This window comes from Pseudomonas sp. AFG_SD02_1510_Pfu_092 (genome assembly GCF_003331055.1).
Lineage (GTDB): Bacteria > Pseudomonadota > Gammaproteobacteria > Pseudomonadales > Pseudomonadaceae > Aquipseudomonas.
In genome coordinates, this window is sequence record NZ_PUQD01000026.1 from 1 (window position 1) to 57,671 (window position 57,671).

General features: G+C 59.5%; 47 protein-coding genes and 1 tRNA gene (1 of these 48 running past the window's edge). 15 read left to right on the forward strand and 33 right to left on the reverse strand.

The window, feature by feature from the left end; all coding sequences use genetic code 11:
* Positions 1-81: 81 nt before the first annotated feature.
* Both C6A77_RS13140 and C6A77_RS13145 read right to left on the reverse strand, forming a co-directional pair.
* Positions 82-876, reverse strand: a complete 795-nt coding sequence (locus C6A77_RS13140) for a carbon-nitrogen hydrolase family protein (protein ID WP_114169853.1) — start codon at positions 874-876, stop codon at positions 82-84.
* 14 nt (positions 877-890) lie between these two features.
* A complete protein-coding gene (locus C6A77_RS13145) occupies positions 891-2,573 on the reverse strand; it encodes an NAD(P)/FAD-dependent oxidoreductase (RefSeq protein WP_114169854.1) in 1,683 nt (560 codons plus the stop codon).
* 612 nt (positions 2,574-3,185) lie between these two features.
* Here C6A77_RS13145 and C6A77_RS13150 point away from each other — a divergent pair.
* Positions 3,186-3,476, forward strand: a complete 291-nt coding sequence (locus C6A77_RS13150) for a hypothetical protein (protein ID WP_114169855.1) — start codon at positions 3,186-3,188, stop codon at positions 3,474-3,476.
* Between the two features lie 12 nt (positions 3,477-3,488).
* On the opposite strand, the gene C6A77_RS13155 is transcribed toward C6A77_RS13150, so the two are convergent.
* Positions 3,489-3,950, reverse strand: a complete 462-nt coding sequence (locus C6A77_RS13155; RefSeq protein WP_114169856.1) for an Lrp/AsnC family transcriptional regulator — start codon at positions 3,948-3,950, stop codon at positions 3,489-3,491.
* 129 nt (positions 3,951-4,079) lie between these two features.
* Positions 4,080-5,201, reverse strand: a complete 1,122-nt coding sequence (locus tag C6A77_RS13160) for a Fic family protein (protein ID WP_114169857.1) — start codon at positions 5,199-5,201, stop codon at positions 4,080-4,082.
* A 796-nt stretch (positions 5,202-5,997) separates the two neighbouring features.
* Between C6A77_RS13160 and C6A77_RS13170 the strand changes: the two genes are divergently transcribed.
* Entirely contained in the window at positions 5,998-6,786 is a 789-nt protein-coding gene (locus tag C6A77_RS13170) for an NAD-dependent deacylase (RefSeq protein WP_114169859.1), read from the forward strand.
* A gap of 14 nt (positions 6,787-6,800) precedes the next feature.
* On the forward strand, positions 6,801-7,046 hold the full coding sequence (locus C6A77_RS25990; protein ID WP_241507420.1) for a hypothetical protein: 246 nt from the start codon (positions 6,801-6,803) through the stop codon (positions 7,044-7,046).
* A gap of 642 nt (positions 7,047-7,688) precedes the next feature.
* Here the strand turns inward: C6A77_RS25990 and C6A77_RS13180 are convergent.
* The 3 genes from C6A77_RS13180 to C6A77_RS13185 form a co-directional block, all read right to left on the reverse strand.
* Positions 7,689-8,492, reverse strand: a complete 804-nt coding sequence (locus C6A77_RS13180) for a hypothetical protein (protein WP_114169860.1) — start codon at positions 8,490-8,492, stop codon at positions 7,689-7,691.
* Positions 8,493-8,779: 287 nt separating this feature from the next.
* Positions 8,780-9,199, reverse strand: coding sequence for a hypothetical protein (locus C6A77_RS25325; RefSeq protein ID WP_133295882.1), 420 nt, complete (start codon positions 9,197-9,199; stop codon positions 8,780-8,782).
* Positions 9,200-9,263: 64 nt separating this feature from the next.
* Complete coding sequence (locus tag C6A77_RS13185) at positions 9,264-10,445, reverse strand: Fic family protein (protein WP_114169861.1); 1,182 nt, start codon at positions 10,443-10,445, stop codon at positions 9,264-9,266.
* Positions 10,446-11,598: 1,153 nt separating this feature from the next.
* Here C6A77_RS13185 and C6A77_RS13195 point away from each other — a divergent pair.
* Positions 11,599-12,222 carry a hypothetical protein gene (locus C6A77_RS13195; RefSeq protein WP_114169863.1) on the forward strand — a complete coding sequence of 208 codons (624 nt, stop codon included), beginning with the start codon at positions 11,599-11,601 and terminating at the stop codon, positions 12,220-12,222.
* A gap of 35 nt (positions 12,223-12,257) precedes the next feature.
* Here C6A77_RS13195 and C6A77_RS13200 read toward each other — a convergent pair whose 3' ends face one another.
* Complete coding sequence (locus tag C6A77_RS13200) at positions 12,258-12,893, reverse strand: RES family NAD+ phosphorylase (RefSeq protein WP_114169864.1); 636 nt, start codon at positions 12,891-12,893, stop codon at positions 12,258-12,260.
* A 475-nt stretch (positions 12,894-13,368) separates the two neighbouring features.
* Here C6A77_RS13200 and C6A77_RS13205 point away from each other — a divergent pair, with 475 nt between their 5' ends.
* The 3 genes from C6A77_RS13205 (at position 13,369) to C6A77_RS13215 (ending at position 16,031) form a co-directional block, all read left to right on the forward strand.
* A complete protein-coding gene (locus C6A77_RS13205) occupies positions 13,369-14,055 on the forward strand; it encodes a hypothetical protein (RefSeq protein WP_114169865.1) in 687 nt (228 codons plus the stop codon).
* Positions 14,056-15,009, forward strand: a complete 954-nt coding sequence (locus C6A77_RS13210) for a tyrosine-type recombinase/integrase (protein ID WP_114169866.1) — start codon at positions 14,056-14,058, stop codon at positions 15,007-15,009. It begins immediately after the preceding gene.
* A gap of 353 nt (positions 15,010-15,362) precedes the next feature.
* Positions 15,363-16,031: a hypothetical protein gene (locus C6A77_RS13215; protein WP_206605918.1), complete on the forward strand. Its 669-nt coding sequence runs from the start codon at positions 15,363-15,365 to the stop codon at positions 16,029-16,031.
* Between the two features lie 984 nt (positions 16,032-17,015).
* On the opposite strand, the gene C6A77_RS25330 is transcribed toward C6A77_RS13215, so the two are convergent.
* The 4 genes from C6A77_RS25330 to C6A77_RS25335 form a co-directional block, all read right to left on the reverse strand.
* Entirely contained in the window at positions 17,016-17,366 is a 351-nt protein-coding gene (locus C6A77_RS25330; protein WP_133295884.1) for a hypothetical protein, read from the reverse strand.
* Between the two features lie 922 nt (positions 17,367-18,288).
* On the reverse strand, positions 18,289-18,528 hold the full coding sequence (locus tag C6A77_RS13225) for a hypothetical protein (protein WP_114169868.1): 240 nt from the start codon (positions 18,526-18,528) through the stop codon (positions 18,289-18,291).
* A 1-nt stretch (position 18,529) separates the two neighbouring features.
* Complete coding sequence (locus tag C6A77_RS13230; protein ID WP_114169869.1) at positions 18,530-18,916, reverse strand: hypothetical protein; 387 nt, start codon at positions 18,914-18,916, stop codon at positions 18,530-18,532.
* 73 nt (positions 18,917-18,989) lie between these two features.
* The gene (locus C6A77_RS25335) at positions 18,990-20,885 is read right to left on the reverse strand and encodes a hypothetical protein (protein ID WP_153064663.1); all 1,896 of its coding nucleotides are present in this window, start codon (positions 20,883-20,885) and stop codon (positions 18,990-18,992) included.
* Positions 20,886-22,327: 1,442 nt separating this feature from the next.
* Between C6A77_RS25335 and C6A77_RS13235 the strand changes: the two genes are divergently transcribed.
* Complete coding sequence (locus tag C6A77_RS13235; RefSeq protein WP_206605919.1) at positions 22,328-23,239, forward strand: site-specific integrase; 912 nt, start codon at positions 22,328-22,330, stop codon at positions 23,237-23,239.
* Positions 23,240-23,588: 349 nt separating this feature from the next.
* Here C6A77_RS13235 and C6A77_RS13240 read toward each other — a convergent pair whose 3' ends face one another.
* From C6A77_RS13240 to rpsU, 8 genes are all read right to left on the reverse strand, one after another.
* A complete protein-coding gene (locus tag C6A77_RS13240; protein WP_241507421.1) occupies positions 23,589-24,701 on the reverse strand; it encodes a replication initiator protein A in 1,113 nt (370 codons plus the stop codon).
* Positions 24,698-24,934, reverse strand: coding sequence for a hypothetical protein (locus C6A77_RS13245; RefSeq protein WP_114169872.1), 237 nt, complete (start codon positions 24,932-24,934; stop codon positions 24,698-24,700). The genes C6A77_RS13240 and C6A77_RS13245 overlap by 4 nt, the downstream gene beginning before the upstream one ends.
* A gap of 344 nt (positions 24,935-25,278) precedes the next feature.
* On the reverse strand, positions 25,279-26,316 hold the full coding sequence (locus tag C6A77_RS13250) for a site-specific integrase (protein ID WP_114169873.1): 1,038 nt from the start codon (positions 26,314-26,316) through the stop codon (positions 25,279-25,281).
* Positions 26,317-26,422: 106 nt separating this feature from the next.
* Positions 26,423-26,499: transfer RNA gene (locus C6A77_RS13255), tRNA-Ile, on the reverse strand.
* A gap of 16 nt (positions 26,500-26,515) precedes the next feature.
* A complete protein-coding gene (locus C6A77_RS13260; protein ID WP_114169874.1) occupies positions 26,516-30,259 on the reverse strand; it encodes a bifunctional diguanylate cyclase/phosphodiesterase in 3,744 nt (1,247 codons plus the stop codon).
* A gap of 99 nt (positions 30,260-30,358) precedes the next feature.
* Positions 30,359-32,209 (reverse strand): RNA polymerase sigma factor RpoD, encoded by a 1,851-nt coding sequence (gene rpoD, locus C6A77_RS13265; RefSeq protein WP_114169875.1) that lies wholly within the window; start codon positions 32,207-32,209, stop codon positions 30,359-30,361.
* Between the two features lie 67 nt (positions 32,210-32,276).
* A complete protein-coding gene (gene dnaG, locus C6A77_RS13270; RefSeq protein WP_114169876.1) occupies positions 32,277-34,259 on the reverse strand; it encodes a DNA primase in 1,983 nt (660 codons plus the stop codon).
* 302 nt (positions 34,260-34,561) lie between these two features.
* Positions 34,562-34,777: a 30S ribosomal protein S21 gene (gene rpsU / locus C6A77_RS13275; protein ID WP_003255575.1), complete on the reverse strand. Its 216-nt coding sequence runs from the start codon at positions 34,775-34,777 to the stop codon at positions 34,562-34,564.
* A 204-nt stretch (positions 34,778-34,981) separates the two neighbouring features.
* Between rpsU and tsaD the strand changes: the two genes are divergently transcribed.
* Positions 34,982-36,007 carry a tRNA (adenosine(37)-N6)-threonylcarbamoyltransferase complex transferase subunit TsaD gene (gene tsaD, locus C6A77_RS13280; protein WP_112251526.1) on the forward strand — a complete coding sequence of 342 codons (1,026 nt, stop codon included), beginning with the start codon at positions 34,982-34,984 and terminating at the stop codon, positions 36,005-36,007.
* A 15-nt stretch (positions 36,008-36,022) separates the two neighbouring features.
* Here the strand turns inward: tsaD and plsY are convergent, their stop codons facing one another.
* Complete coding sequence (gene plsY / locus C6A77_RS13285) at positions 36,023-36,592, reverse strand: glycerol-3-phosphate 1-O-acyltransferase PlsY (protein WP_114169877.1); 570 nt, start codon at positions 36,590-36,592, stop codon at positions 36,023-36,025.
* A gap of 74 nt (positions 36,593-36,666) precedes the next feature.
* Between plsY and folB the strand changes: the two genes are divergently transcribed.
* Entirely contained in the window at positions 36,667-37,023 is a 357-nt protein-coding gene (folB, locus tag C6A77_RS13290; RefSeq protein ID WP_004375185.1) for a dihydroneopterin aldolase, read from the forward strand.
* Complete coding sequence (folK, locus tag C6A77_RS13295) at positions 37,014-37,523, forward strand: 2-amino-4-hydroxy-6-hydroxymethyldihydropteridine diphosphokinase (protein WP_114169878.1); 510 nt, start codon at positions 37,014-37,016, stop codon at positions 37,521-37,523. Before folB ends, folK begins: the two co-directional genes overlap by 10 nt.
* 103 nt (positions 37,524-37,626) lie before the next feature.
* On the opposite strand, the gene C6A77_RS13300 is transcribed toward folK, so the two are convergent.
* The 11 genes from C6A77_RS13300 to C6A77_RS13350 form a co-directional block, all read right to left on the reverse strand.
* Positions 37,627-38,739: a multifunctional CCA addition/repair protein gene (locus C6A77_RS13300; RefSeq protein WP_114169879.1), complete on the reverse strand. Its 1,113-nt coding sequence runs from the start codon at positions 38,737-38,739 to the stop codon at positions 37,627-37,629.
* Between the two features lie 55 nt (positions 38,740-38,794).
* A complete protein-coding gene (locus tag C6A77_RS13305; RefSeq protein ID WP_114169880.1) occupies positions 38,795-40,363 on the reverse strand; it encodes a SpoVR family protein in 1,569 nt (522 codons plus the stop codon).
* Positions 40,360-41,631 carry a YeaH/YhbH family protein gene (locus tag C6A77_RS13310; protein WP_114169881.1) on the reverse strand — a complete coding sequence of 424 codons (1,272 nt, stop codon included), beginning with the start codon at positions 41,629-41,631 and terminating at the stop codon, positions 40,360-40,362. The genes C6A77_RS13305 and C6A77_RS13310 overlap by 4 nt, the downstream gene beginning before the upstream one ends.
* Positions 41,632-41,772: 141 nt before the next feature.
* Entirely contained in the window at positions 41,773-43,695 is a 1,923-nt protein-coding gene (locus C6A77_RS13315; protein WP_114169882.1) for a PrkA family serine protein kinase, read from the reverse strand.
* Between the two features lie 283 nt (positions 43,696-43,978).
* Positions 43,979-44,311, reverse strand: a complete 333-nt coding sequence (gene glpE / locus C6A77_RS13320; protein WP_114169883.1) for a thiosulfate sulfurtransferase GlpE — start codon at positions 44,309-44,311, stop codon at positions 43,979-43,981.
* Positions 44,312-44,325: 14 nt separating this feature from the next.
* Positions 44,326-45,192, reverse strand: coding sequence for a symmetrical bis(5'-nucleosyl)-tetraphosphatase (locus C6A77_RS13325; RefSeq protein ID WP_114169884.1), 867 nt, complete (start codon positions 45,190-45,192; stop codon positions 44,326-44,328).
* A complete protein-coding gene (gene apaG / locus C6A77_RS13330) occupies positions 45,192-45,572 on the reverse strand; it encodes a Co2+/Mg2+ efflux protein ApaG (RefSeq protein WP_012270198.1) in 381 nt (126 codons plus the stop codon). The genes C6A77_RS13325 and apaG overlap by 1 nt, the downstream gene beginning before the upstream one ends.
* A gap of 206 nt (positions 45,573-45,778) precedes the next feature.
* Positions 45,779-46,582, reverse strand: coding sequence for a 16S rRNA (adenine(1518)-N(6)/adenine(1519)-N(6))-dimethyltransferase RsmA (gene rsmA / locus C6A77_RS13335; protein ID WP_114169885.1), 804 nt, complete (start codon positions 46,580-46,582; stop codon positions 45,779-45,781).
* Positions 46,579-47,568 carry a 4-hydroxythreonine-4-phosphate dehydrogenase PdxA gene (gene pdxA, locus C6A77_RS13340; RefSeq protein ID WP_114169886.1) on the reverse strand — a complete coding sequence of 330 codons (990 nt, stop codon included), beginning with the start codon at positions 47,566-47,568 and terminating at the stop codon, positions 46,579-46,581. The genes rsmA and pdxA overlap by 4 nt, the downstream gene beginning before the upstream one ends.
* Positions 47,565-48,884 (reverse strand): peptidylprolyl isomerase SurA, encoded by a 1,320-nt coding sequence (gene surA / locus C6A77_RS13345; RefSeq protein ID WP_114169887.1) that lies wholly within the window; start codon positions 48,882-48,884, stop codon positions 47,565-47,567. Before surA ends, pdxA begins: the two co-directional genes overlap by 4 nt.
* The gene (locus C6A77_RS13350) at positions 48,865-51,666 is read right to left on the reverse strand and encodes an LPS-assembly protein LptD (RefSeq protein WP_114169888.1); all 2,802 of its coding nucleotides are present in this window, start codon (positions 51,664-51,666) and stop codon (positions 48,865-48,867) included. The genes surA and C6A77_RS13350 overlap by 20 nt, the downstream gene beginning before the upstream one ends.
* Before the next feature lie 130 nt (positions 51,667-51,796).
* Here C6A77_RS13350 and C6A77_RS13355 point away from each other — a divergent pair, with 130 nt between their 5' ends.
* From C6A77_RS13355 to C6A77_RS13365, 3 genes are read left to right on the forward strand one after another with little or no spacing between them, the layout of a single operon-like run.
* The gene (locus C6A77_RS13355) at positions 51,797-52,816 is read left to right on the forward strand and encodes a phosphotransferase (RefSeq protein ID WP_114169889.1); all 1,020 of its coding nucleotides are present in this window, start codon (positions 51,797-51,799) and stop codon (positions 52,814-52,816) included.
* Positions 52,813-53,484: an N-acetylmuramate alpha-1-phosphate uridylyltransferase MurU gene (gene murU / locus C6A77_RS13360; protein ID WP_114169890.1), complete on the forward strand. Its 672-nt coding sequence runs from the start codon at positions 52,813-52,815 to the stop codon at positions 53,482-53,484. Before C6A77_RS13355 ends, murU begins: the two co-directional genes overlap by 4 nt.
* A gap of 1 nt (position 53,485) precedes the next feature.
* Positions 53,486-54,253: a TerB family tellurite resistance protein gene (locus tag C6A77_RS13365; protein ID WP_114169891.1), complete on the forward strand. Its 768-nt coding sequence runs from the start codon at positions 53,486-53,488 to the stop codon at positions 54,251-54,253.
* A 333-nt stretch (positions 54,254-54,586) separates the two neighbouring features.
* On the opposite strand, the gene C6A77_RS13370 is transcribed toward C6A77_RS13365, so the two are convergent.
* Complete coding sequence (locus tag C6A77_RS13370) at positions 54,587-55,585, reverse strand: alpha/beta hydrolase family protein (protein WP_114169892.1); 999 nt, start codon at positions 55,583-55,585, stop codon at positions 54,587-54,589.
* A 95-nt stretch (positions 55,586-55,680) separates the two neighbouring features.
* Here C6A77_RS13370 and C6A77_RS13375 point away from each other — a divergent pair, with 95 nt between their 5' ends.
* Positions 55,681-57,671 carry the 5' portion of a sensor histidine kinase gene (locus C6A77_RS13375; RefSeq protein ID WP_114169893.1) on the forward strand. Its footprint extends 397 nt past the window's final position, so 1,991 of the gene's 2,388 nt are visible here — the first part of the coding sequence; it begins with the start codon at positions 55,681-55,683; its stop codon lies beyond the right edge, outside the window.

Genomic DNA, 57,671 nt, shown 5'->3' on the forward strand with positions numbered 1-57,671 from the left:
CCCTTGGCCCCCCCGGGGCCCCCCCCCCATCCCCGGGCCCGCCCTCCCCCGGGGGGGGGGGCCACCCCCGCGAAAGGGCCATCAGCCCTTACGCAGATGCAGCTCCTGACGCAAATCGCTCAGGTAAGGAAACGCCGCCCGCCCCTGCACCACCCGCTCATGCTCCAGCTCCGCCAGCAACTGGCACTCGTCGCGCCCGGCCATCGCCAGCAAGCTGCCGTCCGGGCCGATGATGCTGCTTTGCCCGCAATAGTGGATGTCGTCTTCCGCACCGCAATAGTTGGCATACACCAGATAGCACTGGTTCTCCTGCGCCCGCGAGCGCACGGTTACCTGGCAGACGAAGTCGTAGGGCGTCATGTTCGCGGTTGGCACCAGGATCAGTTCGGCACCGTCCAGCGCCAGGCGCCGGGCGTTCTCCGGAAACTCGATGTCGTAGCAGATCAGCAAGCCGACCTTCCAGCCATCCAGCTCTACCACCGGGAAGTGATCGGGGCCTGCACTGAACATCAAGCGGTCCAGCTCACCGAACAGGTGGGTCTTGCGATAGTTGCCCAGGCTGCGGCCATGGGCATCGATCAACTGCACGCTGTTGTAGATCGCGCCATCATCGCCGCGCTCCGGGTAGCCGTAGACGATGGCGATGCGGTGCGCCTGGGCGATTTCCACCACGTCCATGGCGGCCGGGCCATCGGCGGCTTCGGCCAGGCGTTCGACCTGGGCCAGGCCGATGTTGTAACCGCTCAGGAACATTTCCGGGCACACCAGCAACCCGGCGCCACGTTCGGCCGCCAGTTGTGCCTGGTGGCGCAAGCGTTGCAGGTTGCCGGGCACATCCAGTGGCCCGGGTGCGCCTTGGAACAGGGCGATGCGCATGCTGCCTCCTTGTCTCAGTCCGGCAGGGCGATCGGGCCGATTTCGTCGAACACATCGCCTGGGCCGGGGTTGTCCGCGTGGGTACGGCCACCAAAGTGGTTCATGATACCCCACACCGCATTCAGCGAGGTCTGCACTGCGCCTTCCACCCAGGCGGGCGTCCACGACACATCGTCACCGGCGATGAAGATGCCGCGCTGCTCGGCCGGCATTTCCTGCTGCATGAAGTGTGCGTACATGCGCTGGTTGTAGCGGTAATGGCCCGGCAGCGCGCCTTTGAAGGCACCGAGGAAGTACGGGTCGGCTTCCCACGAGACGGTGATCGGGTCGCCGATGATGTGCCCGGCGATGTCGGTTTTCGGGTAGATCTTTTTCAGCGCGTCCAGGGCCAACTGCACGCGTTTTTCCACCGGGTGCGGCAGCATTTTCAGCGCATCGCTCATCCACGAGTACGACAGGCAGATCACCCCCGGCTTGTCGTCGCCGTTGTCGAACAGGTAGGTGCCGCGGGTGAGGCGGTCGGTGAGGGTCATGCTCAGCAGGTCGTGGCCGGTTTCCGGGTCCTTGTCCTTCCAGAACGGCCGGTCGACCATGACGAAGGTTTTCGACGACTGCATGTAGCGGGTACGGTCCAGGGCCATCCACATCTTTTGCGAGAACAGCGATTCTTCGCAGTCGATCTGCGTGGTCAGCAGCCAGGTCTGGCAGGTGGCGAGTACCGCGGCGTAGTGGCGGGTGTCGCCCCAGTTGTCGGTGACTGCCAGGCGGCCATCGGCGGCACGGGCAATGCGCTTGACCCCGGTACGCGGCGCGCCGCCGTGCAGTGCACTCAGGCTGGTGCCCTCCGGCCAGTGCACGCAGCGTTCCGGCACATGGCGCCAGATGCCCTGTGGCACCTGTTCCACGCCGCCGACCACCAGGTGCTGATGATCGTCGCAATTGGTCATCACCACGCGGAAGATTTCCAGCATCGAGTTGGGGAAGTCCGAGTCCCAGCCACCGGTGCCGAAACCGACCTGGCCGAACACTTCGCGGTGCTGGAAGCTCAGCTTGGCGAACGAGCGCGAGGTGGCGACGAAGTCATAGAAGGTGCGGTCGTCCCACAGCGGAACCAGCTTGTTCCACAGTTCTTTCAGGCGCGGTACGTCACGGTCGCGGATAGCCTGCTGGATGTCGGCGAACTGTGCGCCGCTTTCCAGCGCATCGGCCCAGGCGTCGGCAACTTCGTGGAACAGCTTGGGCAGGTCGGTGGGTTTCTCGGCGTAGTAGGTCTGGCCTTCCAGGTCGATCACCGTGCTGCCCGAGGCCGGGGTCAGCGGGTTGGGGAAGGGTTTGGTCTCCAGGCCCAGCTTGTCCACGTAGTGGTAGAAGGCGGTGGACGACACCGGGAAACGCATGCCGCCCAGTTCGGCGATGATCCCGTCGGTGCCGTTGAAGGCTTGCGAGCGCAGGCGGCCGCCGAGCTTGGAGGCTTCGTACACCACTGGCTTGAGGCCCAGCTTCATCAGCTCGTAAGCCGCTACCAGGCCGGCGATGCCTGCACCGACGATGGCCACTTCTTCGCCATGCCGCTCGGCCGGGATGCTGCCCAGGCCTGCCGGGTGTTCCAGCCAGTCGTCGAAGGCGAAGGGGAAGTCAGGGCCGAAGATGGTGATCGGCTTTTTGCCGTCGGCGGGGTGGCGGTTTTTCTTGTTCATGAAGTGACCTTGCCAGAGGGGCTGCGCGGGAGCGAAGCCTGAGTATAGGAGATGCCTGGGGGCCATTTTAGGGAGTGGGATGTTCGTAATTAAGGTGCAGAGTGTTGTCTGAATGTAGTTTGTTTCGTCAAAAAATAAGAACAATTGTGCTTTGTGACGAGCAAGGCGGGTGCAGTTCCCAAAGGGAAACGCCGATCACTGTGGGAGCGGGTTCACCCGCGAATACGTCGGTGGATTCACTGCAGCATTCGCGGGTAAACCCGCTCCCACAGTGACCGCGTAGTGCCCTGGATCGGAGATGATCAGCCTATTCCTACACCCGAGCCGTGAGTGAAAGAATTACCCTACGACCGCTATCGCCTCGGTCTGGCTGCATGGGAAACGCCTCATCGTTAACTTCACCGGGTCACTGCTGTTCGGGTGACTGGGTGTGAGAACCCATGCGCCAACTTCGCACCAAGGCTCATGTCATGGCAGCCGTGCGCGGGCAGGCTTTCGCCTGGCCGGATTTCCAAGTTGGCCGGTTTCTCACACCGTGCATGGCTGCCACCCATTTCCCGTGAGAAGGAGTTGGTAGGCGGTTTCCTCAAGACTCAATTTGGAAATTGCATCATGAAGAAGTCTGATTCTGACCAACCCGAAAAACTCAAACCCACCGCCGAAAAAGCCTTCTGTAACTGCGAGTCCAGCCACCCACCGCTATTCGCCATTCGCCCCGGCATCGATGCAGCCGACGCCCTGGTTCACGCCTGCCTGCTGGCGCGTGGCATCAATCAAGTCGCCACCGACTACGCCCAGCACCACGCCCCCGAGCGCAGCCGTGACATCGTCTGGTCAATGCAGCACTGCGCCGAAAGCCTGTCGGCGATTCTGGAAGGCCTGCTCGATGGTCAGGAAACCTGACCGCCCGCCAACTCAAAGCGGCTGACCGCGGTCCACCTTGCTGCTGAGAATGATCGACGTGGTGGTCTTCTCCACCCCGTCGACACTGCCGATCTGGTCGAGCAACTGGTCCAGCTGTTCGGTCGAGTCCGTACGCAGCCAGGCTACATAATCGAACTCGCCGCTCACTGCGCACAATTGCTGCACCTGTCCCATGGCACTCAGCCGCCGCACCACCTCCTTGCCCGAACGCGGCTGCACCTTGATCCCCACATACGCCTGCAGCCCACCGCCCAGCACCCGCTGCCCCAGGCGCACGCCATAGCCGGAGATGACCTTGTTCTTCTCCAGCCGCTCCAGGCGCGAGTTGACCGTGGTGCGGGCGATGCCCAGCTGGCGGGCGAGGGTGGCGACGCTTTCGCGCGCGTTGATCTGCAGCAGGGCGATCAGCTGGCGATCGATTTCATCCAGTGTGATGGAGCGGGAGTCCGACATGGCAAGTCTCTACGGTTGGCCCGCTAGCCTAGCCAGCCCGTGCCGCTCAGGGCAAGGGCAGTGACCCCCTTGCGGCGTTGGTGATCAGCTCTGTGTCCACGATCCATGCGAAGAATGCAGGTCGGGTGCTCAGCGTGGTATTTGATAGCGTGTGCTGCGCCCGCCACCGGGTAGTCGCTCGAGGCAGCCCTTTTCCAGCAAATCACCCAAGTGCCGGGTCGCGGTAGCTTTGGATACCTTGGCCACGGCTTGGTACTGGGCGGCGTTGATACCGTCTTCAAAGCCACGTTCGCCGCCGTCTAGCAGGCGGTCGAGCACTTTGACCTGCTGCTCCGACAGCGCCTGGTGGCGGTGCGCCTGCCAGAAGCGCGCCTTGACCAGTACACGGTCGATACGAGCCATGGCTTGTTCCAGGCTTTTCAGCAACGTCGCGAGGAACCATTGCAGCCAGGCGGTGATGTCCAGGGTGCCTTTCTGGCTGGCTTCGAGGATGCGGTAGTAACCGGCGCGATCTTCGAGAATGCTCGCGGACATGGCGTAAAAGCGGATGGCCTGCTGCTCGCCCTGGGCCAGTGCCAGGTCAGTGATGGCGCGGGTAAGGCGGCCGTTGCCGTCATCGAAGGGGTGCAGGGTAACGAACCAGAAATGAGCGATGCCGGCGCGAACAAAAGGGTCGAGGCTGGTTTCGCTGCGGCTGCGCTCGAACCAGGCGAGGAACTCTGTCAGTTGCTCATCCAGCCCTGCGCGAGGAGGGGCTTCGAAATGTACGGTAGGCCGGTCCATCCGGCCAGAAACGACCTGCATCGGCTCTTCGCCACGCAGTGCGCCGATGTGTAACGGCCGAGCCAGAAGCTGCTCATCGCTGGGGAATAACCAACGGTGCCAGGTGAAGAGCCGCCGTTCGTCCAGCGGTTGCTGGTGGGAACGGGTGGCATCGAGCATGAGTTCTGCAAGGCCTTCGGAGCGTGAGGTGGTGCGGCCTTCTTCGTTCAGCCCCAAGCGCCGCGCCAATGACGAGCGCACCGAACCGACATTCAGTTGCTCACCCTCGATGGCAGAAGAGGTGACGATGTTCTGCAACAGGGCATCCAGGCTGCTCTGCACTTCGGTGTAGTTCCCCACCGCGCCGAGCATGCCCAACAAACGTCCTTGAGCCTGACTACACGCGCGCAGCAGCGGTGCAAGCGCTTCGGCTTGCCAGTTGAAGTGTGGCCAGTCCGGCTGCTGCCAGATCCAGAGCGGGTCGTTCATGAGGTTAGCGATGAGCCGATTAACGAGCCTATTCGGCTCAGGAGGTGAGCCGATAATGCCGGCTATTCGGCTCACTGTCTATTGGTCGAGGTTGGTTACGACGTGTCGTGAACGTTGAAGCGGCCATTAGTTTTGCTGGGGGCCGGAAACGCAAAAGCCGCGCAATCGCGCGGCTTTGTCGTATCTGGTGGGCCCACACGGACTCGAACCGTGGACCAAAGGATTATGAGTCACCGAATGACACCCCGAGGCCTTATAAGTCTAGGCTAGGGACTGTCAGGGTACAACAGGGCCAAGCCCTTGTTATTACGGAGTTTTTGCTAGGTTTGGCAAATTGGGTACGGCTGGGGACTGTACCGCTAGCGTACCTTTAACGTGTAGGCATCTGGCGATCGAGCGGGCTTGCCTGCAGCTACCTCCAAACGTAACGTACCGCTGAAGGACATTTCAGGAGGTGAAAATGACAGACCGACAGACACCTGGAATTCCCGATGGCCCGAGGCTCGTGTACCACTCTTGCTTTGCAACCGTGCTCAAAGCAGTGGACGCCCGATATGACGTTCGCGGCTACATCTTGGCCGAGATGGTCAGGGTATGCCTCGAGAATCGCGGTAGGGTGCCTCTGACACAGCGTGCTCATTACGAGCGTTATGCTCAAAAGGAAGCCATAGCGTTTACGGAGCATTTCACTGCCAGTCTCCTTTTCGGCGCTGCTGGGCGATTTTCTCCGTACGAGTACCTCTATTCAAAACCGAAGCTTGGAAGCGAGTGAGTCCAGCGGAAGCAAGGTGCGCAGATGAGCAATATGCAAAGAGCTACCGAAGCCTTGCGCGCATCCAAGAAGGTCGTTTTTTTCACGGGTGCCGGCATCTCGGCAGAAAGCGGAATACCCACGTTCCGCGACAAATTGACGGGACTCTGGACCAAGCACGACCCTGAGCGTCTCGAAACAGCGGCTGCCTTTCGAGAAAACCCAGCTCTCATATGGAGCTGGTATCTATGGCGACGACACCAGGTTGGCCAAGCGAAACCCAACGCGGCCCATCTTGCCATTCCCCAGCTAAGCAATGCCGGGTGGGATGTATCTGTCGTCACCCAGAACATTGATGACTTGCATGAACGCGCCGGCTCCAGTCAGGTAGTTCATCTCCATGGCAGTCTGATGGACGTCAAGTGCTTCGCCTGCCACAGGCTCGGGAAGCTAACGCCAGCCCAGCTGGAGATTCCTGAAGAGGGACAATTGATCGAGCCGCCTCGTTGTGTCCGATGCAATGGAAAACTTCGTCCTGGAGTGGTCTGGTTCCGGGAGAACCTACCGGAAGGCGCCTGGCGGTCAGCGGTACGACTCGTGAAAAACTGTGACTTGCTGATTTCAGTAGGTACCTCCGGCGTCGTCATGCCGGCTGCTGGTATTCCTAACATGGCCCTAGCTGCCGGGGCCACCGTGATCCATGTGAATCTTGAAGACGTTGGATTTGATATGGCAGGCGAAATAATGCTGACTGGAGCTGCTGGAGTGTTATTGCCCACCTTGCTTCGAGCGTTAGGGGTCGATGCTTCATTGCCGCCTACCGGGTTTACCTAATCGGAGAAATGACCATGAGCAAGCCAGTGAGCACCACTGTGAAGTGCCAGGATCCCGGTGACGGTAGTGGCGACGTTATTATTGACCTCCCCCAAGATGTCCTCAAAGCCCTGAACGTGGAGCTTGGTGATTTGCTGAGTGTCGAGCTGGTTAATGGCCCGATAGAGCTGAGCCGATTCGAGCTGCTGCTGGCCCGTCTCACAAGAACGGATGACGCGGTTATTGTTGACTGGATATCGGTGCCCCGTCCAAATCGATGAACCTATCCCTGAAAGCGGCAGTTACTGAGACGAGGATCCAGGTGGCAAATAGCCATTCCATCTTAAGCCCAGCGCTACTCAAGAAATTTCCAAGCTTCGGGGAGCATTTTTGCTGTTTTTGACCCAAGCAGGGGTTTCGAAGACACCTCTAATTCCCGCAAAGCACCCCTACAGCACCACAAACACCCCCTGTCGCCCTCAAAAGTGCCTGAATTAGCCCGATCATGATCCCCCCAGAGCGTAATAGATTCTCGCTCTATTGATACAGAGTGCCTGGAACCTACCCATAAGCCACCTCTAAACTGCCCAAAATCCCCCTGTCACTTCCCAATGGGGCACCCTAAAAGCACTGGTTGCAGCAATGAGGCGAAATCACTATCCGTTTGCACAATAGCTAGCTTAATGGGGCAAAAAAGGAGCTTACAGATCGATGGATGCTGATTTTGCGAAGACTTCCGCGGCCCCGAGAGCTTTTAGCACCGGTTTGTCCAATTGGATGGAAAACCAGTGCTCATGCTGCAGGCAGTAGTCAGTCAGGTGGGCAACTTCGGTTTTGAACAGCGGGACAACCCGTCGGTGACCTTTAGCCGAGGAGGGGTCATGACGCTAGTCTGGCGTCACGACCCGACGGGGTTGGGAGGGTCAGCGGATGCTGATATCGAATTTGTCGGAATAGACCTGGTGGGTCTTAATGTTCACCACGCTCACCCCCGCGATCTTAATGTCGAAAATGTAGTTGTCGATCAGAAGCTCGCGCTGGTTTTGGACTGTCGCCTGCGAGTAATTGGTAGTCATCCGTAGATGCTGGGGGACCGATTCGAGGTTGATAGCGAGTCGTAGGTTGTCTCTCTCTTTGGCCAGTTGCTCCGGAGTGATGTGCAAAGAACCGTTGAGGCGGGCGATAGGCACCACAGAAGGCGGTTTGACCGGGGGTAGGACCAGCATCGGCCGCTTCACTTTGATAACGTCTACGCCTGCCTTGGCACCGTAACCGTTTTGGCCCTCATAGTGATCCATTACCTTGCGGACTTCAGGTAACCACAACCCATAGCATACAGGGGCCATGTAGCTGTAATTCTTGGCGCCCGGGCAATCGCTGGGTAGAAGCATCATCGAGAATTTTATGGCTCCTGTCTGCTTATCAAATTCGATGTTGCTTTCGGGAATCGTAGAGATAACTGAAAACAGGCTGAGCGCCGAGACGCGCTGCTGGTACGCCGCATCCGTCTCGTATTTGCCTTGGCCACCGCCTATCTTGTCGGCGAAATCCAGCAGCTTCGAGGAGTCGCTGTAAATCGGAACCTTGGTCGACTCGACGTAAGGTCGTAGCGGCACTACTGCCGTTTCGCGTTTTAGGTAGGCCTCGTAAGGTGATGGGGGTTGGGGTGGCAGGGCGCAACCGCCGAGCATCCCTGCCATAACGGACAGCACGAAAACTTTACGCATCTTTTCCTCTCAGATGAAACAGCAACCGCTGCGCGGACCGTGCAACGGTGACTCATGAACCTCATGGCTGAAACTCTCCATTATCTGCTGGAAAGCTTCAAGCGGGGCAGGGGGTGGTGTGTGCTCCTATGGTGCACAACACAGCGGCCGAGGGCCTCAGCCATTGCAGTGGAGTTTCCCGAGGGAGTCGGCCTCAGCGTATGGATTCTCAAGAAATTCGCTGGTGCAGCAGCGTGGGCAAACGTGTGTAGATCGGTCCGATTGGTCTCCCTAACAAACGGTAATGGCTACCCATGTTGAGCGCCATGAGCTTCGTTAACAGCAGCGGAAAGCACACCGTCTGGATTTGAGCTCAATTCTTCGCGGGGTAGAGTGCCTCCAAGATAGCTGTTGGAGCTCCCAAACCAGAGAGCAAATCCCCAGCCACTCTTGGTGGTACCCAATACCATGAGTACATCCTTCAATCCTGCTAGCAATTCACCATTGATAGAAAATGCGTAGCTCGGATACAGGACCTGGCCATCCTGCTCGATTGAAAAAATACGATGCTCATCCTTCCAGTCTTCTAGGACTGATGGGGAGAATTTTGATTGGCTGGAAAAACGCATAGCCAGTTGTTCAGACGTCAGAAAATCTCCCGTATCTAGGATTCTGGCCTTGCCCTTAGCGAGGATATCGCTTTCTCTATCTCGGCTATTTGCCGGCATAGCTATCTCCTCGATTTACAGTCCCGTAAACGTCTAGCCACATCAGCTTCAGCGCAGGCCTGGGTCACCACAGATAGGGGAACAGGAACTCGATTGAGTGACGGGAAAGGCTTAGAGATACGGGTTTACGGCCGTCTAACGTAATCAAACCTTCTTTTGCCATTTGGCTCAGTAGGCTGCGTGTCGTGCGCTCACCGACTCCCAGGCGAGCTTGGATATCGGCACGTTGCTGGTCACCCAAGTAAAGCAGCGTCTTGTAGACATCACGGGCCTCAATTCGCAGTTCAGGCAGGGCGTCGCCTTTACTGTCTAAAAGAGCGCGACGGCTACGCATCTCGAAATACACGTCGATCCGTTGGTTAAGCTGTTCCGGTTCGAGTTGTGCGCTGAAATATTGCACCTGATCTAATGCCGTCTCTGCGAAGAACCTAGTCCAACGCAACAGGCCGCTATCCGAGAGTTCACCACGACCATCCAACTCCCCCTTACGAGGGTGGTCAGCGGCCCTTAACATCTCGTAGTAGGTGCCCACGTTGCGAGCGAATCCACGGCTCATTGACCATAGCCCGTAGCCACCAAAGCCGGCTGCTTTGAGATACTGGTCTGTGAACAGTCGGCCAGTGCGGCCGTTGCCGTCCATGAACGGGTGAATCCACATCAAGCGGTGGTGTGAAGCTGCAGCGGCGAAGAAGCGAGAAAGGCCATGTATCCAGTCCAGACGATACAGGCGCTCAAAGTCGTTAAGGTGCGACTGCATCTGCTCGACAGTCGGTGGAATATGCTGGCCAACGCGAACCCCAAATTGACGGAATTCTCCCGGGACCATACGGAAAGTTTCGCCTTGATCGTTGAGCTGAATATCCAGCATCTCTTCGGGCACACCGTCGTAAAACTCGCGGTGAAGACGTAAAATTGCACCTTTTGTACAGACTTCTACTTTGTCGATAGGGTCATTGGTAAGCCGGCGTTGGGCTTCAATATGGCGCTTGATCTCCTGCAAGTCATTAGCACCTTTTGCCTCCTGAGGGGCGTCCTCTGCACGCAGAATGTCTGCCGGCACCGTTGAGTTACCCTCGATCTTATTGCTGTAGTAGGAGTTAACTACCCGCAGCAGGTTCATCATAGGTACGCGCAAGGGGCTCGGAATCTTCGCGTGAAGGGCAGCATCGAGCCGCATGATCTGGACAACTTGGTCCTGCAGATCCTCTGGAGCTTTGTCCTGAGGAATATAAGGTGTGAATGCCATTTGCCGGTTACCTACCTAGCTTATGCCCTTGTTGCAGTGGGCTTTCATCCTTTGCCAAATTTTTTTTTGCCGGTTTGATTGCCGTGATCCTAGCATTTTGAGCTCCGTCCAGCACTACAGCCAGATGGCCGGTGATGAGATATAGAATGAGGAAGCATCCCGTAGAGGCACCTGCACTGGCTCTATCAAATAAATCTGTCCTGGCCTGAAGGCGGTCATCCGGCAGCAATCGGTGATGGGCTGTGGTGGGATTCTTAGCGGCTCGCACCGAGAGTGAGAGTGCGTATGAGTGCCGAGAGATAAATCGGCTTAAATTCGGGTCGCCCAAATTTGACTGAGAAGTCTGGCGGTTGGCAGGGGGCGGGAGGGGGACACTCGCTTTTCAAGCAGTTGTTTCTCTTTCGGGAGAGGGGCACGATCCGCCATACGGGTTTATGGCATGGGCCTTCCGAGACGAGCTCATTGGGCATGGTGCTGAAAGCCAGGAGATAAATCCGAGGATATTCGCGTCTCATGAATTTTTCCCAAAGCGGATAGGGTAGTAGCGAGAGCAGAGGGCCTGAGTCGATGATGATGACTGCTGGAATGGCAACAAAACCCCGACATTTTGAGCTTGGTGCATACCTACTCGGCGGCTGCTGGAGTCCAGCGCATCAGGTATTCATGTGGAGGCGAAGCAGGGTCTTGCTATCTGCTGAAGAGGTGCTCGGAAATCGCTGCCTAGCGGAAAATTGGTTTGTCAAAAGGGCAATTGGGCTAGATTGTCGTTCGCCTTGTAGCCTCTTGGCAGAGCTCCAAGGATACGAGCTCGTGATGGAGCACTTACAGCGTTTGGAGCACGGCGTTTACTGTTGAATGAATTAGTGATGATTTATCTCTTGAGGTGACTGTGAGCAAGAAACACGCGCGTACAGGGTCACTCGCAGTGGAAGGCCGGTTGGGGCGCCGTTGACCGGCCAGGCAATCGTGATGGGGCATCGCACTCGCTTCCCCAAGTGTGAATTTCCGTACACCGTTTGGGGTGCTTGTGCGACTGAATTCCGACGATGGGGCGGCTATTCGTCAGATTTGGTTGACGGGTTGACGGTTCGACAGGTTGACCCTATATTGGTAACCAATTGATCACCGCTTCAACGCGTCGTTAGGAGGTTTTATGTCCGTCTCTGCTATAGAGTCCGCCCCCACTTCGAGAGTAGATATCGAGGCTGCGGTCGACAGACGTTTCCGCCTGTTCATCGCAAAGCTGCCGCAGGCGGTGCTCGAAAAGTCTCTCAGACTTTCAGACAGAGAAGCCCTCGCTGAGCTGGCGAGATCTGAGGCTGAAGCGGCGAGAAGCATTGAAATCGAGAACCAAGAGGCTATAGCTGAAATGCGAGCTAGAGCCTTTGTGAGGGTCAGAGAGAGATGCGAACTACTCGAGAGCAAGGACCTCGTTAGAATTTTGGGTATCACAAAACAGGCCTTGAGCAAGCGAATCCAGGCTGGCCAGATCGCCGTGTACACAAACCAAAGCAATGGTAGAAAATACTACCCAGCCTTCCAGATCAGAGATAACAAGATCCGGTCTGTGATCGCCGAGCTGATTTCCGAGTTCGGCGTCGAGCCCACAGACCAAGCGTCCATGAACCTGTTTGTTCAGCACCTGATCACAAAGATCGATTACTCGAACCCAGGTGAGCCCGAGAACATCGTCGAGATGCACACGCTCATGGATGACCCTGTCGCCCGCAGAATCATCAAGCGGGAATGGGACAATAAGTACCTGCATGGCAGATAAAACCGCCCCCCTCTTACGAGGGGGTCGGGTGTTGCTCACTCCAGGCTTACGCCCAGGTCTTGCAGGTGCTTCACGGCAGTCTTACCGTTCGACAAGCGCTCTTTGAGGAGCGGCTTGTGGCTGACCGGTTTAACCTGCTCGCCCCTTTCGTCGAAGAGGGCGGCATTGCACCCTTCAAGGGTGCCGGCCGGCGAATACACGGAAGAGGTGTACAGAAGTCCATCGACCCCCAAGCCACATTCCATGCACGCCTTACTCAGCGCCCGAGTTGGGTCATAACCTTCAGAGCCCTGTCCCTTTGCCCGGACGACATCGCGCAGCTTGAGACCCATCAGATTAGCCAACATCGGCAGGTCAATCAGCTTCAATTCCCGTACCGCCACCAGCTGGTGCAAGGAGCTTTGCTCCAGCTTGGCATACGCCACCGGGGTGTCATCCCCCGGCGGTTGGAATACCTCGGCGACGGCAACAGTGTCGCTGAACCCAAGGTACAGAACTCCCACAGGAAGGTCGGGGCTGCCGAAGCGGCTATCCGACTTTTTGTTGTAGAAGCGGGGCTCAGCGTCATGCTCCGAATCTTGGGCACGGATAAACGCGGTTCCTTCAGGCTGGTACCGGAAAACTTCAGGGTTGTTTTCCAGAATTGCCTTTACATCGTTAACATGGATCATCACCTTTTTTGTACTCCTGATAGAAAATGAGAGGGTGTTTTAGGATTCGCATGGGTTTACTTCCCTTGCTGGTTGGGTTGACCCGTGCAGACATCCGCACGGGGCGTGTTTGGCCCAATCGGGCCGAGAGCGAATATAAGGCAAAGGGCCAGCCCTTCATAAGGGCATGCCCACATATCCGATCTATTTTTTTAGTCATGACAGCAGGTTGCATCGATCGCCCGCGAAATTCCCTGCTGATGAAAGCCCAGGTCTGCAGAACAATTGATCGGGTCGGACGTGAGAAAACCACGGTTAAGAGTGGTATTGGCCGGCATGCTGACTACGTGAGCCGGGAGCGGCTCCCTTCCTTTTGGCTTTTGTCGTTAAGCGACAGCTTCAATTCTCAGAGCCAGAGCTGAGGGGAGTCGAGAGGAATCTTGAGATGTAAAATTGGTGATAAAATACGTTATCACCAATTCTGAAGCAGGACGCTATGAGTAGCTCTGAGCCGTTCGAGATCCGCGATACCTACATCCGTGTCGATACCATGGCAGACACCTACGCAAGAATGGCGGAGCAAGCCTTTACGCTGTTTCTTGACGGAGCAGCGGATCCCAGTCCCCTGTTTTGCCCGCCTCACGATCCCACAGGTGCTATGGACCGCGAGGAACGAAAAGCCGTAAACGGCATCAAGACCATCGTCTTTTCCGCGATGGCCATCGAGGCGGCTGTTTTTGACCTGGCTGCCATCCAGCTGGGCAACAAGGTGGCCACCGACTACCTGGACAAGATGGATCTGCTGGGTAAGTGGATGATTGTTCCCCGACTCATCTGCGGCCGTTCCCTTAAGGAGGAAGGTCCTGCAGTCAATGGCCTTAAAGGTCTGATCAAAGCGCGCAATGCACTGGTGCACCATAAATCCAAGGAGTGGGACGAGGCGGGAAAGGCCGAGCGAGCCATGAGGGACAGATGGGCCAGATTCGAAAAAGACCAGGTGCCCAACGCCTTCAAGACATTGGTTCTGCTTTCGCTCGAAGTCGACGCCGTACTGGAAATTTTCCTGGGCGCTCTCCCCTTCTATGGAAAAGAGATCTACACCGACTCACCGCGTCATCCTAGCGTGGAAGAAGTCGTGCAGCGCTGCCGCAACATCCACCAGAAAAACTGGGAGGCAGAGTAAATGTCGGAGCTTGTTATCCTGCCTGAACGCCGGCTGACCGCTGCCCAGTTTCAGACCCTGGCTGAGGTTCCGGCTGCGGTTGAGTGGTTTGCCAATATCGTTAACCCCCGCACCCGGCGTGCCTACCAGGGTGACCTTGAAGACTTCTGCGGCTTCGTAGGCTTAGCCGCGGCGGAGGAGTTCCGCGCCGTCACCCGGGCACATGTCTTGGCCTGGCGTGCTCAGCTCGAGCAGCGTGGACTGGCCGGAGCGACCATCCGCCGCAAGCTAGCCGCGCTGGCCAGCCTGTTCGATCATCTGCTGGAGTGCAATGCTGTCGCCGGTGGCAATCCAGTGCATGGGGTCAAGAGGCCCAGGATCGAAACGAATGAAGGGAAGACACCGGCTCTGGGGGACCACCAGGCGAAAGCGCTGCTGGATGCGCCATCGGCGGACTCGCTCAAGGGGCTACGTGATCGGGCCATTCTTGCCGTGCTGCTGTATCACGGCCTGCGTCGTGAGGAATGTGCGCAGCTACAGCTAAACGATCTGCAAGAGCGACGAGGTATCAAACACCTGCGGATTTGGGGTAAGGGCGGCAAGCTGCGTTTCCTGCCGCTGCATCCCGTCGCCGCCGAGCGGGTTCATGCCTATCTGGAAAAGTCCGGTCATCACTTGCTCGAGCCCCAGGGGCCGCTGTTTGTACCGCTGCGGGGACGCTCTACCGGCGCCGGTATCACTGCCAATGGCATCTACACCTTGGTAGGTGTTTATGCGAAACGCGCTGGCATCGAGGTCGCCGGTTTGGGTGTGCATGGTCTGCGCGCGACCGCCGCCACCAATGCCTTAGAACATGAAGCCGACATTGCCAAGGTCCAGGCCTGGCTGGGCCATGCCAACATCAGTACCACCCGCATCTACGACCGCCGTCAGCAACGGCCAGAAGACTCTCCGACTTTCAAGGTTCGCTACTGAGCCACTGCGAGGTCTTTCGTAGCAAAAATGAGCGCAAGCCCGTCTCGCTACGCCCCTCTTCCCACACCCTACACCCTTCAGCACACCGAGCACACCGAGCACGCCGAGTACATTCAGCACAGCGAGCACCGAAATTAAAAAATAAATTCATCAAAAACAGCAAGTTACAAGCATTCTATGCGCGAAACCGCGCAATACAGATACTTGAACTATGCTCATATCAAGCATTTTAGCTAGCCGTATAGTTCATTCGCGTGCATCGAGATGCGCGATATGAGCGTGAAATGACGGTTTGCCATCATCAACGTATGACGGGAAACTGGCCCCAACAGAAATCGAATAAGGGCTGCACAATGGCCAACGCAAAACAGTCAGCAAAACGCCGCTTAACAATGGCGGAACGTGCTCAGCAACTGATGGAGGTCCATTTCCCCAACATTCCCGATGCACTGAAATGGACGCGAAAAACCCACGATGGTTTCAGCACGATTCCTCGAACCTTGCCCATTGCAATGCAGATTATTGACGCCGATTCGAAAGGGCAGCCTGCCGGGCACGTGTTGTTTTGCCTATGGGCACGGATGCCCGATCATCCGGTCATCATGATCGAGAACCCTAGCACGTTTGCTGCCGAAGCGGGATTTCTTGGGGAGCGAGCTGTGGACACTTGGCGTCGCCGGATGAAGAAGCTCCGGGAGCTGAATTTCATCATGACCAAGCCAGGCGCATCCGGCGAATTTCACTATGTGATGCTCACCAACCCAAACGCTGCGGTGGAATGGATGCGTAATCATGGGAAGGTTCAGGATGGCCTGTATGGCCGCTTCATTGAGCGACTGCCAGAAATCGGTGCCTATGGCGATATCGAGGCACTCCACGCCTATTGGGAAGCGCTTAAAAAGGCAGAAAAAGCGGCTGCAACTGCTGCCGCAAAAACCGCTAAGCAGAATTCGGCTCCCCCACCGCCATCTACTACATCCACCACGACCAAACGGCCCCGGAAAACTAAGGCTAGCGCCTAGGAGAGTCTGAGTAATCGGGTGCAACGCTAGAGTGAAGACCTATGAAGGGAGGCCGTGTGCGGATAGCCAGGAGAAGAGTCATGGGCATCGAGTGCTAATCACCCACCTCGATGCCCTCAAAATGAAAGCCCTGGACCAGCTGAGGGTCGAGTCTTGACCGGCCAGGGCTGTGGTGGTGCAACGCTAGAGTGAAGACCTGCTAGGGGAGGCCGTATGCGGATAGCTAGGAGAAGAGTCATGGGCGTCGAGTGCTAATCCACCCACCTCGGCGCCCCAAAAATGAAAGCCCTGGACTGGCTGAGGGTCGAGTCTTGACCGGCCAGGGCTGTGGTGGTGCAACGCTAGATTGAAGACCTGCTAGGGGAGGCCGTATGCGGATAGCTAGGAGAAGAGTCACGGGCATCGAGTGCTAATCCACCCACCTCGATGCCCTCAGAATGAAAAGCCCTGGACCAGCTGAGGGTCGAGTCTTGACTGGTCAGGGCTATGGTGGTGCAAGGCTAGGGGTGCTAGACCTCGCGAAGAGTCTAGCACCCCTTCATCTTTTTACAGCAAAGGATCGACGTTCAGAGTCGTACGCAGTGCTCCAGAGCAATGCTGGGCAGCATTTTCCGTGACCAGGTGTTCCTAGAATGTCCAGTCAACGATCGGAGCTGGGGCGCTGGATGGTGCGGCAGCTACTTCGAAGTAGTCACACTCAGGCGAAATCGCCGCGATGCCCCCAGCGAACAGCTGCCCATCAGGCAGCAGCACACTTACGCGAATAGGCCCAGGGTGTCGGAACAACTCTGCCCCTAGGCACCGATCAATTAACACCGACAGCGGTGCATTTACACCGATGCGACTCAACACCAGATCGACTCCACCACGCTCTGCAACCACCCGACTCAATCCGGGAGCCTGATAGTAGGTGAAGGTCAAGTCGGCCTGACCGCGATAGGATAGCGAACCGTCGTTCATTGATGTCTCAGCTTGCTGCTGAATTTAGTTGTTTGGATCAAACTGCTGCCAAGAGCTTGGCATGCCTGTGCCGAGGCCGCAATTCAGGCACTCCAAGCCTCTCTCATCAACCGAGCGGTTGAAGGCAAATGTCTTTCCTTTTCGATCTGTGAGTAAAAGCTTTTCACCGTTGCTTACCGCTTCCCAGGTTTGTTCACTTAGGACCAACTTGCGAAAGGGGTCGACCTTAACCACAGTGGCTTTGTTGCCCTTCACGTCAATGGCTACCAGCGGGCCTATTACGCCCTCCATAGCTCGATAACTACCCTCAAAAGCATTGCCGCAACCGCTTAGCCCAACACAGAGGCCGAAGAGGAAACCTACTTTTCCCAACATCACTCTATCTCCAAGAAATGATCTCGCTGCTCATTCTCTGTGGTCAGGTTGCGTGGCAGAAGCTCGCTCAGGCTTCGTCAACTGAAGCCCTAAGCTGGACATTTAACTGCTCAAGCCCGAGCTCGGAAAGGAAGACCGCCAGCTTGTCGAGGCTCTTGAATGTGCGCTGGCCACCGCGCTGCCGGCGCAACGACGCCAACTCGGAGCCCAATTGGATACGTAGCGACCACCCGTCGCTGCTGCGAAGGGCTGAAATACCTTGAACAAGCCCAGCGGCTAGGTATCGGCGTAGGTCAGCTTCAAAAATTAAGGACATAGGTCACACATCAAAATTGGAGCAGGGGGCAGCCCGTAGGTCTTCCCCCTGTCACCAGCAGCAGAGTTTTTTGGATTTTACCCTTCTACTACTCTGAAGCGCTGCGTGATTGATGATATCGTTTTGCCGGAAATCGTCAATAGACAATTATTGATGTATCAGTATATTATTTTTGATAGCGCGCGCTGAAAACCCTCAGGGAGATCCGCAACGCTCTCACCAATTCGACTGACGTTAGCCATTCCTCCACAATCGCCTTTCGTGCAATGCAGCTGTCCTTCCAGCCCCCACCAGCCTTGGGAGAGAGTCGTCTGGCTTCCACCAGCGAAATCGACGGTAATGCTCAGCAAGCTGGACGAATACGTAAAAGGGTAAGAATTTAGAATTCCAAACTTCAAGGGATCGTATGAGTACATCCTCCCTTGCCCCGAGCTGTCTAGCCTAAGCACTTTGTAGCCAGAGCTCACGGTGCTGCTACCGATGTAGTAACCGCTCACATCTGTGGAAGCGAGTTCCAGTACCTTTCCCCAAGGCGTTAACACAAGGGCACAGCCCACCAATACCCAAAAAATTTTCTGACGTTGCTGCAAGGTCAGCTCCTACCAATTAGTACCAGGACAAAAGAAAGGCGACTGTGAGCCCCAAAAACACCCACCAGAACTCATCTCTGAGCCCTTTTTGCTGCTTGCGTTGCACGTAGATCGCGAGCAGTGTCAACAGCATCAGGAGGGCCAAGTAAAGCTTGTGAGGAGTGAAAAACGGGATGTAAGGGGACAGCGCTTCCGCGAGGGGATGCAAAAGGACGATAGAAAAGAGCCATGCCACGACGGCTCGGGAAGAGGTCATTTCATGCTCTCCCAACGTAGGAGACCGTCGCTGCGGGTAACTTATTGATCAAGCTTTGCAGCTGTACCTCATGGATTTCAGCGGCCCGGTCATCGAAGCCGTTTCGCCGATTCAGCTCTGCCGTCACTAGGTACAAGGTCAAAGTGTCCAGTGATGGCGTCTCAAAAAGCCGAATTTCGATTGGAACGGATTCATCCCTTTCATAAGCACCGATCCCAGTCAGCTGCGGAGACAGGAAATACTGGTCCCCACGTATGACCCACACCAGTCCCGCCCGCGGGGCGAGTCCGTCGAACAGATACCTCAGGTCGATGGGGTTATCCCAGGTTTCGCAGCAGGTTGCGGTGAGGTAGTAATCGAATGTAAAGCTCATGGAGAATGCACTCATACTGGTTGAGCCTGCATCGGATCACGAGGTTTTGCGTGCCAGAACCTCTTTCCCCAAAAAATCGTGCGGGTTCTCATGACCGGCTGTCCGGGGGATTTAGAAGCGAACGACGCTTTTCAGCACGATCGGCTCGAGTCGTCCGTTTTTTCTGCTGATTTTCCGAGCGATCGGCAGTATTTGGTCGAGCCAGACGTTGACCCACTGACTCACGACTTTGGCGAGAAGCCGCCGGCGTGTTGTTAGGAATACTAGACGGGGAGCCGCCCGGTGAAGACCCGGGTGGTCCTCCGGAGCCTTGTATTTTTTGAATTTTTGCTCGGAGTAGCTCTTGCTTTAAACCTGTGGTCTTGAGTGCAGTCATTTTTGCCAATCCACCTGTTACTGAGCCAACAACAGACGCAGCTATGGTTCCTAGCTGGGTGAAGCTGCTTGCACCGTCGGTCTTTGGCAACGTTTGAACCCTAAGAAGCGCTCCCGCCGCCCAAGTCGCCACCAAAATCACGAAACCTGCACCTCCCGCTAATACTCCTCTCATGCCCTCGATATCCAAAGGCGTACCGGAACTGCTAATTGCGGTTGCGGCTTGTATGAAACTTATCTTGGCTAACTGACTAGCCACCAAATAGAGGATGCCTTCGGCGAATAAAAGTGATAAATAAGTAAATACTAGTAGTCTGATCCAGTAGAGCAGTATCTCAATACCGAAAACACACGCTAATAGGGCCACCAGCGGAAATATATGAACGAGCGCAGCCTGACCCATGGATGTTAGATAGACAAACCACGGAAGCTTTGCAGCGAGATCCAGTGTCGCGAGGGCTCCTTTTGTTTCATTGAGTGCCCCTACAGCTTCTGAGGCATTCTCACGGACTTTTTCTGCGAAAGTTGAACTGTCAGATCCTGAGTAAACTGAGCTTAGGCTTTTGTTGACGATATCTGACCAGGCCCTAACGCCAGCTACAACTGAAGGCTCTGCGTTAGGGGCTAAATTAGAAGGGCGGATGCGCTCTCCTACCGCACGATATCCTTCTTCAGCACCTATTTGCGCCGCTTGATAAGCTTCATAGCAGTTATCTGGAACGAAATACCGATTTGTTACATTCGTTGGTTCTGATAACAAAGCAGGGTCAGTTAGTGATCCATTCTCTACTTTCCAAGGGTTAAGGTAGCCAGTAGGCTCATCTACACCCCCTGACAATCTAGATTTCCACCCTGCTTCGCTAGGTAGCAAATATCTCTTTCCGGTAGTCCACTTGTCTTTACTGAGACTTTTAAGAGCAGCTTTGCCAGCTTCTCTACGGTCGCCCGCTTTATAAGTATCAATTAGTGCCATAGCTTGTCGAATTTGAGGAAACCAAGAAAAATTCAAACCCGCTAGCTTGTCGGCAGTGGAACTGCTGAATATTGAAACTTGTGAGTCTGGAACGCCCAGTGCACCGCCGCCTCTTAAACCTACAGCTTGCCATGTTGTATCAGGGACTTGAGCTGAATCATTAGGGCCTGGCTCACAGTTTTGCTTATAGTCCTTCATGAGCTTCGCTAAGTCGCTACCCATGAAAGGGCTGATTTCACGCTCTGTAAGGTCGGCGATCATTAGAGCGGATTGCTCGTTATCTTTGGTTCGATATACTTGAACTAGCTTTTCATAGGTGGGGAGAATAATTTCTAGCGCGAATGATTGGCCTTTTGTCATTTCCAGGCTAGCGCGTCCAGGGAAAGTCACGGTTTGCTTTTGCAATGCGATAAACACGAAAAGCGACGTGATGAAAACCCCTACCGGAATGCTGGTAGGTTTACCACGGACCAAATTCCAAACAATCCAGGTTAGAGAAAGGTAAGGAACCGAGCGCGCAAGCTGGCGGACACTTTCTGCCAGTTCCGCGTGTTTTGTGCCCATCGATAGAAGCGAAGAAATCATCGCATCTAATCCGCTTTGGAAAAGCCATCCAAAATTGCCGACATCCCCCATAATTCAAGCCCCGGTAGTGGAATGGTTTTCTTTGGGTACGACTGCCATTATTGCAGTCACGCCAGCAATGAAAAATACTCCTGCCCACGCTAGGCCGTGCTTGGCATAAGCGTAATTCTCCAAAGCAGTGAATCCCACAACCAAAATGACCAGCGTAGCCAATCTCTCTCTACTAATCTCAGAGTTGAACACCTTCACTAAAGCTTCCCCAGGTTGTGACTGAATAAGGATCTACTTTGCAGCAATGGAAATAAACTGCAAGCCAAAACACCCCGTCAGAATTCATCGACCTTAGCTACATAGCGCACCGCTCGATATCCGTTCAGCTTAGGCTGAACGTGCAGCGCTCTACGCGCTGCAGCGTGCGAAGCACGCGGCTCTGTCAGGGTGCTTCGCTTCGCTCAACACCACAGACAGAGCCGCGTCCCGCGGTTAAATGCAAAATCGAAGTGACAATTCATAAATGGTGTTGACCCTCATGGCTCCAGCTAGCAATATCGAACTGCACCCCGAGCTTGCTACGCAAACTCAGCTCACAGAGAGGCCGCTATTTCGTGCTTCTTCCAATGGATTGCATTTCAATTCTAAGTGAGTGGTGCGGGGCGACGCGGCAGCCATTGCTGCCCATTGCCTCGCCTACCAGACATTGATGCCGCTAATGCGTCTGATGCTGTCTGGTAAACCTTGATCTGAATGGCCAAAGACTCAAGGTGTTCCACCGGCTAGGCACTGAACCTGCTTCGATTCAGTGCTTGAGGATCTACTGTCTAACTCTGACATGAAAATTGAGTTGTACCAGGCGCGTAAACCTGGCAAAGGATATTCCTTTCGAACTCTGTCGTTTAGACAGCGAAGCAACAGTGAGAGTGCGTAAGCGCATCGGCACGGTGGTATATCCATCTGATGCCTGATAAGTCCGACACTGAAAAACAGGGGCTAGGTATCCATTGGATATCGGAACCACGGCAGAGAATTTCGAGCGCCCCTTTTGGGTTGCAGCTGGAATTCAAAGGCTTAAAGTGGTTGCTGTAACTTACAGCAAGGCACTTCACCTATGCGTAGTAAAATCGCAATCTATAGCGCAGAAATTCTTTCGTTGCGCATTCAACGCTACACCCTCTCAATGATTCAGCTCTGGCTTATGGAGAAATACCAGGTAAAGGCTTCCATGGCCACAATAGCCAGATCCTATAAGCGCTCTCTAGCAGCAAACCTCGAGCACTCAAGATCCGTCTCTGGCAGTGATTACGCCCGCCATAAAAAGGAAGTGGCCTTAAGGTTGCAGTGCCGGTCATATTCTCGAAATTTGGACCGATATAAGGGTGTCATTCAGCACTACTATTTTCAGTCCCAACTGAAACCGAGAGAGATCTTATTGGAGCTGAAATCGCAGGGCATCGAAACCTCCCTTAGCTCCGTTTACAGAATTATCAGGGTGATTCGTGAGCAAGAAAGTCAAGCCAAACTCTACCAAGGCGCGGAGAACATTTGCAAAAGGAGCCGGTCAAGCAAAGGGACTAAGCAAAGCGATGTTCAACTCCGGACGTATCTCCGGTCTGGGAACTTCCCTAAGCTATGAGAGCAGCTTGAAGCTTGCAGCCGACTGGTTTCGTATCACGGGTAGGGGGCCGCTTCATCAATTAACTCCGAGAGCTGCAAAGGCGTATCTTTATGAACGTGCGAAAGCTGTAGGGCAGAAAACGTTGGATCGTGATCGCCAAGCTCTCCAGGCAGTTTTGAGGCAGAATGGCTCGTTCAATGATAAGCAACGATTGGCGGTCATTAAGGCAGAAAAACAGCAGCAACTGAAAAGTCGTAATTATACACCCGAACAACTGGGGCGTATTCTTGCGCATCAGTCCGATCGTAATGCGTTTAGTACCGAGATTGCAGCTGCAGCAGGTTTAAGGGCTCATGAATTGTTGACTATTAGGCTGGCCTCTGAGCGCGCTATGGATAATCGGCCAGCGGCCCAAGAGAAATTTAGAGAAGGAATTAGGTACACGGTGATCGGGAAGGGCGGGCTTATCAGGGAGGTCAGCCTGCCTCAGCATCTTGCGAATCGTTTAGAAAGCATGCGGCTTCAAGTGCCGATCGACCATAAGGACCGAAAAATACACTATAAATCCTACTACGATCTCGCAGGTGGACAGAGCTGGTCCCAATCTTTCTCACGGGCAAGTCAGGCCGCGCTAGGGTTTAGCAATGGTGCCCATGGATTAAGACACACTTACGCACAGGAGCGTCACCGAGAGGTACAAGCCCTGAGCGGCAATCCCAGCCAGGCGCGATTAGTCGTCTCGCAGGAGCTCGGGCATTTTCGCCCGGAAATTACTGATACCTACCTTCGGTGAACAGTCTTGGCTGCGATAGATTTCGATAGCTAGCAACCCAGTCTGTGGATAACTGTAAAGGGTTTCAAGCTACAGCGGCTGAGGTTTTATTAGTGAATAGTGTTTTAGGAAGGTGAATCCATTTTTTTATCAATGAATTCAGGGGGTTATGCTTTTAGGGGGTACCTGATAGACGGAGAGAGGTACCTGATAGACGGGAAGATGTACCTGATAGACGGTAAGCCAGTACCCAATAGACGGAAATTATCCAGTCTATGGGTACCTGATAGACGGTATCTGATAGCGAGGTATACGCTGCCCGTTTAGGCGATCTGATTGGTAGAGCTGACATCGAGCTGGGTCGTATTGGTCATGCACCTTTCCTGTTTGGTGAGGAGGGCAGGTAGTGGCGATACCTCATCACTAGCAGCGGGCCACTCTTACCCTCCTCCTCAGTGAGGGCGTACTCGGGTAAATTATTGCTTCGTACGATGCATCGGAGGTTCTGAAAGAATTTTTTCTGTGTCCCCAAGCTTCCGCTGCGTTCATAGAGCAATTGGAATGATGATGTCCATGTTTTCTTTCCGGCAGCTCGACGAGCCTGCCGGTATAAGAACCTGGCAATGCCTGATTTGATCAGAAAATAATCTGGGTGCACGGCAAGCACCAATGGGACCTTGAGGGTTATCACCTCGTTATACAACCACTCAGGGGCCTTGATCTCCACGGAATTGATCTTATCAGTGTCTGTTCGAGAGACCACGCGGTACTTGGCAATCAAGCCCTCTGCCTCAGTTCTACGACTTTTGCCTTTCTCTCGAATAATTTTAAGGGTGGTAGTCAGCAGCCGGTCTAACGCTGCTTCCACCTCCACGGCTTGACGGCTGCCGTCGCCACGCCGAGTAAATTTAAGAATGTCGCTAAGGTTCGCTCGGAACCATTCACTTGGTTTTTCACCCTTGCCCTTTCGGTAGCGATTCATCGAGTCCGTCAAGTGCGACACCATCATGAGCACAATGTCGTAGTCCCAGACCGTGGCCATCCCATGTGCCCCTGCAGAGACCTCTACGTAGCCATCACTTAGCTCATATCGATGAATCTCTCCGATTCGCTTCTGCGTTTTTGACAGGCGAAAGGCGGCTACATCCATTACGGTTTGACTGTCGCGTGCACGGTTGCAGTCTAGCGCTGGGTCGAATGAATCAATTGACACACCCTCATCCGTCACTGGAGTCAGCTTGGAAAGCTGCTTGCAAGCGGATGAATGATCCACTTCTGCTGCTTGCCGTAGCCGGCCGTCGCGCTGTTCATCCCCCTGAATTGGTCGTGCCGCATTCGGTCGTTTCTGTTTAGCTTGCTGACTAAGCTTCTCAATGCGCTTCGTCAGCGCATTTTCGCTAGATGGAATGGTGTCTGCCGTATGGGAAAAGTCGCTCTCCCGCCCCTTCTCACCGGACTCGGATTTTGAGCTGAAATCCATCATTCAGTTCCTGCTATAAGCCCTGCTACGTCTGAAGCGCGGAAATAAACGAGTCGACCGAGACGGAGCTTCATTGCGTGCAGCGATGCAGCGAAAACACTCTCAGAAGGATGGGATAGGGTGTAATCCAGCCCTTTTTCGCTACGGTGAAGAAGCTCGGCGAGCTGTTTCTTCGTGAGGAGGGGACCATATCGGTCTAGGAGCTGCTTCTCAATGTGGCTTAGGTTGGCGGTCATTTCGACATCCTTTCGTGTCGGCTAATAACCTAAATAGTGAAAAGGCACTGCCCCAAAATCGGAGTTATTGCGAGTCTAGAGCCAAAAAAATTTCAGGATTCTTAGAAAGCTAAGCAGGGGCGCAGGGCGCGGGCAGCTTTGCTGTTTGTATGTGTGGCCATTTAACCCCCGGAGCTTATGAGAGATAAGCTCACCTAAGCATGCTGTTCCATGTGAAGGCCGTGCCACGGTGGCTACGGCCTGATCATCAGGTGGAATGAGGACGTGAGGTGGATTGGCGGAGGTTGATCAAGGCTAAGTAAGTTTTCGCATGCGAAAACTTTATGAGCCAATGGCCGGGCTAGCTAATCTATCTCATCCAGCTTACCCACGAGGTCTTCGGCTCTGAGATGCGTATAGCGCTTTAGCATTTGCATCGATTTATGACCGCTGATCGCAGATACCTCCTGGTCGGATAGCCCTCCCTCGACTAGGCGGCTCACTGCTTCATGACGAAGATCATGGAAACGCAGGTCGGCCATGCCCAGCTTTTTCTTCAGCTCTCCCCATACCTTGGTGAATGCATAGGGTCTACGTTTCCCGTCTTTTCCCGGTTCACCAAAAAAGACGAGTGCGCAACCTGATGGTCTTACTCCGTTTTCCAGCGCTGAACGGAATGCGTGAGTCGCTCTTTTATTGAGAGGGACGGTACGGGCAGATTCATTTTTTGTGTCAGCTAGGCGTACGACCCGCTTGGCGAGATCGACCTGGTTCAGGCGTAGTGAGGTTATCTCGCCAGAGCGCATGCTGGTCTCGAGTGCAATACGTACAATCCAACCGAGCATAGGATTACTGTGCGCGTCGACAGCCTTGAAAAGCGCAGCCTCCTCGTCTTTAGAGAGGCGGCGGTCTCTGCCTTCGCCCGGGCTTGGCTTCCGCACGTTCATGACTGGGTTGAAGGTCAGGCCCACTCCCCATTCCTTGATCGCAGTCGAGTAGAGATGACTGAGCAAGGCGAGCTCGAGCCGAATGGTGTTATTGCTGATTTTTGCTGCGATGCGTTTGTCTCGATAGCCAGCGATAATTTCAGTCGAAAGCGCGGCTAGAGAATATTTGCCCAGATCTGCGATCAGCGATTTCGATTTGCTGATCTCGCCTCGTTGGGTGGTGGCTTTCTTCGTAGGAGTGACTTCTGTGAGATACCGCTTGAGAGCCATCTCGAGCGTCATCCGCTCTGAACCGCTTCGTTGGATGTAGACCCCGCGAACCATTTCGTCTTCGGTTCGCCGTGACCAGTCTTCAGCGTCACGCTTGGTTCGGAAGGTTTTCGAAGCTGTAGGCCATCCGGTTTTACGGATTACCGCTTTCCAGGTACCGGAAGAGGTTTTTACGAGAGTTGCCATGCTGTTCTCCGAAGGACATCGGTACAGACTGTACCGAAACTGTACCTCGGAGGCATTCCAAAACACCCTCTCGAAACTGCAGTAGCGCTGCAGCCCTTGAATTACTTGGTGGGCCCACACGGACTCGAACCGTGGACCAAAGGATTATGAGTCCTCTGCTCTAACCAACTGAGCTATAGGCCCTCAGTAAGTGGCCGGATTATAACGAGGGTTTCGTACCTGTGCCATCTGAAAGATCCGATAGTGCTATGCGAAGAAAGGTTGCCGCAAACTCGTCCGGCGGCAGCGGCAGGCTGACGATGTAGCCCTGGATCTGTTCACAGCCTTCGGCCGCCAGGAAGCGCTGCTGGGCCTGGTTTTCCACACCTTCGGCAATGATCGTCAGCTGCATGCTGCGGCCCAGGGCGATGATCGCGCGGGCGATGGCGGCGTCGTGCGGGTCGTCGGGCAGGCCGCGGATGAACGACTTGTCGATCTTGAGGATGTCCAGCGGCAGGCGCTTGAGGTAGCTCAGCGATGAATAACCGGTGCCGAAGTCGTCGATGGCCAGCTGCACGCCCAGCTTCTTCAGCTGGTACAGCACGGCCAGGGCTTCTTCTGCCTGGCTCATGATGAAGTTTTCGGTGATTTCCAGTTGCAGGTCGCCGGCCTTGAGCTGGTATTGCCTGAGCAACTGTTCTATGCGCCGGGCCAGATGCGGTTGGCGCAGCTGGGCGCCGGCGAGGTTGATCGACAGCGGGCCGAACGGTTCGTAGTGCAGCTTCCAGGCCTGCATCTGCCGGCAGGCCTGTTCCAGAACCCAGTCGCCGAGCTGAAGGATGGTGCCGTTCTCTTCGGCCAGGTGGATGAAGTGCTCCGGCGGCACCTCGCCAAAGGTCGGGTGGCTCCAGCGGATCAGTGCTTCGGCGCCGACCAGGTTCTGGGTTTTCAGGCTGAGTTTGGGCTGGAAACACAGGCTCATTTCGTTGCGTTCGACGGCTCGGCGCAGCTCATGCTCCAGGGCGATACGCTCACTGGCCTGGGCGGTAAGGTCGAGGGTGTAGGCTTCGACGCGGTTGCGGCCCTTGGCCTTGGAGCGGTACATGGCGGCGTCGGCGTTGCGGATCAGCGTGGACACATCGGTGCCGTCTTGTGGGTACAGGCTGATGCCGATGCTGGCGCTGGTGAAGAACTCGTGTTCGCCGGCCTGGAACGGCGCGATGAAGCAGGCCAGCAGCTTGTTGGCGATGGTCTTGGCGTCGCTCGGCTTGTGCAGGCCGGGCAGCAGGATGATGAATTCATCGCCGCCCAGGCGGGCCACGGTGTCGACGTCGCGCACCTGTTCCTTCAGGCGCTGGGCGATGCCCTTGAGCAGCAGGTCACCCACCGGGTGGCCGAGGCTGTCGTTGATGTGCTTGAAGCGGTCGAGGTCAAGGAACAGCACCGCGCCCTGGCGGTTGGACACTTGCGAACAGCTGAGCGCGGCCTGCAGGCGGTTTTCGAACAGGGCGCGATTGGGCAGGCCGGTCAGGGGGTCGTGATGGGCCTGGTAATCGAGCTTGGCCTGGGCGTGCTTGAGGCTGGAAATGTCGGCGAACACGGCGACAAAGTGGGTGATTTCACGTTCGTTGTTGCGCACGGCACTGATGGTCAGCCAGCACGGGTACAGTTCGCCGTTCTTGCGTTTGTTGTAGATCTCGCCTTGCCAGTGGCCTTCGTCGGTCAGTTGGTGCCACATGGCGGCATAGAAGGCGCTGTCGTGCTGGCCGGAAGCGAGCAGGCGCGGGGTCTGGCCGAGGGCTTCGATCTCGCTGTAGCCGGTGATTTCGCTGAAGGCACGGTTGACCGCGCTGATGCGCTGCTCGATGTCGGTGATCAGTACACCTTCGGCGGTGTTCTCGAACACGGTGGCGGCCAGTTGCAGTTTTTCCTGCATCAAATGGCGCTCGGTGATGTCGCGGGCGATGGTCAGCATGCAGTCTTCGCCGGCAATCGGCAGGGGCCGCGCGGAGAGCTCGCAGAGGCGTATCTGCCCATCGCTGCGGCGCAGGTGGCAGGTGAAGTCGCGGACGAAGCCGTTGCGCTTGAGCTGTTCGATCAGGCGCTTGCGTTCGTTGAGGTCGACCCAGATGCCCAGGTCCAGCGAGGTCTGGTCCAGGGTCGGGCTGACGTCATAGCCGGTGAGGCGGCTGAAGCCCTCGTTCACTTCCAGCAACAGACCGTCGCTCTGGCGCGACAACAGCAGGCCATCCGGCGAGGCGTGGAAGGCTTTGGCGAACTTCTCTTCCGAAGTTTGCAACTGCTGCTGGGTTTCTTTGAGCTGGCTGATGTCGCGCACCGCCACCACCAGTGCGAGAGTGCCGTCGAGTTCGAAGGTTTCGGCCGAGGTCAGGCCGGTGAACAGTTGGCCGTTGCTGCGGCGGAAGCTCATCTCCAGGTTGCGGATTCCGCCCTGGTGCAAACGCTCGAGTAGCCGCGGGCCGGCGCCCTCGACGCCCCACAGGTTGAGGTCGGTGGCAGTGCGGCCGATTACCTGGCCCGGGGAGAGGCCGATCTGCTCCTCGAAGGCTTCGTTCACCTCCAGCAGGCAGCCGTCGCTGTGGCGGGCGATCAGCAGAATATCGGGGCACTGCTGGAATACCGAAGCGAACTTCTGCTCCGACAGGCGCAGGGCGTCCTCGGTGCGCTTGGTCTCGCTGATGTCGATCATCAGCCCGCGCATCACTGGCTGGTGGCCATGCTCGATCATGCTGACGATGTTGCGCACCCACAATGGCTGGCCATCGGCACGGATTACCCGATAGTCCAGGCTGTGGTCGCGCCCGGCCGCGGTTTCGCTGTCACAGTAGGCCTGGGCCCAGAGCGCATCGTCCGGGTGCAGGATGCTGCGCCAGAAGCCGGGTTTGAGCCACTCGGCGAGCGGGTAGCCGAGCAAGCCTTCGGCGTGAGGCGAGACGTAGCTGTAGGTGAAGTCGTTGGCGTCGGCTTCCCAGGCGATGGCGGACAGGCTCTCGACCAGGCTGCGGTAATGATACTCGCTGCTGCGCAGCTCCTGCTCGAGGGCGATACGCCGGGAAATTTCCGAACTGAGCCGGCGATTGATGCGGATGACCACGGCCAGCACGGCCATCAGCAACAGCACGGTAGGCAAGCCGTAGACCAGCAGGTCGGACCAGAACATCCGCTGGTCGACCACATTGCCCACCCAGCGCTGCTGGATTTCGCTGACTTCGCCGCTGCTCATGTCGGCCATCACTTTGTCGAGGATGCCGACCAGCACCTTCTTGTCGCGCGGGGCGGCCATGGCCAGCTGGTAGCGGTAGGGCGTTTCGCCGCTGACGTAGAGGCCGTCGAGCTTGAGTTGGCGCAGGCTCCAGATGCTTGAAGCGAGGTCGCCGACCACGGCGTCCACCTCGTCGGTGGCCAGCGCCTGCAGGGTAGAACTGACGTTGGGCAGGGCCACCAGGTTGAGGTCTGGATGGTGGGTGCGTAGCAGCTCGTGCGGGGCGTAGTTTTCGACCACGGCGACCTTCAGGCCGTACAGCTCGTCCAGGTTGCGCGGCTGCGCGCCCCCTTTGTGGGCGAGGATGACGATGGGAAAGTCGAGGTAGGGTCGGGTGAAGGCCAGGTAGCCCTGGCGCTCGGGGGTGGACATGATGCCGGGCAGCAGGTCGATACGGTTTTCGCGTGCCTGCGCCAGCACTTCGGTCCAGCTGCGTGGTTCGACCGGTTTGAGCGTGACGCCCAGGCGTTGCTGGATCGTCGCGATGTAGTCGGCGGCCAATCCCTGGTACCGGCCCTCCTGGTCGCGAAACTCGAACGGTGGCCAAGAGGCGTCTACACCCAGGCTCAGCTGCGGGTGGGCAGCCAACCAGGTTTTCTCCTCATCTGTCAGGGTCAGGGCGCCGGCCGTTGTGTTCCACAGAATAAGGAACAGCAACAGGATGGCCGGCATCGGGTGCATAGCGGCCTCGCATTCAGGGGGACTGAAGACGAGTGTAGACGGGCATTGCTACGGGTGTGGGGTGGAAAGAAAAACCCCGGCCTGGGCCGGGGTTTGTCATCACTCGTCGAGGAAGCTGCGCAGGTGTTCGCTGCGAGTCGGGTGGCGCAATTTGCGCAACGCCTTCGCTTCGATCTGACGGATCCGTTCCCGGGTCACGTCGAACTGCTTGCCCACTTCTTCAAGGGTGTGGTCGGTGTTCATGTCGATACCGAAACGCATGCGCAGCACCTTGGCTTCGCGTGCGGTCAGGCCCGAGAGCACGTCGCGGGTGGCTTCCTTGAGGCTTTCGACCGTGGCTACGTCGATCGGGGACTGCATGGTCGAGTCCTCGATGAAGTCGCCCAGGTGCGAATCTTCGTCGTCACCGATCGGGGTTTCCATGGAGATCGGCTCTTTGGCGATCTTCAGTACCTTGCGGATCTTGTCCTCAGGCATTTCCATGCGCTCGCCCAGCTCTTCCGGGGTCGGTTCGCGACCCATTTCCTGCAGCATCTGCCGGGAAATACGGTTGAGCTTGTTGATCGTCTCGATCATGTGCACCGGAATACGGATGGTGCGGGCCTGGTCGGCGATCGAACGGGTGATCGCCTGGCGAATCCACCAGGTGGCGTAGGTCGAGAACTTGTAGCCGCGACGGTATTCGAACTTGTCCACCGCCTTCATCAAGCCGATGTTGCCTTCCTGGATCAGGTCGAGGAACTGCAGGCCACGGTTGGTGTACTTCTTGGCGATGGAGATCACCAGACGCAGGTTCGCCTCGACCATTTCTTTCTTGGCGCGGCGTGCCTTGGCTTCACCGATCGACATGCGACGGTTGATTTCCTTGATCTCGGCAACGGTCAGGCCGGTTTCGGTCTCAAGGTCGATCAGTTTCTGCTGGCAAGCGACGATGGCAGCGTCCTTTTCACCCAGGGCGGCAGCCCACTTGGTGTTGCGCTTGGCCAGGTCACCGCTCCAGGTCTGGTCGGTTTCGTTGCTCGGGAACATGCGCAGGAAGTCGGCACGCGGCATGCGCGCGTCACGCACGCACAGCTGCATGATGGCGCGTTCCTGCTGGCGCAGACGGTTCAGGGCATCACGAACCCGCTCGACCAGTACTTCGAACTGCTTCGGTACCAGCTTGATCGGCATGAACAAGTCGGCCAGGGCCTGCAGGGCCGCGACGCTTTCCTTGTGGGCACGACCGTTTTTCTTCAGGACCTTGTTGGTGGCCTGCAGCTGGTCGTTGACCGCACCGAAACGCTGGCGCGCGACTTCCGGGTCCGGGCCGCTCTCGGCCTCTTCCTCGTCGTCACCGCTTTCGGATTCTTCCTCTTCGTCGTCGGACTCTTCCTTCGCGGCGGCGGCCTTGGCGCCCGGAATCGGCACTTCCTCGGTCGGCGCGGCGATGTTGTCGTCAGGGTCGATGTAACCGCTGAGAACGTCCGACAGACGGCCACCTTCGGTGGTGACGCGGTCGTATTCGCCGAGAATGTAGTCGACAGTGCCCGGGAAATGGGCGATGGCGCCCATGACTTCACGGATGCCTTCCTCGATACGCTTGGCGATTTCGATCTCGCCTTCGCGGGTCAGCAGTTCGACGGTACCCATTTCACGCATGTACATGCGCACCGGGTCGGTCGTACGGCCGATATCGGTTTCAACTGCCGCCAACGCAGCAGCGGCTTCTTCGGCCGCGGCTTCGTCGGTGTCGGCTTCCGCCAACAGAAGGGCATCCGCATCCGGAGCACTCTCGAATACGTTGATCCCCATGTCGTTGATCATGCGGATGATGTCTTCCACCTGTTCCGGATCTGAAATATCCTCAGGCAGGTGGTCGTTGACCTCCGCGTAAGTCAGGTAGCCCTGCTCACGACCGCGGGTGATCAACTCTTTGATACGAGACTGCTGTTGCGCTTTTCCGGACATAACACCCTATCCACTGAAGGTCTTGGCGGGCAAAAAACAAGCCGAGGATTATACCCGAGCATGGGCCTCACGCGCCAGATGAGGTCGGCGTTTGTGCGGGAACATTCCGGCTCAGCAGGGCGAGAAGCTGGGTTTTCTCCTCGCTGGTCAATTCGCTTTGACGTGATTTCCTGAGCAGCTGTTCCAGGCTGCGCTCGCGTTGGCGGGCGGACAAGCTAGTTATAGTGTCGAAAAACTGTTGTTCAAGGTTGTCGGCCACGATCAGCCATTCCTTTTCCGCCAGGGCCCGCAGCAGGCGCCCCTGTTCGGTGCCATGCCAACGTGCGATCAACTGCATTGAGCTTAGCCCAGGATTTTTCTGCGCGGCTTCGATCAGTGCGACCAGCAGCTGGCTGTACAGGTGTTCTTCGTCGGCGAAATGGCTGGCATCTTCCACCTTGCCGGCCAGCAGCGGGTGGTGCAGCAGCGTGCGCAGGGCAGCCAGGGTGGGTGGCTCGACCGGGGCCGGCACACGCGGTGGCGCTTCGTCGCGCTGCTGCCAGGGTTTGCCGCCCTTGCGGCCTTTGTCCCAGGGCTTGTCGTTCCACGGCTTCTTGCCAGCGCCCTTGTTCGGCTTCCATTCCTGTTCCTGGTGAACAGGCGCGTAGTCGTGCTGGGGCATATCGCCGTAGTCGGGGGTGTAACTGGCCATGGCGTCGTAGTCGTAGCCAGGGTCGTAGTCCGGCACGCTGCTGGCCACTGGTGCGTGTTGCGCCAGTTGTTCGACCTGCTGCGGGTCGAGGCCGGTGATTTCCTTCAGGCGGTTGCGCATCAGTTGGCGCAGGTTGGCGCCGGGGATCTTCTCGATCAGTGGTGCGGCCAGGGTTGCCATGTGCGCCTTGCCTTCCAGCGAGCGCGGGTCGGCTTCGACGCTCAACTGCTCGAAGAAGTAGTCGGCCAGCGGCTGGGCGTGCTGGTTGATGCGGGCCATGAAAGCATCGGTGCCTTCGGCGCGCACCAGGCTATCCGGGTCTTCGCCTTCGGGCAGGAACAGGAAGCGCGCGCGGCGGCCGTCCTGCAGGTTCGACAGTGTCGATTCCAGGGCGCGCCAGGCGGCCTTGCGCCCGGCCTGGTCGCCGTCGAAGCAGAACAACACGCTGGGTACCACGCGGAACAGGCGCTTGAGGTGTTCTTCGCTGGTGGCGGTGCCGAGGGTGGCCACGGCGTTGCGCAGGCCCTGCTGGGCCAGGGCGATGACGTCCATGTAGCCCTCGACGACGATGATCTCGTCAAGGTTGCGGTTGTGCTTGCGGGCCTCGTACAGGCCGTACAGTTCCTGGCCTTTGTGAAACACCGGGGTTTCCGGCGAGTTCAGGTACTTGGGCTTGTCGTCGCCGAGCACCCGGCCACCGAAGGCGATGATGCGCCCGCGGCTGTCGCGGATCGGGAACATCACCCGGTCACGGAAACGGTCGTAGCGCTTGCCGCTTTCGGCGTTTTCGATCAGCAGGCCGGCATCGATCATCACCTTCTGCTGCAAGCTGTCGGCGCCCAGGTGCTTGAGCAGGTTGTCCCAGCCAGGCGGGGCGAAGCCCAGGCCGAAGTCGCGGGCGATTTCCCCCGACAGGCCGCGGCCCTTGAGGTATTCCACTGCCGCCTTGCGGGTCGGGTGGCTGCGCAAGGCCTGGCGGTAGAATTCCGAAGCAGCGTCCAGCAGCGGGTACAGCGGCGAGTCGGTCGGCTGGCGCGGCTTGTGGTCGCGCCGGCCCTGCTCGCGGGGCACTTCCATGCCGGCGGCGCGGGCCAGTTCCTCGACGGCCTGGGGGAAATCCAGGTTGTCGTGGTCCATGACGAAGCCGAGGGCGTTGCCACCGGCGCCGCAACCGAAGCAGTAGTAGAACTGCTTGTCGGGGCTGACCGTGAAGGAAGGGGTCTTTTCCTTGTGGAACGGGCAGCAGGCGGAGTAATTCTTGCCGGTCTTTTTCAGCTGGACGCGCGAACTCACCACATCGACGATGTCGAGGCGGTTGATCAGGTCGTCAATGAAACTCTGGGGAATCAGCCCGGCCATGGCAGTCTCGTCATCTGGCAACTGGCAAGTCTAATCGCTCACGCGCCGAATGGGGCGGGTGCCGCTTGGGGAAGTGCGAGGGAATGTGCTCGTCGCCAGCCCGTGAGGGCTCGTCAGTCGGACGTGCACGTCTGGTCATACAACAAGGAGGACCAGCTCTGACGTTTCAGGCAGGTTGCCCATGGCGCAGTTCGCATGAAGCTCGTGCAGGGCCTTGAGCTAGCTGCTCAAGTTTGAAACGACCACTGCCATCGCCCGGCGGTTAGCCGGGCAGGGCAGAAGCTTTGCGAAGAACGCCTGTATTAGTACAGGCGAACGGCGCGGCGCTGTTCGCGCTGAACTTTCTTGGCGTGACGCTTAACAGCAGCAGCTGCTTTGCGCTTACGCTCGGCGGTCGGCTTCTCGTAAAACTCGCGGCTACGAACTTCAGCCAGTACACCGGCTTTTTCGCAGGAGCGCTTGAAACGACGCAGAGCTACGTCGAAGGGTTCGTTCTCTTTAACTTTGACGGCTGGCATCCAGGGCTACCTTAATTCATTACCGGGGTAGACGTGCTCCTGGCAAAACAAAGGTGTGCTGGAGAACGTCGGTTTTCAAGGGTTGCGGATGTTAACCCTTAGCAAGCCGGAATGCAAAGCCTCTGATCGAAAACCGCTGGTCGGTATCCGACATGGGGACTATCATGCGCGGCTTCGAATTCAGCCCCCACAAGGGACGAGCCCATGCTAGTACTGGGATTGGAAACATCCTGCGACGAAACTGGCGTCGCATTATACGACAGCGAGCGCGGTCTGTTGGCCGACGCGCTGTTCAGCCAGATCGACCTGCACCGCGTGTTCGGCGGTGTGGTGCCCGAGCTTGCCTCGCGTGACCATGTCAAGCGCATGCTGCCGCTCATCCGCCAGGTGCTCGACGAGGCCGGCTGCGTCGCCACCGAGATCGACGCCATCGCCTACACCGCAGGCCCGGGCCTGGTCGGTGCCTTGCTGGTGGGTGCCTCCTGCGCCCAGGCGCTGGCCTTCGCGTGGGACATCCCGGCGATTGGCGTGCACCACATGGAAGGCCACCTTCTGGCCCCCATGCTGGAAGAAAACCCGCCCGAGTTTCCGTTCGTCGCTTTGTTGGTTTCCGGCGGCCATACCCAGCTGGTGCGGGTCGATGGCATCGGCCACTACGAGTTGCTGGGTGAAAGCCTGGACGACGCCGCCGGCGAAGCGTTCGACAAGACCGCCAAGCTGATCGGCCTGAACTACCCCGGTGGCCCGGAAATCGCCCGCCTGGCCGAGCGCGGCGTGCCTGGCCGCTTCGTGTTCCCGCGGCCGATGACCGACCGTCCGGGCCTGGAGTTCAGCTTCAGTGGCCTGAAAACCTTTGCCTTGAACACCTGGCAGCAGTGCCGCGATGCCGGCGACGACAGTGAGCAAACCCGTTGCGACCTGTCTCTGGCATTCCAGCAGGCGGTGGTGGAGACTTTGACCATCAAGTGCAAGCGGGCGCTGAAGCAGACCGGCCTCAAGCGCCTGGTCATCGCCGGTGGCGTCAGCGCCAACAAGGCCCTGCGCGCCTCGCTCGAGGACATGCTCGGCAGTATCAAGGGCAACGTTTACTACGCACGCCCGCAATTCTGCACCGACAATGGCGCGATGATCGCCTACGCTGGCTGCCAGCGGTTGCTGGCCGGGCAGCAGCAGGACCTGGCGATCAGCGTGCAGGCACGCTGGCCGATGGAGCAGCTGCCGCCAGTGTGAATGCCGCCGGGCGGGTCAGAAGTGCCGTTCGCGCCCGGCAAACAGATCGCGCAGGTTGCTGCGGTGGCGCCACACGATCATCACCGTCAGCACGCTGATCGGCAGCAGCGCCTCGGGCTCGCGCCAGGCCAGCAATGGCAAGGTCAGTGGCGTGGCGATCAACGCGGCCAGCGAACTGGTGCGGGTGAGGTAGAAGGTCAGCAGCCAGGCGCCGATGGCCAGCAGCGCGGCCGGGAAATACAGGCCCATGAGCATGCCGGCAGCCGTCGCCACGCCCTTGCCGCCACGGAAGCAGAAGTACAGCGGGAACAGGTGGCCCAGCACCGCGCATACGCCCACCCAGGCTTGCGCGTGCAGGTCCAGCCCGGCAAGGCGGGCGAGCAATACCGGCAACAGGCCCTTGCACAGGTCGCCAAGCAGGGTCAGGATCGCCAGTTTGCGGCCTGCCAGGCGTAGCATGTTGGTCGCGCCGGCATTGCCTGAGCCGCTGGAACGCGGGTCCGGGCTGCCCGAAAGGCGGCTGAGGACAATGGCGAAGGACAGCGAGCCGAGCAGGTAGGCGAGCAACGCCAGTAACCAAAACATGCTAACTATTCCGGGCGAGGACGCCCTGATTCTAACGGCGCCAGTCGCCCTTGTCGTGCTGTGGAGAGAAGTGCTTGGACAGAGTGTTCATCGAAGGCCTGGAAGTCGATACCGTGATCGGTGCTTATGACTGGGAGCGGGATATTCGCCAGTGCTTGCGCCTGGACCTGAGCTTCGCCTGGGACAACCGCCCGGCGGCGGCCGGTGACGACCTGAACCTGGCACTGGACTATGCCAGCGTGTCCGCGCGCATCCAGGCGTTCGCCGAACAGGCCCGTTTCGAGCTGGTGGAAACCTTCGCCGAGCGCCTGGTGGCGACGTTGATGGAAGAGTTCCACATCCCGTGGGTGCGGTTGAAGCTGACCAAGCCAGGTGCGGTGCCGGCGGCCCGTGGTGGTGTTGGCGTGGAGATCGAGCGCGGATGTCTTTGAGCACGGTTTACCTGGGCCTTGGCAGCAACATCGACCGTGAGGTGCACCTGTGCGCCGGGCTCGATGCGTTGGCCGCCATCCTCACCGACATGCGCTGTTCGCCGGCGTTCGAAAGCCAGGCAGTGGGGATCAAGAGCGGGCCGTTCATCAACTTCGTGGTGACCGGGCAGACTGCCTTGCCGTTGATCGAGCTGGATCGCCGGCTGAAGTTCATCGAAGCCGATAACGGCCGCTATGCACCGGACCGCAAAGGCTTGCCGCTGGATATCGATGTGCTGATGTATGACGACCTGCATGGCACGTTCGACGGGCTGGTGCTGCCCCGTGCCGAGATCCTGAAGAACGCGTTCGTGCTGTGGCCGCTGTCGCTGCTGGCGCCGGATCTGCTGCATCCGGGGGCGGGGAAGCGCATGGCGCAGTTGTGGCGGGAGGCGCGGATCGACCAGGTGTTGGCGCCGGTTGCCTTTGAATGGCGTGGGTTGCAGCTGACTCCGGCTTGACCTGTACTGGCCCCTTCGCGGCTGAAGCCGCTCCCACAGGTGCTATGCAGCTTTCACGGCTCACACGGTCCCTGTGGGAGCGGCTTTAGCCGCGAAAGGGCCCTTATGTCGAACTGCGCTGGTAAGCCTCAAGCATTTTCAACCGCTCGGCTTTGAGCGCTTGACCCAAGGCTTGGCCAGTCAGCCCGGCCTGCACCAACGGCTTCACATCCACCGCCCGCGCCTGCACCGCTGCTCCGCGCAGGTAATCGGCCTGTGGATAACTCGCTTTGCCCTGGCCCAGGGCAGCCATTTCGCAAGCGCTCAGGAAGTCCTCGAAGCGCTGCGGTCGCCGATACACATCGAATTTCTGCAGCATCTCCAGCAGCGCCGTAGCAGGCAGCTCCAGCGCCTGGTTGCCTTGCGCCAGGCACTCGGCAGTCAGCAAGGCCAGCTCCTGGCAGTCGCGCGGTGCCTTGAGGCGTTGATTGATGGCCTTGATCGCGGTGGGTGCCAGCGTTTGCAACAGGCAGGCCCAGCGCACATGCAGCGGCTGCCCGTGGGTTGCCGCCTGTTCCAGTGCGGCCAGGGCATGGGGCCCGTCATTCAGCTCGGGTAGCAGCGCTTGCAGGGCATCGCAGGCACGCAGCACCTGGAAGAACACCTGCGGCTGATCCTCCATCAGCGCCCGCTCGATTTCCTTCCAGCTACGCTCGGCGGTCAGTGCCTGCAGTTCGCCGGAAGCGCTGATCTGACGCATCAGCTCCAGCGTCTCATCGGCAACCCGGAAACCCAGCGGCGCATATCGCGCAGCAAAACGGGCAACGCGCAACACCCGCAAGGGATCTTCGGCGAATGCCGGGGAAACGTGGCGTAGCAGGCGCTGGTCGAGATCGGCCTTGCCATGGTAAGGGTCGTATAGCGTACCCGCTTCATCCTCGGCCATGGCGTTGATGGTCAGGTCACGGCGGATCAGGTCTTCTTCCAGGGTGACGTCGGGGCTGGCGTGGAAGGTGAAGCCGCCATAGCCGCGCCCGCTCTTGCGCTCGGTGCGCGCAAGGGCGTACTCCTCGCCGGTCTGCGGGTGCAGAAACACCGGGAAATCAGCGCCGACCGGGCGAAAGCCCTTGGCGTGCATTTCTTCGACGGTGGCGCCGACCACCAGCCAGTCGATATCGCTGACAGGGCGGCCGAGCAGGCGGTCGCGCACGGCGCCGCCGACTTTGTAGATGTGCATGTGCAGCTCTCCATAACTGCCGACAGGATAACCCGTCGGCAGCCATGGCGTTGCACTAGAGGTGGTGGATGACGGCCAGGTCCATGCGGCCGTAGTCGGCGCTTTCGCCGTGCTCGCCGCGCGGTGGCATATGGTGGGTTTTCATCACTTGCTCGCCTTGCACGGTCTCCAGGTGAATGTCGAAGCCCCACAGGCGGTGCAGGTGCTTGAGCACTTCATCGGTCGAATCACCCAGCGGTTTGCGGTTGTGCTGCTGGTGACGCAGGGTCAGCGAACGGTCGCCACGGCGGTCGACACTCCAGATCTGCACGTTCGGTTCGCGGTTGCCCAGGTTGTACTGTGCGGCCAGCAGCTCGCGAATGGTGCGGTAACCGGCCTCGTCGTGGATCGCAGGTACGTACAGGTCATCGCGCTGGTCGTCATCGAGGATGCTGAACAGCTTGAGGTCGCGCATCACCTTGGGCGACAGGTACTGCAGGATGAAGCTTTCGTCCTTGAAGCTGCTCATGGCGAACTTGATGGTAGAAAGCCAGTCACTGCCGGCAATGTCGGGGAACCAGTGGCGATCTTCCTCGGTCGGGTTTTCGCACATGCGGCGGATGTCGGTGTACATTGCAAAGCCGAGCGCGTAGGGGTTGATGCCGTTGTAGTAGGGGCTGTCGAAGCCAGGCTGGAACACCACGCTGGTATGCGACTGCAGAAACTCCATCATGAAGCCTTCGGTGATCAGGCCCTCGTCATACAGGTCGTTCATCAGCGTGTAATGCCAGAAGGTCGCCCAGCCTTCGTTCATCACCTGGGTTTGCCGCTGCGGGTAGAAATACTGCGCGATCTTGCGCACGATGCGCACCACTTCACGCTGCCACGGCTCCAGCAGCGGTGCGTTCTTCTCGATGAAATACAGGATGTTTTCCTGCGGTTCGGCGGGGAAACGCCCCTCATCGCGGTCATTGCCCTTGTCGGCACCTTTCGGAATGGTGCGCCACAGGTCGTTGATCTGCCGTTGCAGGTGCTCTTCGCGCTCCTTCTGCCGCCGCCGTTCCTCTTCGGCAGAAATCGGATAAGGCCGCTTGTAGCGGTCGACGCCGTAGTTCATCAGGGCATGGCAGGAATCGATCAGGTCTTCCACGGCATCGATGCCATGGCGCTCCTCGCATTGGGCGATGTACTGCTTGGCGAACACCAGGTAGTCGATGATCGAACTGGCGTCGGTCCAGGTGCGGAACAGGTAGTTGCCCTTGAAGAAGCTGTTGTGGCCGTAGCAGGCATGGGCGATCACCAGCGCCTGCATGCACATGGTGTTTTCTTCCATCAGGTAGGCGATGCACGGGTCGGAGTTGATCACGATCTCGTAGGCCAGGCCCATCTGGCCACGGCTGTACGATTTTTCCGTACTCAGGAACTGCTTGCCATAGGACCAGTGGTGGTAGCCCAGCGGCATGCCGACCGAGGCGTAGGCGTCCATCATCTGCTCGGCGGTGATGACTTCGATCTGGTTGGGGTAGGTGTCCAGGGCGTAACGCTCGGCCAGGCGGCCGATTTCCCGGTCGTAGGTCTGGATCAGTTCGAACGTCCACTCGGACCCGGTGGAAATGGGTTGGCGTCTCTGTGCTCTGGCGGTCATGTGGCTAACCTGCGCTGGAAGAGTTCACGGAAGACCGGGTAGATGTCGCCGGCCGATACCAGCTGCTGCTGGGCGAACGTGTCGGGGAAGGCTTCGCCGATACGCTCGTATTCGTACCACAGCGCCTGGTGTTCACGCGGGGTGATCTCGACGTAAGTGTAGTACTGCACATGCGGCATGATCTGCTTGGCCAGGATGTCACGGCAGATCGGCGAGTCGTCGTTCCAGTTGTCGCCGTCGGAGGCCTGCGCAGCGTAGATGTTCCAGTCGCTGGCCGGGTAGCGTTCGGCCATGATTTCCTGCATCAGCTTGAGCGCGCTGGAAACGATGGTGCCGCCGGTTTCCCGCGAGTAGAAGAATTCTTCCTCGTCGACTTCACGGGCGCTGGTGTGGTGGCGGATGAACACCACTTCGATGCGGTCGTAATTACGCTTGAGGAACAGGTACAGCAGAATGAAGAAGCGTTTGGCGATGTCCTTGGTGGCCTGGGTCATCGAGCCGGACACGTCCATCAGGCAGAACATCACCGCCTTGGAGCTGGGGTTGGGTTGCTTGACCAGCAGGTTGTACTTGAGGTCGAAGGTGTCGAGGAAGGGCAGGCGGTTGATGCGCGCCTTCAGGCGGTCGATTTCCTGTTCGACTTCCTGGATGTCGCTGAAGTTGTCGGGCTCTTCGACCTTCAGGCGGGCCAGTTCCTTCTGCGCTTCGCGCAACAGTGCGCGGCTGCTGCCGGTCAGGGCGATACGTCGGGCATGCGCCGAGCGCAGGGTGCGGACGATGTTGATGCGTGACGGGTTGCCTTCGTTGGCGATACCGGCGCGTACGGTCTTGAAGGTGTCGGCCCCGGTCAGATGACGTTTGACCAGGTTGGGCAGTTCGAGGTCTTCGAACATGAACTCGAGGAATTCTTCCTGGGTGATCTGGAAGACGAAGTCGTCCATGCCCTCGCCGGAGTTGCCGGCTTTGCCACGGCCGCTGCCGCCGCCGCCACCTTGCGGCCTGGGGATGTGCTCGCCGGCGGTGAATTCCTTGTTGCCCGGGTGCACGATGGTCTGCTTGCCGCCGCGGCCATGGTGCAGCACCGGTTCGTCGATGTCGCGCCCGGGAATGCTGATTTGCTCGCCATGTTCCATGTCCATGATGGAGCGGCGGCTCACCGCCTCTTCGACGGCTTTCTTGATGTGTTCGCGGTACCGCCGCAGGAAGCGCTGGCGGTTGACCGTGCTCTTGTTCTTGCCGTTCAGGCGTCGGTCTATAACGTAGCTCATGGTCCCTCCGGTAGCTGGGAGCAGCTGCAAGCCACAAGCTTCAGGCTGCCAGAAACAGCAGCCACCGCGGCTGCAGGCCAGCGTGCCGGGCTTGCGCCCGGCGCCGGACAGCGTGCAGCTTGCGGCCTGTAGCTTGCCGCCTTATTGCGATTTCCTGACCCGCAGGTACCATTCCGACAGCAGACGAACCTGTTTGTCGGTGTAGCCACGCTCCACCATCCGCGTGACGAAGTCGTTGTGTTTCTGTTGGTCCTCCTTGCTGGCCTTGGCGTTGAAGCTGATGACCGGCAGCAGGTCTTCGGTGTTGGAGAACATTTTCTTCTCGATCACCACCCGCAGCTTTTCGTAGCTCAGCCAGCTCGGGTTCTTGCCATTGTTGTTGGCGCGCGCACGCAGCACGAAGTTGACGATTTCGTTGCGGAAATCTTTCGGGTTGCTGATGCCCGCCGGCTTCTCGATCTTCTCCAGTTCTTCGTTGAGGGCGATACGGTTGAGGATTTCGCCGGTTTCCGGGTCGCGGTATTCCTGGTCCTGGATCCAGAAGTCGGCGTACAGCACATAGCGGTCGAAGATGTTCTGGCCGTATTCGCTGTAGGACTCCAGGTAAGCGGTCTGAATTTCCTTGCCGATGAACTCGATGTAACGCGGGGCCAGGTATTCCTTCAGGTAGCGCAGGTAGCGCTCGCGCACTTCGGCAGGGAACTGCTCCTGCTCGATCTGCTGTTCCAGCACATACAGCAGGTGCACCGGGTTGGCCGCTACCTCATGCGGGTCGAAGTTGAACACCTTGGACAGGATCTTGAAGGCGAAGCGGGTCGACAAGCCGTTCATGCCTTCATCGACGCCAGCGGAATCGCGATACTCCTGAATCGACTTGGCCTTCGGATCGGTGTCCTTGAGGTTTTCCCCGTCATATACCCGCATCTTCGAGTAGATGTTGGAGTTTTCCGGCTCCTTGAGCCGCGACAGCACGGTGAACTGGGCGAGCATCTTCAGCGTGTCTGGCGCGCAGTGGGCCTTGGCCAGGGAGCTGTTGATCAGCAGCTTGTCGTAGATCTTGATTTCGTCGCTGACGCGCAGGCAGTACGGCACCTTGACGATGTAGATCCGGTCGATGAACGCCTCGTTGTTCTTGTTGTTACGGAAGGTGTGCCACTCCGATTCGTTGGAGTGGGCCAGCAGAATCCCGGAGTAGGGGATGGCGCCCAGGCCTTCGGTACTGTTGTAGTTGCCTTCCTGGGTGGCGGTGAGCAACGGGTGCAGGACCTTGATCGGGGCCTTGAACATCTCGACGAATTCCATCAGGCCCTGGTTGGCCCGGCACAGCGCGCCCGAATAGCTGTAGGCATCGGCGTCGTTCTGCGGGAATTCCTCGAGCTTGCGGATATCCACCTTGCCGACCAGGGCCGAAATGTCCTGGTTGTTCTCGTCGCCCGGTTCGGTTTTGGCGATGGCGATCTGGTTGAGGATCGACGGGTACAGCTTCACCACCTTGAACTTGCTGATGTCGCCGCCGAATTCCTGCAGGCGCTTGGTGGCCCAGGGCGACATGATGGTGTTGAGGTAGCGCCGCGGGATGCCGAACTCTTCCTCGAGGATGGCGCCGTCTTCGGTGGCGTTGAACAGCCCCAGCGGCGACTCGAATACCGGAGAGCCCTTGATGGCGTAGAACGGTACCTTTTCCATCAGCTGCTTGAGTTTCTCGGCCAGCGACGATTTGCCGCCGCCCACCGGGCCCAGCAGGTAGAGGATCTGTTTCTTCTCTTCCAGGCCTTGGGCGGCGTGGCGGAAGTAGGACACGATCTGGTCGATGCACTCTTCCATGCCATGGAAGTCGGCAAACGCCGGATAGCGGCGGATAACCTTGTTGGAGAAGATGCGCGACAGCCTGGAGTTGGTAGAGGTGTCGATCAGCTCTGGCTCACCGATGGCCAGCAACAGCCGTTCGGCCGCCGATGCGTAGGCGCTGCGATCCTCTTTGCACAGCTCGAGGTACTCCTGCAGCGAGAGTTCTTCCTGGCGCGTAGACTCGAAACGTTGTTGGAAGTGGCTAAAAATACTCATGACGTCACCTCGCTCGATACGTGGAGACGACGCCGGATCAGTCAGCTGATGCTGGCATGCAACCGGGTTTGCCGATTGCTGTATACCCCCCAGAACACCCTGTAACGCTACCGATGACCCGCACGCCGGTGTACCGGCTCTCCCCTTTTTCTGGATGGCCTGCGCTTAAGAATAGTTGGTTATCCGCAAGGTCAAGGGCGAGGGGCGGAGAAGTTGCGAACGACCGTTCGTCAGATAAGCCGCGAGCCCGCACCGGGCGCGGGCTGCAGTAAAAATGAAAAAATTATTCGGCAGTGCCCTGGGCGGTCTCGGCCGGGTAGGTGGCGCGCCACAGCTCAAAGCCGCCGTCCACGCTGTATACGTCCGAGAAGCCTTGGTTCACCAGATAGGCAGCGGCGCTCTGGCTGGAGTTGCCGTGGTAGCACACCACCAGGGTCGGGGCATCGAGGTCGGCATCGCGGATGAACTCGGCGACCGAATGGTTATCCAGATGCTTGGCGCCGGTGATATGGCCGGCGGCGAAAGCCTGGTGGTCGCGAATATCGACCACGACCGCACCGGGTTGCTTGCGAAGCTCCAAGGCCTGCTCGGGAGGGATGCGCTTGAATTCGCTCATGGGGACTACTTCCTTCAGGTGTGGTCGTTGAGTGTAGTGGGTTGTGTAGGTGCGCGCAGGTTGCCGTCGTCGGCGCAGTCACAGTGGTGATATTCGCCGCTGTCGACGTTGTACAGGGTCATGGCGCCGCCCCACACGCAGCCGGTGTCCAGGGCGATGATGCCGGGCTCATCGACCCGCCCCTGCAGGGCGGCCCAGTGGCCGAAGATGATCTTCACGTGGCGAGAGCGCCGGTCCTTGTGCGCGAACCAGGGCTTGTAGCCTCTGGGCGCGGTCTCCAGGCCCTCCTTGCTCTTGAGGTCGAGCTTGCCCTCGGCGGTGCAGAAGCGCATGCGTGTGAGGTAGTTGGTGATCACCCGCAGGCGTTCGACGCCGCCGAGGTTCTTGCTCCACTTGTTCGGTTCGTTGCCGTACATGCCATCCAGATACAGCTTCAGGCGGCCGTCGTCGCGTAGCACTTCCTCGACCTCGGCAGCCAGCGCCAGGGCTTTGCCCAGCGTCCACTGCGGCGGGATGCCGGCGTGCACCAGGGCAATGCCACGGGGTTCGTCGTAATGCAGCAGCTTCTGCTGGCGCAGCCAGTCGAGCAGCTGGTCGGCGTCCGGTGCTTCGATGATTTCGCGCAGGGTATCGCTTTTCTTCAGGCGTTCGACGTTGTGCCAGGCGGCCAGCAGGTGCAGGTCATGGTTGCCCAGCACGCACACCAGCGATTGGCGGATCGAATAAAGGAAGCGCAGGGTTTCCAGCGACTCGGGGCCGCGGTTGACCAGGTCGCCGACCAGCCACAGGCGGTCGACGGCAGGGTTGAAGCTGACCCGTTCGAGCAGGCACTTGAGTGGTTGCAGGCAGCCCTGCAGGTCCCCGACGGCGTAGGTAGCCATCAGTGCAGCGCCCCGGGCACTGCCAGGCGGAAGGGGGCGATCTCGGCATCGAAGCGTTTGCCGTCTTCGGCGAACATCTGGTAGCTGCCCTGCATGGTGCCCACGCGGGTGCTGATGACGGCGCCACTGCTGTAGGTGTGGCTCTGGCCTGGGTCGATATTGGGCTGCTGGCCGACCACACCGGCTCCGCGCACCTCCTCGACCTCGCCGTCACCGTTGGTGATCAGCCAGTGGCGCGACAGCAGCTTGGCCTTGAGCGAGCCATTGTTCTGCACGGTAATGGTGTAGGCGAAAGCGAAACGACTGTTTTCGGGGTCGGATTGTTCTTTGAGGTAGCGGGTCACGACGCTGACGTCGATCTGATAGCGGGGGTCGGACATGCAAGGGCCTTGGGCGAACTGACGCAGTAATGCAGTCTAGGCCATTGAGAGGGGGGAGGGCCAGCGGTGCAGGGCCTTGAGGCCTTTGTCGTCAGTGCTGGCCCCTTCGCGGGTAAACCCGCTCCCACAGGGAACGCACAGAATTCAAGGGCTGTGCAATTCCTGTGGGAGCGGGTTTACCCGCGAAGAGGCCGGTACCGGCTAAATCAGGCTTGCTGCTGATCGGCCAACTGGTCAGCCAGACGCACGAAGGCCGCCAGGTCCAGCTGTTCAGGGCGCAGGCTGCCGTCCACCCCGGCAGCCTCGATGGCCGCGCTGTCGAGCAGGCCTTTCAGGGTGTTGCGCAGGGTCTTGCGGCGCTGGTTGAAGGCTTCGCGTACCACCTGCTCCAGCAGTTTTGCATCCTTGGCGGGGTGGGGCAGCACTTCGTGCGGCACCAGGCGGACGATGGCCGAGTCCACTTTCGGCGGCGGGTTGAAGGCGCCAGGGCCTACGTTGAACAGGTGTTCTACCCGGCAGTGGTATTGCACCATGATCGACAGACGCCCCCAATCGCCACCACCAGGGCCGGCGGCCATGCGCTCGACCACTTCCTTCTGCAGCATGAAGTGCATGTCGCGGATCAGCCCGGCATGGCTGAGCAGGTGGAAGATCAGCGGGGTGGAGATGTTGTAGGGCAGGTTGCCCACTACCTTGAGGCTGCGCGGTGGCACGCCCAGCTGGTTGAAGTCGAACTTCAGCGCATCGCCCTGGTGCAGGCGGAAATTGCCACGGTCGGCGAACTTGTGTTGCAGGATCGGCACCAGGTCCTTGTCCAGTTCCACCACATCCAGCTGTGCGCCGCTACCCAGCAGGCCTTCGGTGAGGGCACCCTGGCCCGGGCCGATTTCCAGCAGGTGTTCGCCCGCCTTGGCATTGATGGCGCGCAGGATGCGGTCGATGATGCCGGCGTCGTGCAGGAAGTTCTGGCCGAAGCGCTTGCGCGCCCGGTGTTGGTATTGCTCGTTCATGGTCGGTTCTCGGCCATCTGGTAGGCGGTTTCCAGCGCGACGCGCAGGCTGCCGGTGTCGACCTTGCCGGTACCGGCCAGGTCCAGGGCGGTGCCGTGGTCGACCGATGTGCGGATGATCGGCAGGCCCAGGGTCACGTTGACTGCGGCGCCAAAGCCTTTGTACTTGAGTACGGGAAGGCCCTGGTCATGGTACATCGCCAGCACCGCGTCGCAGTGCTCCAGATATTTGGGGGTAAACAGGGTATCGGCCGGCAGTGGCCCGCGCAGGTCCATGCCTTCGGCACGCAGGCGGGCCAGGGTCGGCTCGATGATGTCGATTTCCTCGCGGCCGAGGTGGCCGCCCTCACCCGCGTGCGGGTTGAGGCCGCACACCAGGATGCGCGGGTTGGCAATGCCGAACTTGTCGCGCATGTCGGCATGCAGGATACGGGCTACACGCTCGACGCGCTCGGCAGTGATGGCATCGGCAATGTCGCGCAGTGGCAGGTGCGTGGTCACCAGGGCCACACGCAGGCCGCGGGTGGCCAGCATCATTACCACTTGCGCGGTGTGAGTCAGTTCGGCGAGGAACTCGGTATGCCCAGAGAAGGCGATACCGCTTTCGTTGATCACGCCCTTGTGCACGGGGGCGGTGATCATCCCGGCGAAATGCCCGCCCAGGCAACCTTGCCCGGCACGGGTCAGGGTTTCCAGCACGAACGCCGCATTGGCCTTGTCGAGCTGGCCTGGCACTACCGGGGCTGCCAGGGGGGTATCCCAGACGTACAGGCTACCCGCTGGCGCCGGCTGCTCGGGCCATTGGCCCGGCGCTACCGGCAACAGGTTGACAACCAGCCCCAGCTGCGTGGCCCGCTCGGCGAGCAGGTCACGGCTGGTGATGGCGATCAGGGGGTGAGGCTGGGCGTCTGCGGCGAGCAGCAGGCACAGGTCGGGGCCTATGCCGGCCGGCTCGCCGGGGGTGACGGCGAAGCGCAGGGGCTTCACTGGGCGGCCTGGTCAGCGCCAGGCAGCTTGATTTCAACGTAGGCTTCGTCGCGGATCTGGCGCAGCCAGGTCTGCAGCTCTTCGTCGTATTTGCGGTTGCGCAGTACGCTCATGGCCTGCTGTTCACGCGCCTGCTCGGTGCTGTCGGTGGCACGGCGGCCCAGCACTTCCAGAACGTGCCAGCCGTACTGGGTCTTGAACGGACGGGTGACTTCGCCTTGGGCAGCGTTGGCCATCTGTTCGCGGAACTCCGGCACCAGGCTGTTCGGGTCGACCCAGTTGAGGTCGCCGCCGTTGAGCGCCGAACCTGGGTCTTCCGAGAAGCTCTTCGCCAGCTCGGCGAAGTCTTCGCCGTTGCTGATGCGCTCGTACAGGCGCTCGGCCAGTTGCTCGGTAGCCGCCTCGCTGCGGATTTCGCTTGGCTTGATCAGGATATGGCGCACGTGCACTTCGTCACGCAGCACGTTCTCGCTGCCACCGCGCTTCTCCTCGAGCTTGAGGATGATGAAGCCGTTGGGGATGCGGATCGGCTGGGTGATTTCACCCACCGGCATGCTGCTGAGCATCTTGGCGAAGTCCGGTGGCAGCTGGCCGGCTTTACGCCAGCCCATCTCGCCGCCTTCCAGGGCGTTTTCGCTGGCGGAGCGGGCGATGGCCATCTGGCCGAAGTCCGCGCCCTGCTTGAGCTGCTGGTACACCTCGCCGACCTGGCGCGCGGCGGCCTGGATGGCTTCCGAGTTGGCCGCTTCCGGGGTCGGGATGAGGATGTTGGCCAGGCGGTACTCTTCCGACATCTGCATCTTGCCCAGGTCCGAGTTGAGGAAGTTCTTCACTTCCTGCTCGGATACCTGGATGCGCTCGGCCACGCGGCGCTGGCGCACGCGGCTGATGATCATCTCGCGCTTGATCTGTTCGCGGGCATCGTCGAACGACAGGCCGTCACGGGCCAGGGCCGCGCGGAACTGGTCCATCGACATGCCGTTGCGCTGGGCAATGGTGCCCACCGCCTGGTTCAGTTCTTCGTCGGTGATGCGGATGCCGGAGCGCTCGCCGATCTGCAGCTGCAGGTTCTCGACGATCAGGCGTTCCAGCACCTGCTGTTCCAGGGCGCCGGTCGGCGGCACGCCGCCGCCGCGCTTGGCGATGGTTTGCTGCACCTCGTGGACGCGCTGGTCCAGCTGGCTTTGCATGACCACGTCGTTGTCGACGATGGCCACCACGCGATCAAGAGGTTGCACCGCGGCATGCACCGCGCCACTCAGCAATGCAACGCCCAGCAACGCCGGGCGCAGTCGATCAATAAGCTTGGTCTTCACGTTCACGGTAACCTTGAATGCCTTGGTCGAGGAAAGATTCGACCTTGTTGCCGACTACACCACCGAGGCCTTTCAGGACGATCTGAAGGAAGATGCCGTGGTCGCCTTTTTCGTTTGTCGGAAGTGCCTGGCTGAAGTCGTCGTAGTCCATCCAGTAGCGGTTGATCAGGCGCAGCTTCCAGCAGCAGTTGTCGTACTCGAAACCACCCATGGCTTCCAGGGTGCGGTTGCGGTTGTAGTCATGCTGCCAGCGAGCGATGACGCTCCACTGCGGAACGATCGGCCAGATGACCGAGAAGTCATGCTGCTGGATCTTGTAGTAGTCCTTGATGTAGTTCGGGCTACCAGGAACACCGTAGTCGCCTCCGCCCACTTTCCACGTGCCGGTCGCAGAGTCGTAGGAGATGGTGTCGTTGCGGTAGCGATAACCGAGGTTGACCACCTTGTTCGGGTTGTCTTCAGGCTGGTAATGGAACATCGCGCTGCCCGAGCGGGTGCTGCGGCTGTCCGGGTCCCAGTTGAAGTCCGAATTGAAGCGCCAGTCGCGGTTGAAGAAGTAGTTGTACACCAGGGCGTACGGGGATACGTCGGACTGCGAATCCGCGCGCTCTTTGTAATTGATGCCTGGCAGCTGGACCTTGCGATCCTTGAAGTAGTACGCCTGACCGAGGCTGAAGTTCTGGCGCTCGAAACCGTTGTCTTCGATCCAGCGGGTAGTCACGCCCAGCGACAGTTTGTTCTCGTCACCGATACGGTCGGTGCCGCTGAAGCGGTTGTCACGGAACAGCGAGTCGTAGCTGAACAGCGTCTCGCCCGAGTCGAACAGCGGGATGTCCTTCTGGTCCTCATACGGGACGTAGAGATAGAACATGCGCGGTTCGAGGGTCTGCTTGTAGTTGGTGCCGAACAACGACGTATTGCGGTCGAAGTAGAGCCCGCTGTCCACGCTGAAGATCGGGATATCGCGGTTCAGCGAGCTGTTGTAGCTGCCGTACGCCGGGTTGGCCGATTGCGCGATAGCCTGGGTTTTGCCCTGGCTGTCCAGGTCCAGGTCGTAGTGGGTATAGGCGTACTTCAGCTTGGGAGTCAGGAAACCGTAGCTGGCTTCCATCGGCAGGCTGATCGACGGCGCGACGTTGAAACGGTTGCCGTTGGCGCGGGCAATACCGCTGACGTTCTCGTCCAGACGGCGGCCTGCTGCACCCGCGGAGAAGTCCGGGTTGCCGTCCTTATCCAGCACGAAATCGTCTTTCAGATCTCGATCGAAGCGGACTGCCTCGGTTTCGTAGGCAATGTTGAGCCCACCTGGTTCGTACGGCAGCTTACCGTTGAAGGTAATCTGCGGCAGACGATCATACGGGGTAATCCTCGAGATGGTCGCCATCTCGTAGGCATGCACGTTCAACCGCGCGGTGTAGCTGTCGCCACGGTAGGTCAGTGCACCTTGCTGGTTCAGCAGGTCCTGGGTCTCAACACCGATCTGGTCGGACTCCAGGTCCTGGAAGTAGAACGGGTCGCTGATGTCGGTGTAATCCACCTCGGTCATCAGCCGCTCGTTCAACCCACCCTTGTGCTGCCAGTTGGTCATCCAGCGCTGTTCTTTATAGTCAGTCTGGTCTTTGCGGTCGTCGTTCTTGTCGTTGAGGTACGCAGCACCGAACTGGCCTTCGCTGGAAGGCGTCAGGTAGCGGAACTCGCCTTCCATCAGCAGGCCGCGCTTGGTCATGTAGCGCGGGTACAACGTGGCGTCGTAGTTCGGCGCCAGGTTGAAGTAGTACGGCGTGACCAGCATGAAGCCGGTGTCGCTGGTGCTGCTGAACGATGGCGGCAGGAAGCCGGACTGGCGACGGTCGTCGATCGGGAAGTAGATGTACGGTGTGTAGAACACCGGGAAATCCTTGACCCGCAGCGTGACGTTGGTCGCGGTACCGAAACCGGTGGCCGGGTTCAGGGTGATGTTGTTGCCCTTCAGCTGCCAGGCGTTGCTGCCCGGTTCGCAGGTGGTGTACGTACCGTCCTTGAGACGGATGATGGCGTTTTCGCCACGCTTGGCGTACAGGGCACTGCCGCGGATGTGCGACTTGTGCATCACGTATTCGGCGTTGTCGACCTGGGCTTCGCCGGTGTCGAGCTGGATCTGTGCCTCGTCACCGACCACCAGCGAACCGTTGTCACGGATCCGCACGTTGCCCTTGAGCTCGCCACGGTTTTCGGTCTGGTAGAGGTTGGCCTCGTCGGCCTCGGCCTGCATGCTGCCCTGGCGCATCACCACATCACCGGCGAGGGTAGCGATCTGCTGCTCCTGCTGGTACTTGGATACCTTGGCGTTGATGTAGGTCGGCGACTCGTCCTTCGGCGTGGTGTCGGCCATGCCCGGGCGGGTCGGCTCGATATACGCACCACCGCAGTACGGGCCGGTTTCGGCCAGCTGCGCGGCGGTGAGCTTTTCACGCGGGACCCAGTCCAGGTGGCTGTAGTCTTCGCTGCGCGACTTCAGGGCACGGCCCTTGGCCTCGGTGACCAGCATCGGGCGGTCGGCGGTTTCGCCTTCGCTCGCGGCTTCGGTGCCACTGCTGACGGCAGCACCTTCATGCACCGGGCGCGGCGGCAGGTTGTTGACTGGGGTCTTGGGCTTGCAGTCCCAACCACCGGAGGCGGACACTTGGCAGTCAAACTGTTCGGCGGCCACCACGTAAGACGTGGCCAGAGGTTGCAAGGCCAGCAGACCGCCGGTTACCAGCAACGGGAACTTTCTACGAAACGCGGGGGATTTCAATGCCATCTTATTAGTCCGGGCTTCCTGCGTGCCATCTGCCCGCGTGTGGGGCCGCACGCCTCTCGATGGTCTGAAAAAGATGCTGGATAATAAAGCATGACCCGCTTGACGGCTAGGGCCGTCGGAGACCCTTGTAATGCCTGAACACGATGTACGCCTGCAACAACTGACGGTCTGGCTCGCCGAGCAGCTCAATGATCTTTTCCGCAACAACGCCTGGGGTGAAGTGCCCGCAGGCAGCCTGACGCCTGCCAGCAGCGACGCCAGCTTCCGCCGTTACTTCCGCTGGCAGGGCGCCGGTCACAGCTTCGTGATCATGGATGCACCGCCGCCGCAGGAAAACTGCCGACCGTTCGTCGCTATCGACCAGCTGCTAGCCAGCGCCGACGTACACGTGCCGCTGATCCATGCCCAGGACCTGGAGCGCGGGTTCTTGCTGCTGGGTGACCTGGGCCATCAGACATACCTTGATATCATTGATGCCGACAATGCCGACGGCCTGTTCGCCGACGCCATCGACGCGTTGCTGAAGTTCCAGCGCCTGCCGATGGACGCCGGGTTGCCCAGCTATGACGACGCCCTGCTGCGCCGCGAGGTCGAACTGTTCCCCGAATGGTATGTGGGGCGTGAGCTTGGCCTGGCCTTGAGCGACACCCAGAAAGCCACCTGGCAGCGCGTCAGCCAGTTGCTGATCGACAGCGCCCTGGCCCAGCCCAAGGTGCTGGTGCACCGCGACTACATGCCGCGCAACCTGATGCAGAGCAGCCCTAACCCTGGGGTGCTGGACTTTCAGGATGCGGTGTATGGCCCGGTCACCTACGACATCACCTGTCTGTTCAAGGACGCCTTCCTTAGCTGGCCGCAGGCGCGGGTCGAAGGCTGGTTGCGCGACTACTGGCAGCAGGCGCAGGCTGCCGGTATCCCGGTGCAGGCCGACTTCGAAACGTTCCAGCGAGCCAGCGACCTTATGGGCGTGCAGCGCCACTTGAAGGTGATCGGCATCTTCGCCCGCATCTGCCACCGCGACGGCAAACCCCGCTACTTGGGCGACGTGCCGCGCTTCTTCGCCTATATAGAAGAAGTGATCAGCCGCCGCCCCGAATTGGCGGAGCTGGGTGAGCTGATTGCCGAGTTGCAGGCCGGAGCGCGTGCATGAAGGCAATGATTCTGGCGGCAGGCAAAGGCGAGCGCATGCGCCCGTTGACCCTGCACACGCCAAAACCGCTGGTTGCGGTCGCCGGCCAGCCGCTGATCGAGTATCACCTGCGGTCGCTGGCTGCGGCGGGTGTCACCGAGGTCGTGATCAACCATGCCTGGCTCGGCCAGCAGATCGAGGATCACCTGGGTGATGGCAGCCGTTTCGGCCTGAGCATTTGCTACTCGCCAGAAGGCGAGCCGCTGGAAACCGGCGGTGGCATCTTCAAGGCGTTGCCATTGCTGGGTGACGCGCCTTTCTTGCTGGTCAACGGCGATATCTGGACCGACTACGACTTCGCACGTTTGCAGGCCCCCCTGCAGGGCCTGGCGCACCTGGTGCTGGTCGACAACCCTGGCCATCACGGCCGCGGTGACTTCCGCCTGGTGGACGGGCAGGTAGTCGATGGCGACGATGCGCCCGGCACGCTGACCTTCAGCGGCCTTTCGCTGCTGCACCCGGCCTTGTTCGCAGGTTGCCAGCCCGGTGCCTTCAAGCTTGCGCCGTTGCTGCGCCAGGCCATGGCGGCGGGGCAGGTCAGTGGCGAGCACTACCGTGGGCACTGGGTGGATGTCGGTACGCTCGAGCGCCTGGCCGAGGCTGAGCGCCTGATCGGCGGGCTGGCCTGATATGTGGTGGCCAAGCACGGTGATAGGTGCCGGTGCCGGGTTTGCCGTTGCCAGCATCCCCGGTGCCCTGCTCGGCGCGTTGCTCGGCCAGGCCCTGGATCGCCGCCTGCGTCTGCAAGGCTGGGAGGACCTGCGCGAGCGCTTGGGCGGGCGCCCGGCCATGCAGGACGACGAGTTGCTGTTCGTGATGCTCGGGCGCCTGGCCAAGTGCGATGGCAGGGTAGCCGAGCAGCATATCCAGCAGGCGCGCCAAGAGATGGTGCGCCTGGACCTGGCCGAGGCCGCCCGGCTACGGGCGATCGCCGCGTTCAACCGTGGCAAGGCGGGCAAAGACCGGCTGAGCGGGCACTTGCGGCGTATTCGCCAGCAGCCGCATGCGGCGGAAGGCACCCTGCGGGCCTGTTGGCGCATGGTCTGGGCGGACGGCAAGATGGGCAACAAGGAGCGCGAGTTGCTGCTGGACTGGGGCCAGAAACTGGGCCTGAGCCGACGCCAGGTGCAAGCCATGTCGCTGGAGTACGAACCGCGCAAGGCGGTGGGGCCGGAAGGCGCGGCCATGACCTATGCGGCGGCGTTGCGCTTGCTGGCGGTGGAGGCAGACACCGATGGTGACAAGGTCAAGCAGGCGTATCGTCGGCTGGTCAGCCGGCACCACCCGGACAAGCTGGCGGGTACGGGGGCCAGTGAGGCGCGGGTGCGGGAAGCGACTGAACGGACCCGAGAGTTGCATCAGGCTTATGCCATGATCCGCAAGCGTCGGGGCCTATAGAAGCCAAGGCGCGTTGACGCTGTGGGAGCGGGCTTGCCCGCTCCCACAGGGAACGGTGCAGCCTTGGGCTTGCGCAGTACCTGTGGGAGCGGCCATGGCCGCGAACACCGGCAAAGCCGGTGCCATCCTTCGCGTCGCCTGCTTCGCGGGCTTGCCCGCTCCCACAGGGAACGATGCAGCCTTGGGCTTGCGCAGTACCTGTGGGAGCGGCCATGGCCGCGAACACCGGCAAAGCCGGTGCCATCCACCGCGCCGCTGGCTTCGCGGGTAAACCCGCTCCCACAAGTGCAGCGCCAGCCTGGAAACAGCGTGACATGCTCCGGCGATTTTGGATCAACCCTGCGGACTCATCCACCCCCGTACCCGGCGGAACAACTGTTCCTGCTCGGCCGCCTTGTTCCCCGGCATGGCAATCAGCGACATCTGCCGATACTGGCTGTCCTTCTGCCGTTTACTGGCCTGCAAGCGTTGCTGGGCTGCGTTGCGGTCCACGCTGCGGGTGGCGTAGTAGATGTCGGCAGTCGGCACCTTCAGGGTCGGGGCCAGGCTTTCCAGGTCATGCTCCACCCGCGCCGGCGTCTGCGCAGCCACCATCACCAGCTTCTGCACCTGCGGGGGCTGCTTCTCGCTCAGGTAGCGGGCCGCCCAATAGGCGCCACTGCCATGGCCGATCAGTACGATCTTGCGAGCGTTGCGCTGCTGGGCAAAGGCCACTGCCGCATCCAGGCGAGCGAAAACGCGCTCGGCATCGGCCGGGTCGGTTTGTTCGCTGGCCTGTTTGGCGTCGGTGCTCTCTGCCGTGTCGGCATCGGCCGCAGTCGCCTGGGCGACGTTGGCATTGGCATCCGCCGGCACATCCTTGGCCGGGGCGCTTTCGCCTTTATCGAGCACCGGGTCGGCAGCCGGCTTGGCCTCGACCCGCGCCTGCGGGCTGTCGGCGAGCAGGTCGGGCAGGCTGATGCTCAGGCTGTGCCAGCCGATATCGGGAAACTTCTGCCGCAATGGGCCGACCGCGTTCGGCCAGTCCGCTGTTTCGCCAGCGCCGGGAACGATGATCACTGCCCCCTGTGGGTCGCTGTCATTGGCCGGCTTCCACAGGGCGAGGAAGCTGTCGGCACCGGCCTGCAGGGTCTGTTGCTCGGCCTTGGGTACCAGCCGTTCGAGGGCCTGGGCATCTTCCTGGCTGCGCTCCAGCAATGGCGGGCGCGGGGCCTCGACAGCAGCTGCCTCGGTGGCGGCGGGTGGTGTTTCGGCATCGGCGGCCAGGGCGCCGAGTGGAACGATCGATGCCAGGCAGCACATTGCCAGCGTCGTGCGATAAAGTGTGGACATGAGTCAACCCAAGGCCAGAATGATACCGGCAGCCTAATAGTATTTGCCCGTGACGGCCATGCTGCATGGCCGCCTTTGCCAAGACGAGCGTATAGATGAAGCGAGTGCGTCGCCTGTTGGTTATCGGCTGTTTGTGGCTGCCCTTGATTGCATTGGCCAGGCCCGAGGCGCAGCCCACGGTTGCCCTGGAACCCGCTCAACAGCAATGGTTGGACAGCCACCGCAGCCTGCGGGTCGGCTTGGTGCTGCAGGCCCCCTACGCCCAGTTCGACCGGCGCTTGCAACAACTGTACGGGGCCAACGTGGAACTGGTGAGCAGCCTGGCACAGGCGCTGCGCCTGGACCTGACCTGGCGCAATTTCGCCGACCAGGCCAGCCTCGAACATGCTCTGCAAGCCGGTGAAATCGACTTTGCCCCCGGCCTTACCCAGACCCCGGCCAGCCTGCGCCTGTGGTTGTTCAGCGACCCGTACATGCGCGTACCGCAACTGGTGGTGGGGCCGCGCACCGGGAGCATGGCCGTGGAGCTGGAAGCGCTCGAGGCCGAGCAGCGGGTGGCGGTGCGCATGCCCAGCCAGCTGGCCGACTACCTGCGCGGCAACTACAGCAACCTCAACCTGCAAGGGGTGCCCAACGAACGCGAGGCCCTGCAACTGGTGGTGGGCGGCCAGGCCAGTTTCGCCGTACTGGATGAAGCCCAGCTCAGCCGCCTGTCACGCGAGAGCGAGTTCAGCGAACTGGCCGTGGTCGGTGATATCGGCCTGCCGCAGCTGCTGCGCATCGGTTCGCGACGCGACTGGCCGCTGCTTGCCGATGTGCTCGAACGGGGCCTCCAGGCACTGCCGGCCAAGGAACTGGAGCAACTGCACCAACGTTGGCTGCAGCCGAAGTATCCACGCCTGAGCGAATCCACCGGTTTCTGGCAGAACCTGGCCCTGCTGTCCGGCATGCTGCTGTTGTGCGCTCTGGCCACCCTGGTCTGGCAACGCCGGCAGCAACGCCAGCTGGAGCGCAGCCTGCTGGCCACGCGGGAAAGCCTGGTGGAGCGGCAGGTGCGCGAGGAGGCGTTGCGCCTGAGCCAGTTCGCCATCGACCAGAGTACGGTGGGCATCCTCTGGGTCAACTGGGACAGCCACGTGCGCTACGCCAACCATGCCGCCGAACGCATGCTCGGCTACGGTGAGGGCGCGCTGCTGGAGCGGCCGCTGAGCGACTTCGAGCCCAGCCTGAACATGGACCGCTGGCTGGAGCTGTGGAAGGGCGCGCGCACCGGGGCAGGCGGTGTCGGCCAGTTCGAGACGCAGTGCCGGCGGGCCGACCAGAGCCTGTTGCCGGTGGAGCTGTCGCTGAGCTTCCTGCGCTTTCGTGATTCCGAATACCTGGTGGTCTACCTCGCCGACGTGACCGAGCGCCACCGCGCCCTGGCGGCCTTGCGTGAAAGCGAGGCGCGGCTCAAGGGCATTGCCGGCAATGTGCCTGGGTTGGTGTTCCGTCTGGAGCGCGACCCGGCCGAAGGCGACCTGGAATTCCCCTACATCAGCGAGGGCAGCGAAGCCCTGGTAGGTTACACGCCCAGCGAGATCCAGCACCCGCAAATGGGCTTGCGCAACCTGGTGCACCCCGAGGACCGCGCCGATTACCATCGCGTCCAGGACCTGGCCCTGGCCAGTGACCAGGACTGGTCCTGGCAGGGGCGCATCCTCACCCGCCAGGGGGAACAGCGCTGGGCCGACATCAAGGCCAGTACCCGGCGCCTGGGCAACGGCCAGGTGGTGTGGGACGGCGTGGTGTGGGACATCACCCAGGGCAAGCGGGCCGAGTTGGCGCTGGCCAGCTCCCAGGAACAGCTGCGCGAACTGTCGGCCCACCTGGAGAGCGTGCGCGAGGAAGAGAAGGCCCGGATCGCCCGCGAAGTGCACGATGAACTGGGGCAGATGCTGACCGTGCTCAAGCTGGAAGTGTCGATGTGCGAACTGGCCTTTGCCGAGCTGGACCCAGGCTTGAATGAGCGCCTGGACAGCATGAAGCGCCTGATCGCCCAGCTGTTCCAGCTGGTGCGCGATGTGGCCACCGCCTTGCGCCCGCC

Coding starts and splice junctions, on each gene's coding strand:
- C6A77_RS13140 (WP_114169853.1), bottom strand. CDS start 876: ATGCGCATCGCCCTGTTCCAAGGCGCACCCGGGCCACTGGATGTGCCC.
- C6A77_RS13145 (WP_114169854.1), bottom strand. CDS start 2,573: ATGAACAAGAAAAACCGCCACCCCGCCGACGGCAAAAAGCCGATCACC.
- C6A77_RS13150 (WP_114169855.1), top strand. CDS start 3,186: ATGAAGAAGTCTGATTCTGACCAACCCGAAAAACTCAAACCCACCGCC.
- C6A77_RS13155 (WP_114169856.1), bottom strand. CDS start 3,950: ATGTCGGACTCCCGCTCCATCACACTGGATGAAATCGATCGCCAGCTG.
- C6A77_RS13160 (WP_114169857.1), bottom strand. CDS start 5,201: ATGAACGACCCGCTCTGGATCTGGCAGCAGCCGGACTGGCCACACTTC.
- C6A77_RS13170 (WP_114169859.1), top strand. CDS start 5,998: ATGAGCAATATGCAAAGAGCTACCGAAGCCTTGCGCGCATCCAAGAAG.
- C6A77_RS25990 (WP_241507420.1), top strand. CDS start 6,801: ATGAGCAAGCCAGTGAGCACCACTGTGAAGTGCCAGGATCCCGGTGAC.
- C6A77_RS13180 (WP_114169860.1), bottom strand. CDS start 8,492: ATGCGTAAAGTTTTCGTGCTGTCCGTTATGGCAGGGATGCTCGGCGGT.
- C6A77_RS25325 (WP_133295882.1), bottom strand. CDS start 9,199: ATGCCGGCAAATAGCCGAGATAGAGAAAGCGATATCCTCGCTAAGGGC.
- C6A77_RS13185 (WP_114169861.1), bottom strand. CDS start 10,445: ATGGCATTCACACCTTATATTCCTCAGGACAAAGCTCCAGAGGATCTG.
- C6A77_RS13195 (WP_114169863.1), top strand. CDS start 11,599: ATGTCCGTCTCTGCTATAGAGTCCGCCCCCACTTCGAGAGTAGATATC.
- C6A77_RS13200 (WP_114169864.1), bottom strand. CDS start 12,893: ATGATCCATGTTAACGATGTAAAGGCAATTCTGGAAAACAACCCTGAA.
- C6A77_RS13205 (WP_114169865.1), top strand. CDS start 13,369: ATGAGTAGCTCTGAGCCGTTCGAGATCCGCGATACCTACATCCGTGTC.
- C6A77_RS13210 (WP_114169866.1), top strand. CDS start 14,056: ATGTCGGAGCTTGTTATCCTGCCTGAACGCCGGCTGACCGCTGCCCAG.
- C6A77_RS13215 (WP_206605918.1), top strand. CDS start 15,363: ATGGCCAACGCAAAACAGTCAGCAAAACGCCGCTTAACAATGGCGGAA.
- C6A77_RS25330 (WP_133295884.1), bottom strand. CDS start 17,366: ATGTTGGGAAAAGTAGGTTTCCTCTTCGGCCTCTGTGTTGGGCTAAGC.
- C6A77_RS13225 (WP_114169868.1), bottom strand. CDS start 18,528: ATGACCTCTTCCCGAGCCGTCGTGGCATGGCTCTTTTCTATCGTCCTT.
- C6A77_RS13230 (WP_114169869.1), bottom strand. CDS start 18,916: ATGAGTGCATTCTCCATGAGCTTTACATTCGATTACTACCTCACCGCA.
- C6A77_RS25335 (WP_153064663.1), bottom strand. CDS start 20,885: ATGGGGGATGTCGGCAATTTTGGATGGCTTTTCCAAAGCGGATTAGAT.
- C6A77_RS13240 (WP_241507421.1), bottom strand. CDS start 24,701: ATGATGGATTTCAGCTCAAAATCCGAGTCCGGTGAGAAGGGGCGGGAG.
- C6A77_RS13245 (WP_114169872.1), bottom strand. CDS start 24,934: ATGACCGCCAACCTAAGCCACATTGAGAAGCAGCTCCTAGACCGATAT.
- C6A77_RS13250 (WP_114169873.1), bottom strand. CDS start 26,316: ATGGCAACTCTCGTAAAAACCTCTTCCGGTACCTGGAAAGCGGTAATC.
- C6A77_RS13260 (WP_114169874.1), bottom strand. CDS start 30,259: ATGCACCCGATGCCGGCCATCCTGTTGCTGTTCCTTATTCTGTGGAAC.
- rpoD (WP_114169875.1), bottom strand. CDS start 32,209: ATGTCCGGAAAAGCGCAACAGCAGTCTCGTATCAAAGAGTTGATCACC.
- dnaG (WP_114169876.1), bottom strand. CDS start 34,259: ATGGCCGGGCTGATTCCCCAGAGTTTCATTGACGACCTGATCAACCGC.
- rpsU (WP_003255575.1), bottom strand. CDS start 34,777: ATGCCAGCCGTCAAAGTTAAAGAGAACGAACCCTTCGACGTAGCTCTG.
- tsaD (WP_112251526.1), top strand. CDS start 34,982: ATGCTAGTACTGGGATTGGAAACATCCTGCGACGAAACTGGCGTCGCA.
- plsY (WP_114169877.1), bottom strand. CDS start 36,592: ATGTTTTGGTTACTGGCGTTGCTCGCCTACCTGCTCGGCTCGCTGTCC.
- folK (WP_114169878.1), top strand. CDS start 37,014: ATGTCTTTGAGCACGGTTTACCTGGGCCTTGGCAGCAACATCGACCGT.
- C6A77_RS13300 (WP_114169879.1), bottom strand. CDS start 38,739: ATGCACATCTACAAAGTCGGCGGCGCCGTGCGCGACCGCCTGCTCGGC.
- C6A77_RS13305 (WP_114169880.1), bottom strand. CDS start 40,363: ATGACCGCCAGAGCACAGAGACGCCAACCCATTTCCACCGGGTCCGAG.
- C6A77_RS13310 (WP_114169881.1), bottom strand. CDS start 41,631: ATGAGCTACGTTATAGACCGACGCCTGAACGGCAAGAACAAGAGCACG.
- C6A77_RS13315 (WP_114169882.1), bottom strand. CDS start 43,695: ATGAGTATTTTTAGCCACTTCCAACAACGTTTCGAGTCTACGCGCCAG.
- glpE (WP_114169883.1), bottom strand. CDS start 44,311: ATGAGCGAATTCAAGCGCATCCCTCCCGAGCAGGCCTTGGAGCTTCGC.
- C6A77_RS13325 (WP_114169884.1), bottom strand. CDS start 45,192: ATGGCTACCTACGCCGTCGGGGACCTGCAGGGCTGCCTGCAACCACTC.
- apaG (WP_012270198.1), bottom strand. CDS start 45,572: ATGTCCGACCCCCGCTATCAGATCGACGTCAGCGTCGTGACCCGCTAC.
- rsmA (WP_114169885.1), bottom strand. CDS start 46,582: ATGAACGAGCAATACCAACACCGGGCGCGCAAGCGCTTCGGCCAGAAC.
- C6A77_RS13350 (WP_114169888.1), bottom strand. CDS start 51,666: ATGGCATTGAAATCCCCCGCGTTTCGTAGAAAGTTCCCGTTGCTGGTA.
- C6A77_RS13355 (WP_114169889.1), top strand. CDS start 51,797: ATGCCTGAACACGATGTACGCCTGCAACAACTGACGGTCTGGCTCGCC.
- murU (WP_114169890.1), top strand. CDS start 52,813: ATGAAGGCAATGATTCTGGCGGCAGGCAAAGGCGAGCGCATGCGCCCG.
- C6A77_RS13365 (WP_114169891.1), top strand. CDS start 53,486: ATGTGGTGGCCAAGCACGGTGATAGGTGCCGGTGCCGGGTTTGCCGTT.
- C6A77_RS13370 (WP_114169892.1), bottom strand. CDS start 55,585: ATGTCCACACTTTATCGCACGACGCTGGCAATGTGCTGCCTGGCATCG.